The 57671-nt window shown below is 52.2% G+C and carries 41 protein-coding genes (1 of these 41 running past the window's edge); 18 read left to right on the forward strand and 23 right to left on the reverse strand.

Annotation, left to right across the window (positions count from 1 at the left end; all coding sequences use genetic code 11):
* Together OXH16_04475 and OXH16_04480 are read left to right on the forward strand one after the other, a co-directional pair.
* Positions 1–685, forward strand: a 685-nt coding sequence (locus OXH16_04475; GenBank protein MCY3680628.1) for a hypothetical protein, incomplete at its 5' end; no start/stop codon positions are given.
* The gene (locus OXH16_04480) at positions 657–1994 is read left to right on the forward strand and encodes an insulinase family protein (protein ID MCY3680629.1); all 1338 of its coding nucleotides are present in this window, start codon (positions 657–659) and stop codon (positions 1992–1994) included. The genes OXH16_04475 and OXH16_04480, both read left to right, overlap by 29 nt.
* Before the next feature lie 67 nt (positions 1995–2061).
* Here the strand turns inward: OXH16_04480 and OXH16_04485 are convergent, their stop codons facing one another.
* A complete protein-coding gene (locus OXH16_04485) occupies positions 2062–3150 on the reverse strand; it encodes an NAD/NADP octopine/nopaline dehydrogenase family protein (protein MCY3680630.1) in 1089 nt (362 codons plus the stop codon).
* Positions 3151–3154: 4 nt separating this feature from the next.
* Positions 3155–4315 carry a DUF2961 domain-containing protein gene (locus tag OXH16_04490; protein ID MCY3680631.1) on the reverse strand — a complete coding sequence of 387 codons (1161 nt, stop codon included), beginning with the start codon at positions 4313–4315 and terminating at the stop codon, positions 3155–3157.
* 550 nt (positions 4316–4865) lie between these two features.
* Here OXH16_04490 and OXH16_04495 point away from each other — a divergent pair.
* On the forward strand, positions 4866–7754 hold the full coding sequence (locus OXH16_04495) for a ribonucleoside-diphosphate reductase subunit alpha (GenBank protein MCY3680632.1): 2889 nt from the start codon (positions 4866–4868) through the stop codon (positions 7752–7754).
* Positions 7755–8000: 246 nt separating this feature from the next.
* Positions 8001–9410: a PIN domain-containing protein gene (locus tag OXH16_04500; protein ID MCY3680633.1), complete on the forward strand. Its 1410-nt coding sequence runs from the start codon at positions 8001–8003 to the stop codon at positions 9408–9410.
* 117 nt (positions 9411–9527) lie between these two features.
* Here the strand turns inward: OXH16_04500 and OXH16_04505 are convergent, their stop codons facing one another.
* From OXH16_04505 to OXH16_04520, 4 genes are all read right to left on the reverse strand, one after another.
* Entirely contained in the window at positions 9528–10685 is a 1158-nt protein-coding gene (locus tag OXH16_04505) for an IS256 family transposase (protein MCY3680634.1), read from the reverse strand.
* Between the two features lie 1086 nt (positions 10686–11771).
* The gene (locus OXH16_04510; GenBank protein MCY3680635.1) at positions 11772–12083 is read right to left on the reverse strand and encodes a hypothetical protein; all 312 of its coding nucleotides are present in this window, start codon (positions 12081–12083) and stop codon (positions 11772–11774) included.
* Positions 12084–12086: 3 nt separating this feature from the next.
* Positions 12087–12620, reverse strand: a complete 534-nt coding sequence (locus tag OXH16_04515) for a DUF4065 domain-containing protein (GenBank protein MCY3680636.1) — start codon at positions 12618–12620, stop codon at positions 12087–12089.
* A gap of 345 nt (positions 12621–12965) precedes the next feature.
* Positions 12966–13862 carry a hypothetical protein gene (locus OXH16_04520; protein ID MCY3680637.1) on the reverse strand — a complete coding sequence of 299 codons (897 nt, stop codon included), beginning with the start codon at positions 13860–13862 and terminating at the stop codon, positions 12966–12968.
* Positions 13863–14545: 683 nt separating this feature from the next.
* Between OXH16_04520 and OXH16_04525 the strand changes: the two genes are divergently transcribed.
* Positions 14546–15733: a ribonucleotide-diphosphate reductase subunit beta gene (locus OXH16_04525; GenBank protein ID MCY3680638.1), complete on the forward strand. Its 1188-nt coding sequence runs from the start codon at positions 14546–14548 to the stop codon at positions 15731–15733.
* A 97-nt stretch (positions 15734–15830) separates the two neighbouring features.
* On the opposite strand, the gene epmA is transcribed toward OXH16_04525, so the two are convergent.
* Positions 15831–17084 carry an EF-P lysine aminoacylase EpmA gene (gene epmA / locus OXH16_04530; protein MCY3680639.1) on the reverse strand — a complete coding sequence of 418 codons (1254 nt, stop codon included), beginning with the start codon at positions 17082–17084 and terminating at the stop codon, positions 15831–15833.
* A gap of 111 nt (positions 17085–17195) precedes the next feature.
* On the opposite strand from epmA, the gene OXH16_04535 reads away from it, so the two are divergent.
* The 3 genes from OXH16_04535 (at position 17196) to OXH16_04545 (ending at position 20709) form a co-directional block, all read left to right on the forward strand.
* Positions 17196–18041 (forward strand): amidohydrolase family protein, encoded by an 846-nt coding sequence (locus OXH16_04535; protein ID MCY3680640.1) that lies wholly within the window; start codon positions 17196–17198, stop codon positions 18039–18041.
* Between the two features lie 15 nt (positions 18042–18056).
* A complete protein-coding gene (locus tag OXH16_04540; GenBank protein ID MCY3680641.1) occupies positions 18057–19436 on the forward strand; it encodes a sulfatase-like hydrolase/transferase in 1380 nt (459 codons plus the stop codon).
* A 115-nt stretch (positions 19437–19551) separates the two neighbouring features.
* Positions 19552–20709: an ATP-binding protein gene (locus OXH16_04545; GenBank protein ID MCY3680642.1), complete on the forward strand. Its 1158-nt coding sequence runs from the start codon at positions 19552–19554 to the stop codon at positions 20707–20709.
* A gap of 11 nt (positions 20710–20720) precedes the next feature.
* Here the strand turns inward: OXH16_04545 and OXH16_04550 are convergent, their stop codons facing one another.
* The 11 genes from OXH16_04550 to OXH16_04600 form a co-directional block, all read right to left on the reverse strand.
* Positions 20721–21458 (reverse strand): hypothetical protein, encoded by a 738-nt coding sequence (locus OXH16_04550; GenBank protein ID MCY3680643.1) that lies wholly within the window; start codon positions 21456–21458, stop codon positions 20721–20723.
* 66 nt (positions 21459–21524) lie between these two features.
* Positions 21525–22514: an NAD(P)-binding domain-containing protein gene (locus OXH16_04555; protein ID MCY3680644.1), complete on the reverse strand. Its 990-nt coding sequence runs from the start codon at positions 22512–22514 to the stop codon at positions 21525–21527.
* 68 nt (positions 22515–22582) lie between these two features.
* Complete coding sequence (locus tag OXH16_04560; GenBank protein MCY3680645.1) at positions 22583–23497, reverse strand: sugar phosphate isomerase/epimerase; 915 nt, start codon at positions 23495–23497, stop codon at positions 22583–22585.
* On the reverse strand, positions 23497–24318 hold the full coding sequence (locus OXH16_04565) for a phytanoyl-CoA dioxygenase family protein (protein ID MCY3680646.1): 822 nt from the start codon (positions 24316–24318) through the stop codon (positions 23497–23499). Before OXH16_04565 ends, OXH16_04560 begins: the two co-directional genes overlap by 1 nt.
* Positions 24311–24601, reverse strand: coding sequence for a hypothetical protein (locus OXH16_04570; protein MCY3680647.1), 291 nt, complete (start codon positions 24599–24601; stop codon positions 24311–24313). Before OXH16_04570 ends, OXH16_04565 begins: the two co-directional genes overlap by 8 nt.
* 262 nt (positions 24602–24863) lie before the next feature.
* Positions 24864–25469 (reverse strand): PHP domain-containing protein, encoded by a 606-nt coding sequence (locus OXH16_04575; GenBank protein ID MCY3680648.1) that lies wholly within the window; start codon positions 25467–25469, stop codon positions 24864–24866.
* Between the two features lie 31 nt (positions 25470–25500).
* A complete protein-coding gene (locus OXH16_04580) occupies positions 25501–25728 on the reverse strand; it encodes a hypothetical protein (protein MCY3680649.1) in 228 nt (75 codons plus the stop codon).
* Positions 25729–25861: 133 nt separating this feature from the next.
* Positions 25862–26038, reverse strand: a complete 177-nt coding sequence (locus OXH16_04585) for a hypothetical protein (GenBank protein MCY3680650.1) — start codon at positions 26036–26038, stop codon at positions 25862–25864.
* Positions 26039–26041: 3 nt separating this feature from the next.
* On the reverse strand, positions 26042–26515 hold the full coding sequence (locus OXH16_04590; protein MCY3680651.1) for a type II toxin-antitoxin system VapC family toxin: 474 nt from the start codon (positions 26513–26515) through the stop codon (positions 26042–26044).
* An 18-nt stretch (positions 26516–26533) separates the two neighbouring features.
* Entirely contained in the window at positions 26534–26833 is a 300-nt protein-coding gene (locus tag OXH16_04595) for a Dabb family protein (GenBank protein ID MCY3680652.1), read from the reverse strand.
* 11 nt (positions 26834–26844) lie between these two features.
* Positions 26845–29232 (reverse strand): hypothetical protein, encoded by a 2388-nt coding sequence (locus OXH16_04600; GenBank protein MCY3680653.1) that lies wholly within the window; start codon positions 29230–29232, stop codon positions 26845–26847.
* A gap of 199 nt (positions 29233–29431) precedes the next feature.
* Between OXH16_04600 and OXH16_04605 the strand changes: the two genes are divergently transcribed.
* The 6 genes from OXH16_04605 (at position 29432) to OXH16_04630 (ending at position 38959) form a co-directional block, all read left to right on the forward strand.
* Positions 29432–31378 (forward strand): hypothetical protein, encoded by a 1947-nt coding sequence (locus OXH16_04605; GenBank protein MCY3680654.1) that lies wholly within the window; start codon positions 29432–29434, stop codon positions 31376–31378.
* Between the two features lie 271 nt (positions 31379–31649).
* Positions 31650–31877 (forward strand): hypothetical protein, encoded by a 228-nt coding sequence (locus OXH16_04610; protein ID MCY3680655.1) that lies wholly within the window; start codon positions 31650–31652, stop codon positions 31875–31877.
* On the forward strand, positions 31867–32289 hold the full coding sequence (locus OXH16_04615) for a putative toxin-antitoxin system toxin component, PIN family (protein MCY3680656.1): 423 nt from the start codon (positions 31867–31869) through the stop codon (positions 32287–32289). Before OXH16_04610 ends, OXH16_04615 begins: the two co-directional genes overlap by 11 nt.
* Positions 32290–32475: 186 nt before the next feature.
* A complete protein-coding gene (locus OXH16_04620; protein MCY3680657.1) occupies positions 32476–34308 on the forward strand; it encodes a tetratricopeptide repeat protein in 1833 nt (610 codons plus the stop codon).
* Between the two features lie 69 nt (positions 34309–34377).
* The gene (locus OXH16_04625) at positions 34378–36330 is read left to right on the forward strand and encodes a hypothetical protein (protein MCY3680658.1); all 1953 of its coding nucleotides are present in this window, start codon (positions 34378–34380) and stop codon (positions 36328–36330) included.
* A gap of 46 nt (positions 36331–36376) precedes the next feature.
* On the forward strand, positions 36377–38959 hold the full coding sequence (locus OXH16_04630) for a GWxTD domain-containing protein (GenBank protein MCY3680659.1): 2583 nt from the start codon (positions 36377–36379) through the stop codon (positions 38957–38959).
* 10 nt (positions 38960–38969) lie between these two features.
* Here the strand turns inward: OXH16_04630 and OXH16_04635 are convergent, their stop codons facing one another.
* Positions 38970–40205, reverse strand: a complete 1236-nt coding sequence (locus OXH16_04635; protein ID MCY3680660.1) for a PQQ-binding-like beta-propeller repeat protein — start codon at positions 40203–40205, stop codon at positions 38970–38972.
* A gap of 292 nt (positions 40206–40497) precedes the next feature.
* Between OXH16_04635 and OXH16_04640 the strand changes: the two genes are divergently transcribed.
* From OXH16_04640 to OXH16_04655, 4 genes are all read left to right on the forward strand, one after another.
* The gene (locus OXH16_04640) at positions 40498–41424 is read left to right on the forward strand and encodes an alpha/beta hydrolase (GenBank protein MCY3680661.1); all 927 of its coding nucleotides are present in this window, start codon (positions 40498–40500) and stop codon (positions 41422–41424) included.
* An 89-nt stretch (positions 41425–41513) separates the two neighbouring features.
* Positions 41514–51572, forward strand: coding sequence for an SDR family NAD(P)-dependent oxidoreductase (locus OXH16_04645; protein ID MCY3680662.1), 10059 nt, complete (start codon positions 41514–41516; stop codon positions 51570–51572).
* Positions 51573–51662: 90 nt separating this feature from the next.
* Positions 51663–51902, forward strand: a complete 240-nt coding sequence (locus tag OXH16_04650) for an acyl carrier protein (protein MCY3680663.1) — start codon at positions 51663–51665, stop codon at positions 51900–51902.
* 128 nt (positions 51903–52030) lie between these two features.
* Positions 52031–53782: a hypothetical protein gene (locus tag OXH16_04655; protein MCY3680664.1), complete on the forward strand. Its 1752-nt coding sequence runs from the start codon at positions 52031–52033 to the stop codon at positions 53780–53782.
* Here OXH16_04655 and OXH16_04660 read toward each other — a convergent pair.
* The 4 genes from OXH16_04660 to OXH16_04675 form a co-directional block, all read right to left on the reverse strand.
* On the reverse strand, positions 53767–55206 hold the full coding sequence (locus OXH16_04660) for a sulfatase (protein MCY3680665.1): 1440 nt from the start codon (positions 55204–55206) through the stop codon (positions 53767–53769). The genes OXH16_04655 and OXH16_04660 overlap by 16 nt on opposite strands.
* Positions 55207–55293: 87 nt before the next feature.
* A complete protein-coding gene (locus tag OXH16_04665; GenBank protein ID MCY3680666.1) occupies positions 55294–56070 on the reverse strand; it encodes a phytanoyl-CoA dioxygenase family protein in 777 nt (258 codons plus the stop codon).
* A 14-nt stretch (positions 56071–56084) separates the two neighbouring features.
* Positions 56085–57230: a mandelate racemase/muconate lactonizing enzyme family protein gene (locus tag OXH16_04670; protein ID MCY3680667.1), complete on the reverse strand. Its 1146-nt coding sequence runs from the start codon at positions 57228–57230 to the stop codon at positions 56085–56087.
* A 2-nt stretch (positions 57231–57232) separates the two neighbouring features.
* A protein-coding gene (locus tag OXH16_04675) for an SMP-30/gluconolactonase/LRE family protein (protein ID MCY3680668.1) crosses the window boundary here: on the reverse strand, positions 57233–57671 show its 3' portion. The gene runs 434 nt beyond the window's last position; the window shows 439 of its 873 coding nt (coding positions 435–873); its start codon lies beyond the right edge, outside the window; it ends in the stop codon at positions 57233–57235.

Below are 57671 nucleotides of genomic sequence, written 5' to 3' on the forward strand. Positions count from 1 at the left end.
AGGCAATCGCGACTATGCGGGTCTGCTCATTGTGGAACGTCTGCTGGAAAAGCCTTCAAATTCCCTGGGTGCTTCACTGGTCGATTCTCGGCTCGCAAAATCTTTCAGCGTCTCAGTAGGCAGCTTTAAGGGATTCGGCTTGATGACTTGCCAGGCAGAACTGCCCCATAATACATCCCGAAATACGATCCAGGACATGATCCATGTGGCATTGGTAAATCTGAAAACCATTTCTGATGCAGAATTCAATGCCGCCCGAAACCAGAAGTTGTCCAGCCTGTATTCCGCATTTTACAACCGCTCAAGCATGGCGACTTCATTTGGCGGCGCATTTGCCCACGCCGATGATCCCTTGCTATATCCAAAATTGATACAAGATCTTAAATCCATCCGCGCAGAAGATATTCCGCGCATCATCGATCAATATCTGAAAGATGACAATTCAATCACCCACTCCCTCACAGAGATAGAAAAAAAAGAACTGCCTCCGAAAAAGCCCCGAACCTTTGGATACTATTCAGGTATAGTATTGGCATTGGTCGGTATTCTAACGCTGTTGGGCGGTATTGTCGCACTATTTGTATGGAAAATAAAAAAATGGCAGAGAAAGGCCAGGATCAGGATGACTTTCTCCACTTCTCAAAAGGTGACACTCAATGAAACGATTTTTAGCCCTGATATTTAGCTTTGTTCTACTTGGCACCCTATCTGCGTTTGCCGAGATCCCTAACCACCACATCTTTTATCGCATCGACAAACGCGCCCCCCTCACCAGAATTGAAATTGTCTTTCTCGGCGCGGGAAGTGGTGCGGAACACCCTTCGCAGATTGGCCTTGCAAAAACAGTCGAAAAATTGATTTGGGAAATAGCAAAAAAACAGGGGCACCTGGATCAACTCGAAGCATTGGGCACCCATCTGAATATCACGACCAGCACTGAATACCAGACCATCTCCATTTATGGCTTATCCGAGCACAGTGGCAAAGCAATAGAAATAGTCCGCGACCTGATATATAATCTCGCGTTTACAGAGTATGATCTGAAATATGTAAAAGCACAACTAAGTGCCGATTACAAAAATGAGATCAAAAGATCAAACTATAGGCTGATGAAAAATCTGGCACTGTCACAAACCCTTGGCATCATGAAAATGCGCTCATTAAAAACGCTGAATGATCTCTCATTGGACGACGTCAGACAATACGCGGATCAACTCCTGAAAACAGACGTGGTATTCTTTAAGGTCATTTCAGACCGCGATTCCACTGAAATTGCCAACGCACTGCGTCCATTAACAGAAGAAAGGAAGATGCGCGGGCAGGCGGGCGGCTTTGTACATTCATTGAATTTACCATCAACAAATGCCAAAGTTGGTCCCACGGCTTTTATTTTTCAAAATTATTCACACTTAAAAAATGTATTCTGTCGTTGGCTGATTCCCTCCGGCCGAACGGGTGAAGAAAATTATATTCCAAACATGATATCGGACACGCTTGGCCGATATCCTGAGTCCAGATTGCTCTATAAATATTTCAGAGGAGAATTGAAATTGGTCTATGGGACTTCTACTCGGTATCTATCCGAACAAAATGCCCGATATATCGAAATCTATGCCGATCCCCAACTCCATAATAGCGAAGAATTGATCACAAAAATGTACGACTTCATCCAAAACCTGCCCGACAACCCTCGCTTTTGGGAAACACTCAAAGAACACCGTGAAACTGACGATATATCTTTTGTCCACGACAGAACACCACAGCAAAGCCTCAACCGCGAGGTAAACAGAGCCATTTACAAATCACCGCGCCGCAAAGGCGGATTTGATGCCGTTACCGACGATGAAGTCCGCGCCTTTCTCGAAAAATACTTTGTGCCGCAGAATATGATCATGATCTTCGTCGGCCCCAGGGATCACATTACCGAAATCCTGAACACCCATTTGCCCGAAGTCGATATTCGCGTTCACAATACCAAAGAACTGATCGAATAAAAAAGCCCACTCGCTCCCCAGCAGGTGGGCTTTTCTTTCTTACTTCACACTTCCTACTTCACACTTCCTAATACCCATTCTCCAAAAACCCATTCAAATCCTCCAACCCCATCCCCTCAATCCCCAACTCGCGCACGCTGCGCCCTGAAGTCCACCCATCAAAACCCATCACCACAGATGCAATATCCACCAGCCCGCGCATCAACGGCGCCTCCACCCCGTATTGCGCGCCCACATCGTGCCAGGCTGAAAGACCGTAGGGAATATCCTCCGTGAGCCATCGGCTCTCCAGCGATCCCGGTGCCTTGAGTTGCGTCAGCATCCGGCTGCCATTAATCGCGGCCCACAAATCCCCCTTCGGACCAAAACCCGCCCGATAAAACGCCTCATCAGCCGCCACCAGATCATACCCCAAAGCCTTTGCAATCGCTCTGCGCTCGGCATCCACAGCCATAATCGTCTTCGCCACAGACGGGGAAACCCCCTCCTCGTAAAAATAGAACTCCCCGTGAGAATACTCAATCCGCCCCGCATTCATCAACACACCCGCGGGATGCACAACCGGATTCATCGCAGACAAACCACACGCCATCACCGTCGGATACGTCTGAATCCCCGGAAAAAAAGGCGATAAACGCTCGCGCACACGCTCAGTCTCCGTCGCCGGCAAAACCCCCAAACCCAACCCCGTCACAGTACCCCAAATCGTCGCCGTATCCGGCGCAGTCTTCCGACACACATAAGGCGCAGTATCCACCTCGGCAAGCGCGACACCCGCCACACCCCGTTCCCACAACAGCGTCGCCCATTCCAGCGTACCCAGCGTACCCGGCATCAGCACCACCGTATGCTCGGGGCCCAGATAGGGCGCACACGCCAGCGCAAACGGTTTATGCGCATACGCTGGCACAATCACCAGAATCAGATCCGAAGCATTCAGTGCCGCCTCAATATCCGTGGTCAAAGAGTGAACCTTCGCCGCCCCTGTCTCCTCAACACCCTCCAGATGAATCACCCCACTATCGCGCACGGGATCAAGCATCTCTCTGAAATCCGGCAATTCGCAAAGCGTAACGCCAAACCCCTTCAAAGTCAGATTCGCAGCCGCGGCAAACGCCGTATTACCCCCACCCAAAATTGTAATATGTTCAGACATAGTCCTATCTCTCCTCACTCTTCATCGCCCACTGTTGCTTCTTCTCTCTCATCTCCGCATTCAAATCCACCTCGCGATGCGGCGTCTGGTTCGCGCTATCCTTCACCCACTCACCTTCGCGCTTCTCTACAGGCTGTCGCTGTGCCACATCTATAATCCCAAATGGGCGATGAGGCTCCTTCTGATACCAATAAGCCACAGACGCCATCTCATTCGCCAGATGATTCCCGTGACCGTGCTCAATCGTCACCTTAATCTCCTTTTCAAACCGCACCGGATTGGTCAAATGAAACACATAAGACGTCTGATACCCGCCCGTATTCCGCTCGTAAATCGACGACCCATTCATCAAAAACGCATTATCCTGCATCCCCCACGCCTGATTGAGATAATCCTCGCTACCTGTACCGTGCAACTCAGGCGGCCATTTGTATCCATCCACCCAGATCATATCATCGCCCTCGCCCCACCACGTCCCCTGAAAATTCGTCACCGACAAATTGCACCCAATATAATGCCCAACCCCTGTCGCCTCCAGAATCGCGTAATTGCCATCCCACGCCTGCCGCTCAACATTGACGATATTCGCCTCTGGCGTATTGACGCGAATCTCATGCCCCCAACCATCGCAGGGATTCTCTCGGTGAAATTGCGCGTGAAAATACGCCGTATCTTCTCCCCAGGGATCGTCGTACAACTCGTAATCCACATAAAAATATTGCCGATAAGACTCATCGCCCTCATTCGTCACCTCAATGCGCGCAGAACGATTAAACGGCATCAGCAAATAGCAATTCAGCGCGGCATTGGGCACAAACTGATTCTCGCGCTGGGCATTGGCAGACGCGGAAAAGGGCAGCGACTGAAAAGACGTGGAAATACCGTGTCCCAAACAAAAGAAATCACCCAGCGGCACCTCGACACTCGGATCGTCTTCACCATCCCAAAACATCTTTAAAACCACATTGCGAAAAGCACCATCCCCGCTTTGCGTCATCCAGATATGCGTAATACAACCCGGTCCCTTAAGATCGGCCAACACCCGCGTCTCCCCGCCCTCAATAACCCATGCATCGCCATTGCGTCCGCTAATATCCCACGACGATGCCCGCAGTGTCCTGGCCTTTTTGGTCTGTGTAAGTGAAGCGAGCAAATGAGCGTCCATCTCTCCTCCTTATTAAAAATTAACTTCCCTATCAACGCTCAGAATATTCGGAATTTTACCCACCGCGTCAAAGGGTTTTTTTACAAAAAAACAATACGTAAAAAAATGCATTGTTTCCCTATCGCACATGCGAAACCCATTTCTCCCAGCCTCCGCTTTTTTGCTCTAAATCTCGCATATACAGGTAATTGGACGCACGCACAACACAATGCGGGTAAAGTTACAATTTAAGCACATTTGGTATTGACTTTTTTCATAGACCACCATATATTGTGTTTGCAGTTGTTAGTGAAAATTCATCCACTCTCCCCCTTTACCTGCTTTTTACAGATAAGTTGTTATTTTTTTCGGGAAGACAAATCCATTATTCGCAGTCTCTCCCCACCTCTGCGATTGGGATTTCCAACCTCATGTTTTCCCGATTTGTTGTCTTGAAATATATCCCCAACTCATCTCTTCAACCCTCCCCGTTGCGATCTTTGTGCAGCGGTTACGGGTTTATTTTTTCTGTCAGAACGCGCGGGAGTAGTTTCGCATTTGGGAGGCATGCATGGCCGAAATAGTTGACACTTTACTGGAAGCGGTTGGTTTTGCGGTACGCAAACGCGATGGTCGGATCGTGGATTTTGACCGCGCGCGCATTGAACGCGCGATTGAGGCGGCATTTAGAGCCGAGTTGGGCTTGTCCAACGATCATTCATTGCCGCCCAAAATCGAAGCCGATGTGTCGGAACTCACCGACGCTGTTATTGCTGAAATTGAGGGGGAACTGCACGAACCGGATGACAGCGTGGATGTCGAACGCATTCAGGACAAAGTCGAAATCCACTTAATGCGCGCAGGCCACTTTGCCGTCGCGCGGCGCTACATCGTCTATCGAGAAGACCACAAAAAAGCCCGCGTACTCAGCGGCAAAGAAGAACCCCAGGACCCCAACGCGCCCAAACTGCGCGTACAAACAGCCGACGGCAAGCGCGAACCCCTCGATGCCAACCGCATTCGCGCCGAAGTATTTGCCGTTTGCGATGACGAGGTAGATCCCCAGGCCCTGCTCGACGAAATATATCGCTCCCTCTACGACGACATCAAACCCGACGATATCGAACGCGCCATGATATTGGCAGCGCGCAGCCGCGTGGAAAAAGAACCCGCCTATAGCAAAGTTGCCATGCGATTGCTCCTCAACGTGATCTATCGCCATGCCCTGGGGTTCAAACCCGCGATAGAAAACAGGGACACAGCCTGTCGGCAGGGATTTGCAAAATTTATTGAAACCGGCATTGAAAACGACCGTTTAGACCCCAAATTGCGCGTATTTGACCTGGAGCGTCTGTCCGCGGCATTAAAACCCGAGCGCGATGAAGACTTTGAATACCTGGGCGTACAAACCATTTTTGATCGCTATTTGCTCCACGTCAACGAGCGCCGCATTGAAACCCCGCAGTTCTTCTGGATGCGCGTGGCAATGGGTCTCGCCTGGGACGAAGACGACAAAGAAACGCGCGCCATTCAATTTTACGAAGTACTGTCTTCCTTCCGATTCGTCTCTGCCACACCCACCCTGTTCAATGCCGGTACTCTGCATCCGCAGCTATCCTCGTGTTATCTGTCAACCGCGCAAGATGATCTGGAACACATATTCAAAATGGTATCCGACAATGCCAAATTATCCAAATGGGCGGGTGGTCTGGGCAATGACTGGACAAATGTGCGCGCCACAAATTCCTATATCCGCGGCACAAATGGCAGAAGCCAGGGCGTCATTCCATTTTTGAAAGTCATAAACGACACCGCCGTTGCCGTCAACCAGGGCGGAAAACGCAAGGGCGCGGTATGCTCCTATCTGGAAACCTGGCACCTGGATATTGAGGACTTTCTGGAACTGCGCAAAAACACGGGTGATGACCGCCGTCGCACACACGACATGAACACGGCCAACTGGATCCCCGACCTGTTTATGAAACGCGTCATGGAAAAGGGATCCTGGACCCTGTTCAGCCCGGATGAAGTCCCCGACCTGCACGATCTGTACGGCAAAGCATTTGAAGAAAAATACCTCACCTATGAACAAAAAGCCGAAGCCGGTGAACTGCAACAATCTCGCCAGATCGATGCCGTGCAATTGTGGCGAAAAATGTTGTCCATGCTCTTTGAAACCGGACACCCGTGGATCACATTTAAAGACCCGTCCAACATCCGCTCCCCGCAGGATCACGCGGGCGTTGTCCACAGCTCGAATTTATGTACTGAAATACTGTTGAACACGAGCCGCGAAGAAACCGCGGTGTGCAATCTCGGCTCTGTAAATCTCGTGGCACACATCACACCCACGGGCCTCAACCGCGAGTTGTTGGAAGACACGATATCCACCGCGCTTCGAATGCTGGACAACGTAATCGACATCAATTTCTATCCCACAGAAGAAGCCGCCACATCCAACAAACGCCACCGCCCCGTGGGCCTGGGCGTGATGGGATTTCAGGACGCACTCTACCCGTTGAATTTGCCCTACGATTCGCAAGGCGCAGTTGACTTTGCCGACATCAGCATGGAAATGATCTCGTACTACGCGATCCTCGCCTCAACGCGCCTGGCCGAAGAACGCGGCACATACCATTCCTACATCGGTTCAAAATGGGACCGCGGCATTTTGCCCATCGATACCCTGACCGTGTTGGGACAGGAACGGGGGGCGTACCTCGAAGTCGATACCTCCGCGCGCCTGGACTGGAATGTGGTGCGCGAGGCTGTCGCCAAACACGGCATGCGAAACAGCAACGTCATGGCCATTGCCCCAACCGCCACCATATCGAACATCTCGGGCGTGACACAATCCATCGAGCCGATGTATCGCAACCTGTATGTAAAAGCAAATCTATCCGGTGACTTCACAGTATTAAATCCCTACATGGTCAATGCGTTAAAAGCACGCGACCTGTGGGATGACCAGATGGTAGATGACCTGAAATACTACGACGGCTCAGTCCAGGAAATCGACCGCGTGCCGCAAGATGTGAAAGACCTCTACAAAACCGCATTTGAAGTAGCCCCCGAATGGCTCATCGAATGCGCCAGCCGCCGGCAAAAGTGGATCGACATGGGCCAATCCCTGAACCTGTACATCGCAGCCCCCAGCGGCAAAGCACTGGACGACATGTACAAACTCGCCTGGATACGCGGGCTGAAAACCACGTACTACTTGCGCTCACTCGCCGCGACCCAGATCGAAAAATCCACCATGGACATCAACAAACGCGGCGTCCAGCCCCGGTGGATGCAGTCCAAATCCGCTTCGAGCGATGTGCAAGTACAACGCGAAGACGCACCTGTTGAAACAGACGCGTCTCTCAATGGACAGGTACACCAAGCACCTGCCACCCCAGGCCCAACAGCCGAGGCGTGCGATATTACAGATGGGACATGTGAGGCGTGTCAGTAGGGTGGTTAGAAATAGGGATTGCTACTTTGGAGGTATTATGAATTAAAAACTTATAAATAAGAGAAGGTCGTGTCTTTCACGGAGACACGACCTTCAAAGATCTAATAAGTACTGACTTGACTGCATCAGTTGGCTGAATTTATGACAATTCTAATATCCTGACAAGTGTAAAATCAAGCGGTTTGGTGTAAAAATTTAAGCGTAGTACAAATTTTAACAAGGCAGATAAATTTTCGGAGGATTCCGATGAGCAATAAATACCTTATCGTTGATACAAACGTGCTGCTTCATTACCAGCCAATCAATCAGATTAACTGGTCGAAAATCTCGGGATGTGAGAATCCCATAATCTATGTGCCTCTTATAGTCATCGAAGAACTTGACAAGCATAAGGATCAACACAGGCTTGCCAAGATGCGAGAACGAGCGAGAAAGACTCTCGCACTAATTGATAAGGTCATCGGCGACAAATTCTCTGGAGATCTGAGAGAAGGTGTGCAGTTGATCGTCGAATCGGTGCCTCCAAAGGTGGACTGGGAAGAGCTAAAGCTGGAAAAAAACAAACCAGACCATCAGGTCATCGCGTCTGCTTTTGCAAAGAATTCTGATTCCAATCAAGTGGCTGTAGTCCATAGAGACTATACTATTAAGCTGACTTTAAGAAGACTGAAATTACAATCCCTTGAACTCCCGGCAGAACTACTGTTGGAGGACGCCGTTGATGAATCAGATCGTGAGATTAAAACTCTTCGCCTTGAAAATGAGCGCCTCAAGTCGCGGTTACCCAAACTTTGTCTGGAGTCAGGAAAGAATTCGAATCGAGGCTTGATAGTAGTAGGCCCAAAGCTTCATCCTTATTCACCGACCGAACTCGAGGATATTCTACAGAGACTCCGTGGGAAGTATCCTTTGATGGAGATGGAGAACACTCAGAACGAATATCTTTCGAGACCGGGGGCAATCCCCAGTAGCACAGCGAGCCTGACTCTCTCCAGGGGCATAACAAGCATGTCCACCCCCAAGAACATAGCGGATATGTTAAATAAATCGGACCTGTTAAATAAATCGGTGATTACCAATGAACAACGGAAACACTACAACGATGAGTTATATGCATTCTTTGAGGAATACCGAAACTGGCTCATCCAAACGAGAGGTATTGAAATTCAGAGGTCCCTATTTAGGCCGCTCGACCTCTGGATTTTCAACAGTGGGTCTTGTCCGGCACAAGATGTGGATGTGAAGGTCCGGTTCCCCAATTTTGTAAGTGTTTCAATAGACGAAAATTCTCTGTACCTACCCCCTGAGCCAAAACCACCCGAACGACCAAAACCAAAAAACATATTCGAATCTTACTTAACCCCAGATTTTCGAACCGACCTGTCATCACTTCATTTTCGATCATTATCAGATTTAAACCGCCTTACAAACTTCCAGCCAGAAGCGTCAATATACGAAGACGATAGGGGCACCTGCGTGGCCATGCATTGGGATAATCTTAAGCACGGCTATCGTTATCAGATATCGCCAATACCACATGTGCAGTTTGAATCCTATGAATTCGTTAAGAGTTTTCAGTTAGAATATTGGATTAGCGCAGCGAATTTATCCTCTGCCCGCGAGGGTACGTTTAATGTTGAAGTTAGGATAGATTAGCCAAGGTGGGGATACTGGTATAAAAAAGGCTAAAGGCATCAATGAAAAAAGATGGGTCAAGTCCAAAAAGTTCTGTAAAATAGTAGCTCCGTGATATAGGGGTCAGAGCGTTTATTTTTAATCCGTCATGTCCAGATAGCGTCTGCCGGTGATCCACTCATCAGACCATTCCATACACAACGCACCGATCAGACGTTCACAAGCCTGCCGGTTGGGGAAGATCTGCACGACATCGGCACGTCTTTTGATCTCACGATTGAGTCTCTCCAACAGGTTGGTCGTACGAATGCGTCTTTGGTGCTTTTGTGGAAAGTGGAAGCAGGCCAGAGCATGGATGATATCCTGGTCTATCTTCTCCACCACATTGGGCAGTATCTCTTCATAGGTGTCCATCAAGGAAGATAGGCGCTCTTGTGCACTGGCCTGATCGGGTGCATTGAAAACGTCTTTGAGAGCCTGTGCAACTTCGCGTTGATACTTAGGCGGTGTGATACCTTTGATATTTCGGTGAAAGTGCGTTTGACAATGCTGCCAAGATGCCCCCTGAAAGTGTCGTTTGATGGCATTTTGTAAGCCTTCGTGATGCTCAGAGATAACCAGATGCACACCCTTTAACCCACGCTTTTTAAGGTCTTTAAACAAGGCCGCATACACAGCTTCTGTCTCAGTGTGCGCCACGGCAATGGCCAAAATGTCTCGGTGCCCACTCCCTGAGATCCCAGAAACGATTAAGACGGCCTCAGAAGCGACCTGTCCAAGAGATCGGATGTGGAGATAAGTCGCATCAATGATCAGATAAGGGTATGCTTGCTCAAGGGGACGCCCCCGCCAGGCAGTAATGTCTGCATCAAGGTCTTGACAAAGTTCACTGACCTGAGACTTTGAGACGCTGGTCCCACATAAGGCTTCTGTGATCTTTGTCACTTTGCGTGTGGAGACCCCTTGCACATACGCCTTTTGAAGGGCAAGAATCAGCGCTTTTTCACTGCGTTGAAACCGTGAGAATAACTCGCTGCTAAATCGCCCTTCCCGATCTTGAGGAACGCACAGTTCGATACGGCCTACGCGCGTCTTGAGAACACGCGGTTTATACCCATTACGGTAGCCCGTACGGTCGCTGGTTCTTTGATAGGGTTCTGCTTGTAAAAACGACGTGATCTCCGCTTCGAGGAACTGCTGGAGGAAGCGTGTGATGGCCTGATTGAGAAAATCAGGGTCATTCAAAAGTGCAAATTGCTCTCTTTGAGTAATTTTAATATCTTTGGGGTAAGTCATCGTAGCCTCCAAGGTTAGGGTTTATACTTCGTTCACCCCTATTTTAAGATTTTTCTCGGAGCTACGGTGACTTTTTACTTTTTACAGAAATATAGGGACGCTATCAAAAGATGCCTGCGATGAGTGCTGTCACCGCAGGCAATAAACCCTTAACACGAAGGGAGGTGAATTATATGAGAATTACCAGAAGAACCGCAGTAAGACGACTACCGAGACGAAGAATTCCGGTAACATTCGAGGTTAAAACGGTTCTAAAATGTGGTAGCCGAACCACTACGAGGACCAGAAGGGTCACAAGATACATATAATCACCGTCATAGATATACAAAAATCTGCAACTACCGGCAATACTGCTCATTTTAGCAGTATTGCCACTTACCCTATTCAAAGGAGTTAGATATGGCATGCAGGGTCGGAATCACTACAGATCCCAATAGGCGCAAACGTGAGTGGGAGACTCAGTATCCCACTCTTAGGAATTGGATGATTATGGGGCAATATAACACCAAGTCCGAAGCGCAAAAGAGGGAAAATGAGGTTGCTCTCTTATATGGATGTGTATCCGCGCCTGGGGGAGCAGGTAACGAATATGATACCTGGTATGTGTATAAATTCGACTATTAACTTCTAATATCAGGTCTTCGATGTTTTGATGCGCTTTTCGTTTGCCTACGATGTATAAAACTCGTTGAAGCAACAAAATGAAGGCTCGCCTAACTGGATCCGAGGCGAGCCTTCGTTCTTTTCTGGCAAAATGTGGCAGTCGGTGAAAAGAGTGCCTACGATGACACGCAAATAGTGTCACTCCGGCACATATAGACACTACTGGTAAAACTTTTCCATTTGATTTGACAAGGGAAAAGACCAATCTGTACTCAATGGACAGTACTTAATTTTTATTCAAAATTAAGTATTAAAACCACGCTATTATGGATAATATTATTCTTTCCTGCTACCTACGATAGCAGAGAGTAAATTTTGGGATTATATACAATATTACTGGAGGGTAATATGAAAAGAGGGGAACGCAACTTGCGTTCCCCTCTTTTAGTTGGACTATCCGGTGCGTAAAGAGTAACAGTTTAGTTATTGACTTCTATGCCTACCAGCGAAAAAACCAATAACTAAAGTCAATAGGGAAACTATCGATTCAATAAGATATGGTGCAGGATTTTCAACAAATATAAGAATAAACAACACAACCAAAAGAACTACTGCAATTAAACCCATTATATTGTTTGATATGTTGTCTTTTCCACCCCAAATTTTTCCTAATAAGCCTTGAGCCTGGGCCTCTTTCTTTAATTGAAACTCAAAAGCCTCATCTTCAACAGAAGCCTTATTTATTTTGGGGGCGTCTTCGGGAGAAATATGAAACTCAGAAGGCGGCTCTGACATTTTTTAATCCCTGTTTATCCTTTTCAAATAGTACTCTTTTATATCTTTGTTTAATATATGTGCGTTTCTGAATCCCTCTGCTTTTTTCCATGTTTTATCCCATGGTGTGTCTTCTCGGTGTGTTATATCAGAAAGTTGCAGCCCCGTATATTCTCCGTAAACCTCCCAAATTTTATCCAACAAAGCACGAGTGTATTTATCGTCTTGATCTATCTCCGGAGTTGTGATATTTGTGCGGAGTTCTCCATCAACATCGGAAAAGTCAACATCCTGTGCGGGTTCTGTTATTGGATTTCTCCCAAAGTGCTTAAAATGGTGGTAAAGCGACGGGAATACTGGACCATATTGCCACGCCTCGGCGAACTCGTCGTCAACTAATGGAAGACCATCAGGCGGGTTATCTCTTGCAGTAAAAGCGAGATGATACCCATGGGCGATATACACAAGTTTTTGTATCATCAATGGTGTTACTTCAACACCATCCTTCTTGGCAAGGTCTAAAAAGTAATTTGCCACAGCAAATGCAGAGTAACCCATATACATCCTCCTTGATTACTCTCTCATCAGAACGGGAGAGGGGGATTATTAGATTGTATTATTGTGATTATTACAGGAATTTGAAATATATTAACATAGAAAGGAAATGGGATCATGTCAAGGAATTTAACCAACGTTTCTAACGCTTCTAACGCGGTCATATATGCTAACGCTACGAACATACGAACCTACAAATCTACTGACGCCACAACACCGGCATCATTGGTTATATTTTTCTAATTTTTATTCAAAATTAAGTAATGAAACCGCACTTTTATTTTTCGTATGTAGATGGCGGCTTTAAGCAAAGAAATCAGATTGCTCACAAGGGTAGTCCGGCTTTTTCTATGAATCTAACATGCGCTCAAATTCATCAAGATTGGACACCTGGACCGCCGTACGGAGCAACTGCTTGAGGCGTTGCAAATCTTCGATAGTCGCAATGCGAGTAGATAGGGGGTCTGCTTCGTGCAGATCAAATCGAATCTCCAACACATCGAGAATATCTTCAATGGCGCGTTGTCTGCCCCCTTGCTCAATACCTTCCTCTCTGCCTTCTTGCTTAAAGTATTGGATAAGAGATGATTCGCGGATCAGATCCATGAGACCCTCCTTGATAATGATTTCAGAAACAGTTTCAGACGCGTAAACTAACTCGCTCAAAACCGCCATACCTGCCAGATAATTGGCCTTAGGTGACCGATCTATGCGGCGCATCCGAACCGTATGAATACACTGACGCAACCACGCTTCTGAGGCCATCCCTTCAGGTGGCTTCATCAAGGGCGTGAAAGGGATCAGACCCGAATGCCCCTCATCAAGAACGCGCTGGCCTTCGACCTCAATCAGTCGAATTACATTGTACTGAATCACCACGCGGTAGCCAGGTAGGACTTGCTCGTAGAATCCAGGATCGCGCTGCCCAGCATTGGGACGCAGGTAGATGACGTTAGAATAGATCGGCAAGCCATAATGCTCAATGGCGCGTCCGATATAGCCAGCCATACGGCGTGGCATAGGCGGATTGGTGCTGTCCGTAGTTTGAAACTCGTTGTGTACCAGTGCTTCTGCTTCGCCAATTCGCACACGGATGAAGCTATCTGTTCGGCGGGCTTCTACCGTGGGTTGCTCCGTGTCGATGACTTCAATGACCTCGACATCGTCTCGTGCGAGGGCGAAGCAGGCGAAGTGGTCGGGAAAGTGTTGAATCAAGTATTTGGAAATCGTGTCGATGTCTGCCATAAGAAATGCTCTGGGTCTGAGGGTTGGCGTCTTTTTGTAACACACAACAGTCAGAACCCCAGCAAACACCATGCCAATGTTATAGCATCGCTCGACAAATGGTATGAACAACCTCAAATACCCTTATTATGCCTTCAATATGCCGTATTTCACCCTTGTTTACAACTTGAATTTGTGGATCGCCTGTTTGGCGCGAACACGCTCTGCACATTTTGAGCGATGAATGGGCGGTAATGTGCAAGATATGTACCACTTGTCCATTTGTTCGCCGCGGTGGTTCTTGCGTAACATCAGTTATATGGGTATTTTGGGGTTGATATTATATAGAGGATTACTTATATACTACAAGATTTTGTAATTTTTTTTGCATAAGCAACAAAATATTGTGTTGCGTGTCGAGAATTACATCAATATCTTAAAGCGATAGGGGGTATCGCTTTAAGATCATCCCCTCTCCCTACAACATCCCCCACCTGGCGCATAGTCATTGACTTGGTAGTCATATAGTGAACGAGTCCCCCTCGTCATGCTTGTCCTTGATTTGTATGACACACCTATCTTGCAGAATGCGACCCACAAAAAACGCCGTTGATATTCCCCCTAAAGCAGTATATAGTATGTCTTTAGAATTATCATCCATGCATCTCCCCGATGAACAAAGAAACTGGTAAAGGAGTTGTGATATGGCTAAGCTCATATTTGAAGACGAAGATGTTGAAAGTCACGCAAATATGGACTACCAAAACGGTGGTCAGGCACAGCAAAACGGTATTCATGCACCCGTTGAAGCGGATAATACTGACGCGCCATCCGCGCTATGTTGCGGTGCCACTGGCGAGGCGTATGATCTAAGCAAACGCATCAACCCGGAAGACAAGCGACTGCTCAACTGCCGGCAGGTAGATGTAAACCAGTTAATGCCCCTCAAATACGAATGGGCCTGGGAGCACTATCTCAACGGATGTGCCAATCACTGGATGCCGACAGAAGTGCCCATGCAGCGCGACATAGAACTCTGGCGTTCAAATGCACTGAACGACGCCGAGCGAAAAGTCATCTTGCGAAACCTCGGATTCTTCAGCACGGGCGAAAGCCTCGTCGGCAACAACATCGTACTCGCAATCTTCAAACACATCACAAACTCCGAAGCCAGGCAATACCTCTTGCGCCAGGCATTTGAAGAAGCCATACACACGCACACATTCCACTACATCGTCGAATCCCTGGGCCTGAACGCACGCGAAGTATTCAACATGTATCACGAAGTCGCCTCCATCGAAGGCAAAGACAAATTCGTGATGGAACTAACCGAAGACGTATTGGACCCCAACTTCACAACACAAAGCATTGAAGGCATACAGAAATTCGTGAAAAACCTCGTCGGTTTTTACGTCATCATGGAAGGCATATTCTTTTACAGCGGCTTTGTCATGATCCTATCTTTCCACCGGCAAAACCGCATGACCGGCATTGGCGAACAATTCCAGTACATCCTGCGCGACGAAACCATACATCTGAATTTTGGCATCGACCTGATCAACACCATAAAATTGGAAAACCCAGAAATCTGGACAACGGAACTACAACGCGACATCTACGACCTCATCCACGAAGCCGTGGAATACGAAGTCATCTACGCACGGGATTGCGTACCCGACGGCGTACTCGGCCTCAATGAAGACTTATTCCGCGAATACGTCCAATTCATCGCCGATCGGCGATTGGAACGGATTGGACTACAAGCAGTCTATGGATCGAAAAATCCATTTCCGTGGATGGGTGAAACCATCGACATCGCCAAAGAAAAGAACTTCTTTGAAACGCGCGTCACGGATTATCAAAGCGCGGGATCCTTGCAGTGGGATGATTAAACCTGAAACTTGAACAAGAATTTATTCAGGCTTGACGGGGGAAGGGAAATCAGAGCCTGGTCCAGGGTGGAAGACACATATCTTCCACCCTGTTTTTTTATTGATCAGACATGGGAAAAGCCATAACCTCGCTTATAGAAGACGCCCCAGTAAGCAGCATAATGAGACGATCCACCCCAAGCGCAATACCGCCAGAAGGCGGCATCCCGTATTCGAGCGCCGCGAGAAAACGCTCGTCAATCGGATAAGCCGGATTCCCCTCACGCACGCGCTGGGCAACTTCCTCTTCCAACCGCTGGCGTTGCTCATCCGGATCGTTCAACTCTGTAAACGCATTGCACAACTCCACCCCCGCAATATAAACCTCAAAACGCTCAGCCAGATCTGGCGCACTGGACTTGCGTTTGGCAAGCGCAGCCATCGGCGCGGGATAATCGTACAAAATCGCGGGCTTTTGCACACCCAGATGTGGCTCAACCCGATCGAGAAAAACCTTAAAAAACGCGACATCTGGCGGATCGTCCTCATCAACCGTCGCATGCCCTGCCTGCCTGATAAAAGCACCCGTCTCCAAATACGGATCGGCAGTAATACCCGCATAGCGCAACATCGATTCCCGCACAGAAAGACGCTCCCACGGCGGCGTCAGATCAACCGCGTACTCACCCGTCCGCACAACAGGCTCTCCATATAAATCTGTCGCGAGACCGGCAATCAGATACTCGGTATCCACCATAATCTCCGTATAATCCGCGAACGCGCGATACCACTCCAGCATCGTAAACTCCGGCGTATGCATCCTGCCAACAGGCTCGTGCCGAAACACCTTGCAAACCTGGTATATCCGTTCAAATCCTCCCGCAAGAAGACGTTTCATCGCATACTCAGGCGACGTATGCAGATAAAACTGACGCATCTCATACATCGTCTGAAACGCCTCGAGATGCGGCTCCATACCCGGTTGCGGCACCATCAGAGGGGTCTCAACCTCAACAAAACCCTTCTCATCAAAAAAGCGGCGAATCCCCGCGATAATTTTGGCGCGCTTGCGCAAATTTGCCTGCACGCTCTGGGTTAAAGGCACCGCGCCATCGCGCGACGGCACCAGCACCCGCAGCACTGTACCATAAAAAACATCGCCTTCAAGACGCCCCTCAACCTCCACAATATCTCCAGTCCTTGCCTCATCCGCAGTATTAAAACCCAGACGCACCGAACCCGTCTCATCGGAAAGCGAATCTCGCTCTACAAGCCGCCCGGCCACAACCGCAAACGCACCCGACTGAAGTTCACAGATCCGATGCGTACGCTTACACCGCGCGGGATAATGGGGGGATGGATACTCGCGCATCTATATTGTCCTCGTCTCTTAATTGACAGCTAAATTCGATGTCATATATTACATGTTATTGCCTTCTTAACGCAAAAAATTTAATCTCCCACAATCCCAAAAGGACCCACCATGCGCCCCTACATCTGTTGTCACAACCACATCGGACGAACCATTAACCGCGCACCCACCGTCGGACAAAACGCCCAAATGTGCTTATCCCGATTTGCCGAAACCGACATTTACGCAGCCATCTCAATGCCAACAGCCGTGGGCAGCCCAATCACCCGGGGAATACAGGACATCCGGGAACAAAACGAAGCAATAGCCCGCGCATGCAAAAAATTTCCAGACGTATTCCCCATAGGCATGGCACTCATCGAGCCGCGATTTGGCGAACTCGGCATTGACGAAGCCGAAAAAGCCATGGACGACCTGAGCCTCGTCGGAATCGCCGGACATCCCCCGATGAAAGAAGAAATCCTCCCCATGGTAGAAGTCGCAGCCGCGCGAAACGGACTGTGCAACCTGCACTGGCACGACAACTTGATGGACCGCACCGCCCGAACATTTCCAAACGCACAATTTATCGTGCATGCCAGCACATGGGCCGCGGAAAACCTATCACAGCACGACAACATCTGGTTCGAAGTCGTACAATACCCCGATGGACGGGGATCCACATGGGACTTCAAATGGTTCGCCGACAAAGTCGGACGCGAGCGACTCATATTCGGAGCAGACCTGCCGTATTACGACTATCGCTTCCTCCAGCGCGTAATAGAAGAAGCCGACTGCGACGACGACCTGAAAGATCGAATCGCCCATCGAAATGTCCTGGCCCTGATCAAACAATACAAACCCGACTGGACATTGCCGACGCAACCGCCTCAAGCACCTCGTGTGTACAGTCCAGACAGGCTCTGGGCCTGCAACCCGGATCAGACAGATCGGTTGACCGTAGATATCTTGCCCTGACCACTAAGGAACAAAATGACTGGTAAGCGACCAAACATAATCGTATTTCTAACCGACGACCAGGGCTATGGCGACCTGGGCATCTACGGAAACCCAGACCTGGACACACCCCACATCGACCGCATCGGACAGGAAGGACTGTGCCTGAATCAGCACTACACCGCATCCCCAATCTGCGCGCCAGCCCGTGCCGCTTTTTTAACCGGACGCTACAATCACCGCGTAGGCGTACTGAGCGTAGAGTCAAACCGCGGACTGGACCGAATCGCACTCGGCGAATCCACAATCGCGGACCTATTCAAAGCAAACGGCTATGCAACGGGAATGGTGGGAAAATGGCACAACGGACTACACGACATGCGGTATCACCCGAACAACCGGGGCTTCGATGAATTCGCGGGATTCTTAAACGGAGGGATGAATTACTGGAACTGGATCATCGAATACAACGGACAGCCGAAATGGTCAGACGGCCGGTATCTCACCGACGTATTCACACAGGACGCCATTGAATTTATCAAACGGCACAAAACAGAGCCGTTCTTTCTCTACATAGCCTACAACGCGCCGCACGGACCACTCGAAGCGCCAGAAGAAGACATCCGCCCCTTTGAAGAAATGGAAAAATTCACCCGCGCCGTGTGCCTCACCTACGGAATGATCCGGCGGATGGACACCGGAATCGGGCAAATTCTGGATACACTCGAACAACACGACCTGGCGGAAGACACCATCGTACTGTACACCAGCGACAACGGACCTGTACACCTCGGCAAAGGCGAAAACGACCAGACCCGCTACAACGGACCATTTCGGGGCATGAAATACGATGTACTCGAAGGCGGAATCCGCGTACCGGGCCTGATCCGCTGGCCAGCGGGCTTGCCCAAGGGCAAGACGTATGACGGCATGCTTCATTTCACAGACTGGATGCCCACATTATTACAGGCCTGCGGAATCGACATGCAAACGCCCTCAGACGGAATGAATGTCATGCCCGCATTACAGGGAGACCCCCAAAAACTCCCGACCAAACGATACTGGCAATTCAACCGCTACAACCCCATCGGCACATGCAATGCCGCGATGCGGGATGGGGAATGGAAACTCTACTGGCCCCGCATTGAAGAAGCCATGCAAAAAATGAGATCGGACAATCCACCATTCCAGAAAAATCTCGAAGTACCGCATTTTCTCATGAACGTGGAAAATCCACCCGTGGAGCGGACACTATCACCACCAGGCGACCCGGAACTCTACAATATAAAAAATGACCCGCACGAAAACATCAACCTCGCCCAACAACAGCCAGACCGCGTACACCGCATGAAACGCGAACTGGAAACGTGGTTTGAAGCCGTAGAAGCAGATCGGCGGCGCATCGCATCGTCATAAATGATATCACAGATATAAACCTAAAATCGGTACAAATCTCAAGTTTAACTTGAAATATGTACCGATTTGCTTATTTTATCCATGAGTTACATCAACGCGAACAAGGATCAGCACCGTGATATTACGACAAATCGCCAGAGAATTGGCCGCGACGGCAAACGAATTTCCCGTAGTGACAATCATCGGGCCACGCCAGGCGGGAAAAACCACATTGGCGCGCATGCAATTTCCCAACCACGCTTACGCGAACCTGGAAGCACCCGACATACGCCTGCTTGCGACAAGCGATCCCAACGCTTTCTTCTCACAATTTCCCCCACCCGTTATCATCGACGAAATTCAGCGCGTACCCGAACTGCTCTCAACCATCCAGGTCCTCGCTGACAGCAACCCTCAACGCGGGCAATATATACTCACGGGCAGTCATCAGTTGCGCCTTCAAGAAGCCGTTGCCCAATCCCTGGCCGGACGCACCGCCCTCTTGCGCCTGCTGCCCCTGTCGATATCAGAACTCAAAGCAACCGGTATCACACACACGCGCGACGAATTTATCTACCAGGGCTTTATGCCCCGGCTTTACAACGAAAAAATCAATCCGACTCGCCTGTACCGAAATTACTGTCAAACCTATATCGAGCGCGACATCAGACAAATGATCAATCTCAGACGCCTGACAGATTTTGAGAACTTCACGCGCCTGTTGGCTGGACGCGTCGGTCAGATTTTGAATCTGAGTTCTCTATCTAACGACGTGGGTGTGTCGAGTACCACGCTAAAAGAATGGCTCTCCGTACTCGAAGCATCGCACACCATTTTCAGGTTGAATCCCTATTTTGAAAACTTTGGTAAACGCATCATCAAATCGCCAAAAATCTATTTTATCGATGTCGGACTCGCTTCCTACTTGCTCGGCATTGAATCGCCCGCACTCGCTACCCGGGATCCACTAATCGGGAATCTCTTTGAAAACATGGTCGTTATCGAAGCCTTGAAAGCCAGACTCAACGCGGGAAAAGAGCCTGAACTCTACTTTTACCGCGACAACAAAGGCAACGAAGTAGATCTGTTATTCAGGCAAAACAGGCAGTTAATCCCCATTGAAATCAAATCGGCTATGACCTTTAATCCAGAATTTGCAAAAGGCATCGCACAATTCCAAAAAATCGCGTCATCCGCGCAAAAAGGCCACATCATCTACGCGGGCAATCTCACACCCGAACTGTCCCATGCCAGCGTACTGCATTTTACCGACGTGGATCACATCTTTCTATAATCGAAGCCGCCCTATTCAACCGCAAAAAGCCGGTTGCGCGCTGGCAGGCTGACGATCTTCGAGAAATGGTAGATCTGCAAATCGGGATGGTCGGGATCGACCGTGGTGGGCACTTCGATCACGAAATCGGCGAAATGAGGGACATTAAAAGCCACGAAAGCCAGCATCAGGCAATCGATGAGCCGCTCGGGACGCATCGAAAGATCCGGAAAGGCGATCGGACCCGTATCGACCTGGTAGCGGTCGTCGTCACGGCGAGTATTCATCGTCTTAACCGGGCATTCAATCAGTGCCCGAAGGCCGGTATCGTCGTTGCGGATCTCGGTCTGCGAAACCAGCGGCGCAAAGCGATACGTCTCCTCGCGGATCTCTGCGTTCGACGGCAACTCGCGAATCGTCGTGCCTTCCACAAGGTGCAGGTCGTAACCGCCGAACATCTCCGTGTACGGGCGCGTTTCCCTGTAGCGGTCACTGAGATAAGCATGGCGCCTGAAAATAAGACCGTACCCGGCGCTGAAGATCGGCAGAAAATCGTAGTTGTCCTGTATAAACAGATCCTGCTCGTGAAAGGTATTCTCGCTCTTGCATGAGGCGGTCTGGTAGAAATCATCACAGATCCCCCGCCTGTCGTCGATAACGCGGGTGCGCGACTCAATCCAGAAACGCGCCTCATTGGCGTGCCCTTTCCCGATCAGGAACGAACGCCCGTAATCCAGCGGGATCATGTCGATTTGCGTATCGTCATTCATTGGTCTTCCTCTTCCGTTTGCAATTGACTACCTTCCGTCTCAGCAAGGAACTCACCATTTAACATCTCACTTCAAAAACCCCTGAACCCTCGGATGATCGAGCACATCGGTATTGAGCACATCCCTCGGCGTGCGACCTTCAAGCGCGTCAATAATTTGCGCCACGCAACACTCGTCAAGCCGAATAGCGGATTCCACAGTAATACCCGCGTTGTGATTGGTACAAATAATGCGGGGATGGTCTTTGTGAATCGCACGGGTCTGATTAACCGGATCATCGACCAGATAATAATAGAGCCGCTCTTCTTTAATCGCCCGGTTTATCGCCTCGTCATCCACCAGATTGCCGCGCGAGGGATTGATCACTGAGGCGTGGGGTTTCATCGCGCAGAGCAAATCGTAGGTCACAACCGTATCATCGCCCGAAAGATGGAGAGAAATCGCATCGCACTCCTCAAAAAGGGTGCGGGGATCATCGACCACCTCGGCATCGTACTGCGCGGCGACCGCCTCAATATCCGGACGGATATCATAGACCAGCAAACGCCCAGAAGCGCCCAAAAGCGGACGCGCGCGCTCCGCCATCGCCTGACCAATTCTTCCCAGTCCCCAGATCCCCAGCGTAGAACCTTCTGCCTCATAAGTCTTGATAATCTCAAAATTCCCCGCATGGCTATTTCGGTTCAAAGTATAAACGCGCTTCAGCGCGGCCATCCACTGCGCAATCGCAAATTCGGCAACCGTAACCATATGCACGGGAGCAACCGTCACAAGAACACCGCAATCCGTTGCGCGCGGCACATCCACCTTTTCAAATCCCACACCCCAGCGCGCAACAATGCGCAAATCGCGCGCCGTGGCGTAAAACTCGGGCGTAAACACCACCGAATCTGCCAGAACACCCACCACACCCTCGGCGTGTTCGGCACCAAATTCGGTCTCATCGTAAAATTCCACCTCCGCATAATCGCGCAACCTGTCAATCGCCCTCGTCCGCTCCTCAGATGCAAACTCGGGACCCTGCAATTTATCTGTAATAAGAATTCTTTGAGCCATATCTCCCTCTGAAATTCGTTAATGAACTGCTGCTGTCTCCTTCTCACCCTTCATCTGCCTTTCGCCTTTCATCTGCGTGCATCTGCGCTATCTGCGGATCCAATCAACGGCAACAACTTCTCGGCCGTTTTCTCCACCAGAAAAGTGTAAAATGCCTCACTCAACAGACTGCTCCCGTGATCCTGAATAAATTTTAGCTCCTCGGGTGTAATATCAACGGGATTGGTCTCCACCGCATTGGGATATTCATTCGCAGGCGTCCGGTCAATCGGCGCGACAAACTCCACCGTAAGCGCACCATCATAACCCACCTCTTTGAGCGTCGCCACCAACTTTGCCCAATCCCAGTTCCCCAGCCCACACGCCATGCGGTTGTTATCCGCCACATGAAAATCCACCAGCCTGTCGCCGGCATCTCGGATAGCTTGATACGGGTCTGCCTCTTCGATATTGATATGAAAAGCATCTAAACACACCCCGCAATTCGCACCCGTCGCCTCTGATAGGGCAAGCGCCTGAGCCCCCCGGGTAATAAAATACGTCTCAAACCGATTGATGGGTTCAATAGCGAGGCGAACCCCCTCTCTTTCGGAATGATCGTAAACCTCCTGCATGCCCGCCACAGCCCATTCCCATTCCTCATCGGGCGTGGCATCCGGTTCGATTTTCCCCACAGTAGCAGGCACCACAGTCAGCTCATACCCATCGAGTTCCTTAACCATCGTAACACAGTCCTTGACGTACTGCACGGATTGTGCCCGAATCCCCGCATCTTTGGCCAACATATTGCGGTCACCCATCATCAACGTCACCGCCCCCCAGCAGCGGATATTGTACTCATTGAGCAAAGCACGCACCTCTGACGTATCATACCGCTCGGGTTCACCGCTAAGCTCAATACTCTCGTACCCAAATTTTGCCAACCGCTCAAGCGTGACTTCGAGAGACTCCGACCGCATCCAATTGTGCATAGACAAATGCATCAATAACCTCCCTGAACAATAATATCCGGCGTATTTTCAACGCGCCCCCACCAGAGCGCCATATCAAAAGTGGGATCTCCCGTGAGAAAACGCCAGAACTTGATGCGATTCATAAGCTCAATGCGATGGCGTTGCCCGTGCCAGGGAATCTTCTGATTGAGTGATTGTTTAACCTCGGGACTATCGAGATCATCCGTATTCCACAAACGCTGCTGCCGAACCGTGGGATTCAGGCGCAGCTTAAACATATACCGGTCCCTATCCGTAAAATTGCTCCGCGCCGAATGCCATATATTCGTATGCCAGAAAAACATCGTCCCCGCCTCACAAACCGCCTGCACCTGCCCGATGATATTCTGATAGCGCTTAATCTCAGCTTCGTGAACCCGGCGAAATTGCGTACCCGGCACAAAAAGCGTACCCCCACTTTCCAGCGGCGTATCCTCTGGAAAAAAGGAAATCTGAATATCGAAATGCAAATCGCGAACATCGTATTCGGCATCCTGATGCAAATTGGCACCCTTGCGCGTATTTGCCGGCGTAAGATGCGCCGCGTGGTGATCGTATCGCGGGTTGGGACCCACCAGACTGTGAATAATCGCTGCCACCTTGGGCAGACGAAAAACCTTGCCAATAGCTTCATCGGGCCAGGCCTCGCTAAACGGCGAGCCCATCGGAGCGCGGCGTCTGAGCTTGCCCGTACTCATCTCTTCATGTGCAGCTTCGCAGAGTTCGCGCGGCACCAGATTGTCAAAACGCAGAAAACCCGTACTTGCAAACTGCGCCATTTCCACAGACGTAAGCAAAAGATTCTTATCCATTCATCGCCTCCATTTTTTCCAGGACAAATTCAAAATCGAGATAATCGTTTTCGTATTCGCGCCCAACTTGCGGTGCTTTGATAAAAGGCACCTGAATAACGCGCCAGCCATCGCGCATCGCATCCAGCACAGAATTATAAGGCGGCTCGGCATCCTCACCTGCAGCTTCAAACGTCTCATCGGTCGTGCCATCGTAAAGTGACCAACCAACAACTTCGCTCTCCAAACTGGAATTGCCCAGATAGAGAAAGAGTAACTTTTGTCTTAATTGTGTTTCAGCCATTCACGCCCTCCTCATTCTGAAATGAATATACGGCATACAACAAAAATTTGTCCATATTGATTTATAGGAGACCCCCCAGATCGAGCATATCGCGCGTAATAAGCGGCTCGCCCAGAGGACGGGAGAGAAAGGGACCGTGATAATCCGAGCCACCGGAGATAAGCAGATCGTTTTGCTTGCAAAAATCAATATAGTACCTGGTCTCAGAAAGATCATTTACCGAAGGCGAATAGCACTCGATACCAGCGATGCCAAAGTCGCGTCACTGCATGAGTTGATCTCTCGACATCGGTTCGCCGCCCTGATACACATTGGGATGCGCGAGAAAAGGGAAGCCACCTGCGTCTTTGACCGTCTGAATAACGATTTCAGGCGGAGGGCATTCAACGCGCATGGTCAGGTGCTGAGTAATCGCAAAGTACCCGGGAATATCATTGATGATACCCTGGTCAATGAGGAAATTCAAGGACTTCCAGCCGCCGCGTATCGGATCATAAGTATAGGATTCGTATTGTTCAAAATCGATGCACGCGTCTTGTTCAGCCAGCAGGCGAACCGTTTCCCGATTGAGGGCGGCGCGCTCCTCGCGATTGTATGAGAGAAGAGATTGAAGACCCGGGTGCTCAAAGTCAATGCCATAGCAAGTAATGTGATATTCGCGATCGTACAGCGTTGAAATTTCAACACCGGGGATACAGTGCATACCACGCGCTTCGGCCTCGGAAATCATGGGTTGGCTATTTTGGGTCGTATCGTGATCGGTAACCGCAAAAGTCGTGATATTATATTCGGCGAGCAAATCGAGGAGTTCAGACCGCGTCCATGCACCATCAGAAGCGGTCGTGTGCATGTGGAGATCAATGTACATTATTCCTACTTGTACCAAGTTAAGGAAGTTGTCAAACGAGGTTTTCAGTTGGAATCGTTCTCAAAAGATTCCCCATCACTTTTTTTGCATTAAAAATATCGATCAGATAAACCTGATTATCTTTAAATTCAACTGTAAAACCATCCCCTTTGATCACCTGGTCAGGTATGCCTCGCATATCCCGCCGAAAAAAGAGAATATTTCCGGTTTGAGGATCGATCTTCTTGTCAAAAAGTTCGGACTTAAAGTTTAAATCCATATTCATACCAAAATGTAGCAAAATTGAAGCCTAAAAACAGCGACTTTTTCATCTATCTGTTTCATAATCGAACACGAGCACATCATCCACAATCGGACGTTAAAAGTGACGCCGGGATTTTTAAAACAGCTTCTTAGACAGCAGAAGGCGTTTGGGTTGGTTTGCGCGGCGGAAATGATACCGGCTTCTGGGATAACCGGGCTTGTCGCTTTTGAATATCTTCATAAATAGCGTCAATATCGTGATTGAACTCAGCGGCGTATTTCTCACGGAGCTTTCGCGTTTCTTCCACAATTGGATCTTTCCACATGATTCAACCCTCCATCAATTCTTGAGGCGTACAGATGATAGGCGGTTCAAAGCCTTCCTGACGACAAATTTCTTCTATTCGTGGCCTCATAACTGCATTGGCGATGTGTGTGCAATTCCAGGTAAGCAAATATTCCATACCGTTAACCGCTGCAACTGCGATATGGTAGGCATCCATTTCAGCTACATCTGGAATGGGACCCTCTGAAACCAGGTTTCTGGCAAGTTCTCTGACTTCTTCGGTCACATCAAGTTTTGGTAAAGGTCCAATGGCATTCAAACGCCGCTGTGCAAGATCAGGAGTGCCACGATGCGCTTCAGAAGTAACCAGTTCGGAAACAAAAAGTTCGAAATGAGGCCGTCTTGTTTCCCACCACTCAATAGTTATACTCTGATTTGCTGCAACCCTGAGGTCGTTACTCAGACGTGCGGTCAGATAACTGATTATCGACGTTTCTATGTAAACCTTTGGCTTCACTGTTTGCCTTTTCATATCTCATACATCAAACACCAGCACATCATCCACAATTGGACGTATAAAAGTCTGGCTAAGTGCCCTGTGATCTGGATGCGGCAAATAGAAATCTCGCGCGGCCTCATCCCTAAACCGAATAATAAATCCCCAGTCATAGCCGTAATTTTTGCCCTCGGGACTATTGTTATACCCCGCAGTAATCTCCTCCATACCCGGAATACTCCCCTTTTCTTTTAGCGCAATCAGGCCATCGTGTAGGCCCCGGGTCTGTTCCTGTGTAACCCCATCTTTGAGCTTGAGAAGAACAATATGATCTATCATAAAAAATCCTTTCACCTTAATGCGCGTTCGCGACCCAAATGCCAAACACACCACAGAACAAGCGCGTAAGCCACGGCGGCAATATAAAAATTAACAGATATCCCAAATATAAGAGAAACAAACACAGCCAGAGCAGAACACAGCACACCCATAATCCCATTCAGTGCCCAGAACCACGGCGTATCGTCTTCATAATCAGTCTGAACCAGACGCATACCCGTCGGAAAAAACAGCCCCATAAGCATCCCAACGGGAAAAATGACCAGAACAGACATCAGTATTTTTGTCGTCGTATCCTCCGCCATCATGTGAGACAACAAATAGTGGAGAACCGTATTGAGAGCAACAACACTCGCCGCCGTTATAATGGGAAAAACATAAACCCACGGCTTTCGCGTAAGCGGAAGATGGTCGCTTACAAAACTGCCCACACCCGTACTTGCAATAAGCGTAAACAGCAATATACCCAGCGAATAGATCGGGTGTCCAGTAAATACGTTGAGCCGTTGAATCAGGGCAATCTCCACAAACATAAAAGCCGAACCAATAAGAAAAAAATACAGTGCCCCAAACCAGAAACCGGGTGTTTGTATCAGCATTGTGGGTCTATGCGCGAGCCACAAAGGCACGCCAATCGTCGCAACAGCGAGCACACCGAGCACAACCAAAAGCACCAGAAGCGTAGCCAGTGCTCTCAAATTACCGCTGAGAACACCCTCTTGACCTCGCAGTGCCGTATCCAGATGGCCCAGCTTCAACATATTAAAAAAATAGGGATTGTCATCCGTCGGCGGGCTGTAATCGAGTTCAGCCTGAGCTATGGCCTCTGCGAGTTGCTCTGTGGATTGGGCAGATAAAATTTGCCTCAACATGGGGTCTGTCGGCAAACCATCTGGCACATGCACAATCTGATATTGCAACGCTGCGCACACCTGTCTCAAACGACTAATATCCCCCTCACTCAGCGACTGCCGACAAACCAGCAAAGTCGAAACATTGCCGATTGTCATAAGCGCCATATGATCAGCCGGTCTTTTGACATCCAGCCGCAAAAGCGATTCAACGCCCAGACTCAACACCCGACCGGTTTCCCCAATATGTTCGGCACTGTACCAACGCGACACCGTAAAAATACCGTCCTCTGACAGACGGCTGAGAAATGTCTGCCAGGCCTCAACAGTATAAAGCGCATTTTCAGACAGAGAAAATGCACCCGCGCCCGTTGCTGCCCAGGTATCGATCAACGCCATCTGAATAACGGAAAACCGCTCGCGACTCTGCGACAAAAAACTGCGCGCATCATCAACCACAAACGTCACGTCATCCCGGTCGGCGAGACCAGCAAACTCGCGAAACTCATTCTGGAGTAAATCGACAAAAATCGGATTGACCTCAATACCCAGAACAGCGTCGTGACCAAAAAAGAGCGCACTCTGGATATCCTTCCCCCCGCCCACACCAATAATACAGGCTTTGCCCCGTCTATTGAGATAATACCCGACATTTGTAATATCATAACGCAGATGTTCAATATCTCCGAGCAAAGCAAACGATCTAATAGCCGTACCCGCTGCACCGTCAATCGTCATCCCGTGAAAAAAGATATTTTTTCCTTCTGCTACGGGGCTACCACCCCAGAGTTGCGGAGGCAAATATTGCTGGCGATAGACAACAACGCGCGAAAAGGAATTCCACCGTTCTGAAATCTGTTCACTGAGTCTTTGAAACTTCTCTTTCACAAACATCGGACGAACACCATATGGGGTCTGCGCATTGAGAATCCCCAACACAAAAAACAGCAACGCGAACGCGATATAACGACGGACAGCGCGAGAGTGTGCAACACGGGCAAAACACGCGCCCGCCAGCGCGCCAATACCGCTACACCACAACATCAGACTCGGCGCATCAACTAATTCGAGACCGCCCAACACAATCAGACAACCAGCAGAAGCACCTGTTAAATCACTGGCATAAAGCCTGCCAATCGGCGCATTGAATCGCGTCAACACAGTCGTGATAACCAGACCCGCATAATAAAACGGCCAGGCGCAGACCAGCGTCGCTACAAAAAGCACGATCAGACTCAGAATACTCCTGTAAAACCCGATAGGCAGAACGCACAAAAGGATCAGAGACGCGGGAATAGACAGCGCAAATCCGAGACAGGCTCGGGTAATCGCGTCATATTTGTTCTCACCGTCAAACCGACCTCTTTGCACATAGACCTGAATAGCCCCCGCAGTCATCCCCAGCATGGCAATAGAAATCGAAAAAAACGCCAGATGGTACCAGGTAATAACACTCAGCAGACGCACCAGAACAATCTGGATCGCCAGCGACGCCAAAGCGATCAAAAAAAGTCCGGAATAAGCTGCGATTGAACGTTCGTTTCTCATAAGCTAAGAAATTCATTCATACGGGGTGGCCGGGTGGGGTTCGTCTATTCGCTGATTCGCTGATTCGCTGATTCGTTGATTCGTTGATTCGTCCCCCGAAAGTACACCCATTCGGCAAAATCATCAAGCCTAATACACGCGTCCTTCATCCTCCACACTTCCCCTTGACAGCCTCAATCCACCACCCTATATAGAAACCATGGCTGAAGTCGCTCAAGAACACCGACAAAAAGACCCCACCGCACGCGCATTGACCTATAAGTCAATCATCCTGGGACTAACCCTTGTACTCGTAGCCGCGCTCGGTGGATTTTACGCACGGCACATCTTGCACACAACGCGGCTGGCGCAAAATCACCTGTCCCTCGCCGTGGTATTTCCCTTTGCAATAACCGTCGTCTTCTTGCGACATTATCTCAAACTCAACCGGGGCGAACTGCTCGTCATCTTCTCAATGGGCCTGATCGCCTCAACCCTGCCAACGTACTTCTTGAGCCGATTAATCGCCAGCTTTTGCGTACCGTATTACCTCGCCGACCCCACAAATCGGTGGGGCGAATTTACACACGATTACCTGCCATCCTGGGCCGTAATTGAACCCGGTCCGGCACTGACGTGGTTCTTCGAGGGCCTGCCGCGCGGCGCGCCTGTACCGTGGGAAGTGTGGATCGGACCTTTATTCTGGTGGTTGAGCCTGCTCGCCGCACTCTGCGCCGTCTTGTTGTGTACTGCGGTAATCCTCCGCAAACAATGGATCGAATACGAGCGACTCGACTACGCCCTCATGGAATTGCCCCTCGCAATGGTCGAGGAAGGCGATACACCATCCCGCCTGCCGCCATTCATGCGCTCGCCGCTATTCTGGATGGGCTTTTCTTTTTCGATCTTCGGAATACTATGGAACATCGTATCCTATTTTAACCCCACATTCCCCGTATTTCCCTGGCGGTTTGAAGCCATCTCCTTTGGGCGAGATTTTCAGGCAATTCGCATGAACCTCTACTGGCCCATCGTGGGATTTGCCTACTTTATCAACTTAGACATCTCATTTAGCATCTGCTTCTTCTACCTCCTCGCGGTCATAGAAGAGGGATTATTCAACCGATTTGGCGTCATAATTTCAGAAGCAAATTTTGCTGGCACTTCCTTTGTGCCCGTGGGCTGGCAAATGATCGGCGTGTGGTTTACTGTTGTAGGCTGGGGACTCTGGATTGCGCGGTCGCACCTGCGCGATGTATTTCGCAAAGCATTCAAAGGCGATGCAAAAATTGATGACTCAGACGAATTGCTCTCTTATCGAGGTGCTGTCTTCGGCCTGTTGGGTGGACTGCTTTACATGTCCTGCTGGTTTTACGCCTCGGGCATGGGTCTGTGGGTCATCGCGGTATTTCTCATCGTCATGATGGTCGTCTATATCGGGATTTCCCGCATCATCGCCGAAACAGGCGTCATCACCATCCGCGCAGTCATGGTACCGCAGACATTTATCATGTTCACATTTGGCACCACGCGACTATCCGCACAAACCATGGTCGCACTCGGCATGTCATTTGGCTGGTGTGGCGACATGAAAACAACACTCATGCCCGCCCTGACCCACTCCGTCCGTCTATTTGACACCATTCAGCACCACAAACGGCAACTCGTCTGGGCCATATGTCTGGCAATGGGCGTGGGCATTGTCGCATCCTGTTTGTATATCATATCCATGGGATATGAAGGCGGCGCGGGCAATTACGGATCGCAAATCTCCGGAAGCTTAGCGCGCGGACCCTGGGACTTTGTGGTCAAATACGCAAGAGACCCCATCAATCCCGACTGGCGCAAAATGGCCTTCTTCACCAGCGGCATCGCCTTTGCTGCCCTCCTGTACTTCTTGCGCTATCGCTACACCTGGTGGCCTCTGCACCCACTGGGACTGGCAACCGGACCTGCGTATCCCGTAACCCATGTAATCTTCCCAATTTTTCTCGGCTGGCTGAGCAAACTCGCGATCCTGCGTTTTGGCGGCAGCAGAACCTATCGCAGTGCCCGCCCCTTCTTCCTCGGATTGATAATGGGATACTACGTAGGCGCGGGCATCTCGTTCTTTGTCGATATGATCTGGTTTTATGGACAAGGACACGGCGTCCCGTTTTCCGATTGATGACCAGGCGTAATTTGTATTTGGATATTATGACAAAAATTTATAGACGCGATATTGCTCTGTGTGCTCAGTTTCCTTATATTGATTTAGTCTATAACAGTGGTGAAGCCCTTGACCATTACGATTCATACGATAGAAGATCTCATTTGCATTCGGGGCGATAATTCTGAGTGGTCTGGTGTGCCGCGCCCTATCTCCTCGTGCGAAATGATTGGGAAGCCGCGTGCTATGAACTCGCACTCCAGAAGGTAAACTAGAGAAAGGTTGTGACGTGAAAAATCAAGAAATTACAATTTGCGTAACGCCAGAGGCTGCTCGTGTTTATCAGTCTGCATCAGTACAAGATCGGCAAAAATTAAATGTTTTGTTAAGTCTGCAATTGAGTGGTTTGAGAAAACCGGCACGTCCAATTGAAGATATTATGCACGAAGCCAGTGAAGAAGCGCGAAAAAATGGTTTGACGCCTGAACTATTGGAAGAACTGCTTAGTGAAAAATAAATCGCGCTATGTATTCGATACGAATGTCATTGTTAGTGCTCTTCTTTTTGCCCAATCAACATCTGGTCGTTCATTAAAAATTGCGCTGAATCAAGGTACGTTACTTCTTTCAGAGGCAGTCTCCGAAGAATTGGAAGAGGTGCTCCGAAGGGATCGTTTTGATCGCTATGTGAAAAGAGAAACACGCGAAGAATTTCTTCAATCACTCATTCAAAGCGCAACATTTATTAAAATAATAGCGCACATAGAGATTTGTCGAGACCCCAAAGACGACCAGTATTTGGAACTGGCAGTCAACGGTAACGCGGACTGCATTATCAGCGGCGATGCTGATCTCATTGTTCTAAGTCCTTTTCGAGGAATTGACATATTGCCACCTCATGAATTTCTAATGACGCTCGATCCCAAGTAGAGCACCTACCTCACATCTCCTGTTTCAACGCTGGCAATATTGGAAGCTGGGCACTTCGCTTTGTGCCAGCACATCCCCTGAAAACAAGCCCTCACAAAATGTGGGGGCTTGTTTGTTTTCCCCTAACAAAAATTCCTCTCCTAATTTGGGTTGCATTCTGGTGTCGCGGATTAGATATTACAAAACATGACATCGAAAACAAACAACGCGATAGATCGGATCTCGAGCTACTTCCCCTATATCGTGGGCGGGACTGCGATAGTGATTCGTTTTTTTTATTTCTGGTCATTCTGGGCCACTCATCCGTTTTCCCAGAAACTCATCTCAGACGCGCGGATATTCGACGACTGGGCACTGCGCATCGCCTCTGGAGACTGGCTCGGTGCTCCTGAAGTCTTCATATTACCCCCCCTGTATCCATACCTCATGGCGGTTGTATATGCGGTCTTTGGACACGCGCCTAAACTGATCATAGGCTTACAGGCTATCGCCGGATGTGCCAGTGCGATACTGATCTATCGATTGGGCGCGCGGCACTTTGGCGCATACGCGGGATTATTTGCGGGATTATTATTTGCCAGCTATGGACCGCAACTATTTTACGAAGGCATGCTACTGGGCACATCGGGCGCTGTATTCCTTAGCCTGATAGGCTTGACCTTAATTGAGGGAAACCGCGACACCCACTGGCGCTGGGGGCTGACCGGATTGGTCTTTGGACTGGCAACACTCATGCGCCCCAACATCTTATCGGCAATCCCATTCTTGCTATTCGGCGCGTGGTGGGCCTACCACAAAGCAAAGCCATCAAGGCTCTCAATACGACTGGCGAGTTACTTCTTAGGGGGCCTCATCCTCCCACTCATCCTGTGCGGACTGCGAAATGGCCTGATCGCAGACGACTGGGTATTGATGACCGCGCACGGCGGCATCAACTTTTACATGGGCAATCACCCGGATGCACCGGGCTGGTTCTCCGCACCTCCGGGTGTGGATGCACAGATTACCCCGGACGGCGCACAGGGCAATTTGGAAGGCCCGCGCCGCGTGGCCGAAAATGCTCTGGGGCGGCCTTTGAAAGCATCTGAAGTCTCTTCCTTCTGGTTTAATAAGGGACTCGCATTCTGGATAGACGATCCAACAGGCGCGATAGCCGTAACCTTGCGAAAAGTGCGCCTATTTGCATCGGGATACGAAGTCCCGCTCAATTACAATTTCTATTACCAGAGAAAATTCTCCGCCCTCCTGCGCTTTCCAATCGCAGAACTGTGGATACTACTTCCCCTATCCATCGTGGGACTCATCGTCGCAGCCCGGCAATTTGATCGCCATGCCATCCTCTATCTGTGGCTCATTGGATACGCGGCAGGCGTATTGGCATTTCACGTATCGTCGCGCTATCGCATGCCCGCAATCCCCATCCTCATGATATTTGCAGGCATGGGAATATGGACATTGATATCCTGTGTACAATCGCAAAAATGGAAAAACCTCTGCATCGGCGCAGCGGCGCTAATCATCCTTTGGACCGGCTACCGCATAGAACTAAACGCACATCTCGCCCAAAACAACTGGACCATGGACCCCTTTAATCTGGGCACGGCGTATTTGTGGGCCAACGAAAATGAACCGGCGCGATTATATCTGGAAGAAGCGGAAAAATACGGACAGGGCGATGCCGTCTTGTATTACAACCTGGGATTGGCTTATGCACGCACCCAAAAAATGGAAGCCGCCAAAAACGCGTATCAACATGCACTATCCCGGGATCCCGACATGGTGCGCGCATACGTCAACCTGGGCAACGTCCTGTTTCACGAAGAAAAATTTCACGAAGCGATAAATAACTATCGGGAAGCACTGAAACGAGATCCCAACACACACAATGCGCGCGCGAACATGGGCTGGGCATACTGGTCTCTGGGAAGAATAGACGAAGCGCGCAGTGCCTGGCAGCAAGTCTTGCAAACAGCGCCCGATCACCCCTCGGCAAAAGCTGGGATAGCGCGCACGCGTTAAATTAAATAGACACCTGATATTACCATCCTTATATTGCCCTCCGCTTTCCATCGATCCGGAGTATCACGAATGGCAATTCGCGAAACGCAAACACAGACAGCACCGCTTCAACGAGCCGTAACCGCGCGGTCCATTGTAATAGGTGCCATGTGCGCGGGCTTTTTGGGATGGGGTGGGCATTTTACGCGCCATATTGCCCACACTACAAAAATGGCGCAGGACCACTTGCCTTGGGGCGCAGTCGTACCGTTTTTGTTAATAGCGATCGTATTGAATAAGATCCTGGAAAAAGTGCGTCCGCAATGGGTCTTACGCCCTTCGGAATTGCTGGTCATCTTCAGCATGGGCCTGGTCGCATCGGCATTGCCCAGCTATTTCATGGGACATTTAATCGCCAACGTATCCGCGCCATTTTATTTTGCCAACACGGAGAACCGATGGGCAGACGACATACATCCGTATTTAGCTGAATGGGCGGTCGTAACCGACGTGACCGCTGCACGGTGGTTTTTTGAAGGACTGCCAGCCGGCGCAACCATCCCCTGGGAAATCTGGATAACGCCGATGATCTGGCGCTTGAGCCTCGTATTTATGATCGGCGTATTTGGATTCTGTGCGGTTTCAATCCTGCGCAAACAATGGGTAGAACACGAGCGCCTGACCTTTCCATTGATGACATTGCCACTGGAACTCGTCAACAGAGAACCGCGTGGATTCTGGCCCGTAGGCATCATGAATCGCCCCGTATTCTGGTGGGGATTCGCGCTCGCCTCATTTCCCATATACTGGAACATGGTTGAATATTTCCAGCCGCATTTTCCAACCATTCCCCGATACCTGGGATTGATGGAATTCGGTCGGTATTTCCCGCCGATTCACATGCGGTTTTATCCAGTGATCATTGGCGTATCGTATTTTATGGACCTGGATGTATTGTTTAGCATTATTGCCTTTCACCTGTTATTGACCCTTGAAATGGGGCTGTTCAACCGCCTGGGAATCGAAATAGGCCCAACCCATGTGTGGCCAGCATCGCAATTTGAAAACTGGCAGGGCTTTGGTGCCCTGTGCGTACTGGTACCGTGGAGCTTGTGGATGGCGCGAGAACATTTGAGAAATGTATTTCGCAAAGCCGTGCTCAATGCGCGGGAGGTCGAAGACTCGGGCGAATTATTGTCCTACCGCGCAGCACTCGGTGGACTACTGGCGAGCGGACTATTTATTTTAAGCTGGTGCGTAGCCTCCGGCATGTCGGTCTTTGTCGCCCTGACTTTTTTGAGCCTTGTGGGCATTATCTGGTTGGGCATCACGCGCGTCTGCGTCGAAGGCGGCATGATCAGCAGCCGCATGATACAGGGACAATTTGTCGCATATCACCTGCTCGGTCCCGTAAATATTTCCCCATCGGGAATGGCGGCATTTGCCCTCACAGAAACATGGCACCACGATATAAAAACCATATTGATGGCCAACCTGGCCAATGCCACGCGGCTTTACGACAGCATCCGACACGAAAGAACGCGCCTGGTCATCGCCCTGGGATTGGCCATGCTGGTGGTGATAACCACAAGCGCGTATTATCAAATATCATCGAGTTATGTAACTGGCGCATTTAATTACGGCGGCATTTACGGTCCCTATGTGCAAAACACTTTTGACACCATCGCCGGTCATATTCGAGACCCCTTTGCCCTGAAGCGCGAGCGCATGCTCATCGCGCTCATTGGAATGGCAACCACGGCACTGATGCTATCCTTGCGCTATGTATGGCCCTGGTGGCCCTTGCATCCGATCGGATTTGCCGCCGTAACAGCCTATCCGGTCAACCGCATTGTATTCTCGATCTTCTTTGCATGGTTTTCCAAATTTGTCATCTTACGAGCGGGCGGCATTGATCTATACCGCAAAGCATCGCCGTTTTTCTTGGGACTTATGGTGGGGTATTTCACGGGCGTATTTGTGTCGTTTCTGGTAGATTGTATATGGTTCCCTGGGCAGGGACATTCGCTGGCGTTGTATTGAGCGATCAGCTTTTAGCTCCCGCATCTCACTTCTTACGGAAATCAACGTGACTATCTCCCTGACAATTCGCGCCATTCGCGAACCCATCCTTATCGCCTTATTGCTCCTGACAGGTGTGCCAGCCTGGGCAGATCGTCTGCAGGAAAGTTTCGATGCACGGACAGATTCGGTCGCTGCGGTCCTGATCGCAGAACGCGCCGGACCAGACAGCGCAGACGTCTATCGAGTATTAAATCGGGAGAAAAAAACGCAATTTTTAATCGACTTCTGGCAACGACACAATCCCGTAGTCCTGCAATTTTATTACGGATATCACACCGGACGTCGCTACCTGACGGTATCAGACGCTTTTTTTGAACGCGGTCGATTGATACCCCAGCGCTATAAAACGCGCGCCACACCACCAGATCCCGCCCTGCTCGATGATGCTGTTGCACTATTTGAACGGATGCTACAGGACGATGCCGACGACCGAATCGCCCTGTGCGCGCTGGGATATTGTTTGTTAGAACAGCACAAAGGCGTAGAAGCAGAACGCATTTTTGTGCGCGTACTGGAAAAAGACCGGCGGTTTCTCATCGCGCGACACGGGCGGGCATTGGCGTGCTTGATCCAGAAAAAACAGGTGCGCCGCGCACTGGACCTTTTCCAGGACACCGTATCTCTCGATTCGCAATACGAGGCAGCGTATTACAACCTGGCAATGTGCCACCTGGCAATGCGCAGCGTGGATATGGACCATCATTTTAGCAACGTGGTCAAGCGGTTTCCCCAACACCGCGATGCGTATTTTAAACTGGGGGTATTTTATGTATCGCTCTATTATTTTGAAAAAGCCGTCAAGGCATTGTCAAAGCAAGTCGCTGTAAATCCAGCGCACAGCGTGGCAAGGGGCAGGTTGGCGCGCGTGGCAATGGAATTGAAGTACTTAAAACAAGAACTGCACACAACCACAGAACTGCGCGACCTCGCCCAAAAAGATCCCGAGCGTTATCTGCCGCTTTTGGGCGCACAATATCTGGAATCGGGCGCGTACGAGCAGGCAGAAGCGTCATTCTCGCAATTTTTATCCCTCTTACCGCAAAATGAACGCCTCCTGTACGAAGATGTCACCTTGCTCCTGTCGGCAAGTGAATTCGAGACCTTTCGCATGATCAGGGGAGATGAAAAACGCGCATTTACCAATTTGTTCTGGCGCAAGATAGATCCAACACCCACCACACCGGTTAACGAGCGCAGATTGGAACACTACCGGCGCGTGAATTACGCGATACAGAACTTTTCCGAAGGTCGAATACCCTGGGATGCGCGCGGCGATGTGTATATCCGCTTTGGTCATCCCGATCATCGAAGCTGGTCCGATCACCTCGTATTCGAAACCAATCCAAAAGTGATTCGGGTAAAAAACCGACTCATGGACCTCGCGGGACGAGCACTGCACGAAATCGCTCCGACGACATCGCTACAGATAGAATCGTCGTTGGGCGCAAGCACCGTAATGAAAGTAACACCCGAAGTTCGGGGACTGCCGATATTTCCCCTGCCACACCAGGGCGCATTATTTCGAGATGGCGCATCTTTGAACTACAAGTGGGAGTCCTGGATTTACACCCATATTGGCGAAGGAATTGAAGTGACATTTCTCGACGCTCTGGGCAATTTTGATTTTCAATTTCCCCAGCCGCCTATTGACTCGCCCAATCGACTACTGTGGCTACACCTCGCACCCGAAGCCGTGGTCGCACGGGTCGTCAACCGCACGCCCTCTGTTTACCGATATCCATATCCCGGAGACCCAATGCCACTGCTTATGTCCGTAGCAGACTTCAAAGGCAATGGACGCGATACGCGCCTGGATGCCTTTATCGGCATACCCTGGACCGCATTGAAAACGCAAAAACGGGGAACGCAGATAGAGGCTTTGGTGAATCGCATGTGGGTCCTTTATGACGCACGGGGAACAGAAATTGCCCGCGACAGCCTGAATGCGCGGGCAACACAGCGCGAGGCCGTTGACGACCCCGGCGTTTTATGGGTAGATCAGGTCACAACAGAAGTTAACCCCGGCCACTATCTCATGGCCGTGCGAGTGACCGATCCGGCCTCAGGGAAACTACAAATTCACCGACAACTCGTCGATGTAGAAGCATACAACGCCCCGACCCTGATGGTAAGCGATCTCGTCGTAGCGGGAAAAATTGCAACATTGGAAGCGCGTGCAGAAGGCAAATTCATCCGAGATGATCTCGAGGTGCTCCCCCTGCCGTCACACACCTTTGCCCCAGAACAGCCAGTCTATCTGTACTACGAAGTGTATAACCTCTTCCGAGACGACACGAGCCAAACGCATTACCGCGTGGATTACGCCGTGCGCGGCAGCACAAATGCCGGTGCCCGGTTGCTAAAAGGCATCGGCACATTGCTGGGCATATCTGAAAAGCAAGAAGGCGTGCAAGTATCTTATGAACACCGGGGCAATACGGAAACAGAACCCGTATATGTTGCCCTCAACGTAGCGGCAAAGCCAGGACAAAAACTCACGATAGGTGTAACCGTAACCGACCTGAACCGACCCGGCAGACCAACATCGACAAAAGATGTTTGGGTAATAATAGGCGATAAAAGGTAGGGTACGGTCCCTACTTCACACTTCCCACATCCAGACAAACCATCTCACTGTGATTCCGCAGATAAAGCCTGCCATTAGATAGTGTGGGTGGCGTCCAGCACCGCGCAGACAAAACTTGAGCGCTGGCTTTTTCTATGTACGCTTCAGGTGTAGCTTCTACCAGCACCAGTTTGCCCTGTTCGCCCAGGACGATCAGATGGCCATCCGCAAAGATGAGTGAGCCCTTTTGAAAACCGCGTTTGCGCCATTGCTCCTGCCCGGTATCCGCAGCAATACACTTGAGAATGGCGTTGTCAAAGCCATAGAGGTACCCCTCGCGATGTATGGAAGAAGCAAAGTGGTTTTTCATACTGCGATTGAACCATACCTTTTTAACCGAAAACTGACCATTCTGGGAAATAAGCTGGATAACCGTCGCGCCTTTGCCATAACCCGAAGAAATAAAAAGTCTATCTGGAGGAAGAAATAGGGGCGTCGCGGCATTGACATCGGGACCCGTCTGCCAGGAATGCCGCCACAGGAACCGGCCATCTCTGGCAGAGACACCGACCAGACCAGAGACCGGAAAAAAGACAATTTGCCGGACATCAGATACAGTAATCGCAACAGGTGAAGCATAAGAAGGCGCGTCATCTTGAGAAGCCCAGACGACCTCACCAGTGGTTTTATCAAAAGCAATAAAAGAGTTTCCCGAAGAACCCCCAACCTCGACAATCAGCAACTCGCCTTCTATCAAAGGGGAAGTAGAAAAGCCCCAATGGGGGGGATCGCTTATGAATTCAGTTTGAAAATGGTGGGACCATACGGTTTTTCCACTTTTAATATCAAATGCATAAAGCTGTCCGTATGCACCTAAAAAGAAGACCCGTTCTTTGTCAACGATGGGCGTAGATCTGGGACCATTCCCCCCCTGCCAGTCTGGAAAATTGCTTCCAGTCTTAACCCGCCAGCGTTCTTCCCCTGTAGCGGCATCCAGACATACCGCATACTCATCTTTGCCTTCTGCAAACATAGTATAGGCTGCGCCCCGCGCAATCGCAATGCTCGAGAAACCCTCGCCCAGCGGTGTTCGCCAGACAACAGCAGGCCCGGAATCAGGCCAATCTTTGAGCAACCCTGTCTCAGAGGAAATACCATCGCGATTGGGACCAAACCACTGCGGCCAATCCGCGGCAAAGCCACTGCTCGTCAGGACAACAGAGCCTGAAAACAGAATCATCGAAAAGGTGATCATGAGGATACGCATGGAAACTCCTCCGTGTAAGAATCTATTTACAGGCATAGCAAAGCGATAAAGGGCCTACCGTTAATCCATGATTACTTCTTACCACTAACACTCTGTAAAACAACATCTTTCCAACCATTCTGTCAAGGGCTATCCGTGATTTTTGTTTTATATTTTCTCAAACGTTAGGAAAAAAATATCCTTGCACGATTTTCTATAACTGCATAACATGGCACGCTCGTCCTCGACGCGAATTTGTGTCGTGCGGTGCTGCGTGCCATTCTTTAGTACTAATGCCATTGGAAACCCTGTTATGAATAATGTATGGGAAGTACCCGAACCACTTTCGACATGCGAAGTCCAACTCGACGACGATACCGTCACCATTCTGCGCCGACATGGGAACCCCGCAGGACCCCGCCTCGTTCTGAGCCACGGCAATGGTCTCGCGATAGACCTCTATTACCCCTTCTGGTCACTGCTCGCCGAGGATTTCGACCTCATCATCTTCGACTTCAGGAACCACGGCTGGAATACCGTTGGCCCAAGCGCAAATCACAATGTTCCAACGCTGGTCCGCGACCATCTCTGTATTTTTGAAGCCATTGACCGTCACTACGGAAACAAACCAAAAATAGGTGTATTTCACTCTGCTTCCGCACTGATAACACTCCTATCACTAACGACTATGGCAGACCTCGGGCCATCTGCCGAAAGCAGCCATTTATCCGCGATGATACTATTCGATCCCCCCCTGTGCAAGCCCGGCAATAGCCAGATAGAATTTGATGAGGCTGCCGAATACGCAGCCGACGTTACTCGCCGCCGCGGGTATCTGTTCCAAACAGAAGAGGATTTTGCAGAACTCCTCAGCTTTCTGCCCGGCTTCTCGCGCCTGGTTCCCGGGGTTCGGGAACTCATGGCGAAAACAACGCTGCGAAAGGCCGCCGATGGGCAGGGTTATGAGCTTCGATGTCCCCGCGACTACGAAGCGCAGATCGTCGATTATATGAGAAGCTTTTCCGCATTGATGGATTTTGAAACACTCCCCTGTCCCACAAAAGTCATTGGATCCGATCCCACCCTGCCTTATACATTCCTGCCGACCATTGACCTCGGTGACATTCTGACTGTAGATTACGATTTTGTCCCTGAAACAACACACTTTCTTCAATTGGAAAAACCAGAGGAATGCGTTGAGTTGGTCAGGGAATTTATCGAGAGTAACCATCTGCAGTAAAACCCATGCAAACAGGGGAAAATTGTAGGGGCGGCGTCTCCGTGCCCGCCCGTCCTGGAAAAACCCGTCCGAACATGGAGGATTAAATCATGAAACCGGACAAATCTTTCGGTCCTTCCGTATCAGACCAACCAATAGCAATCGTAGGTATGGCGTGCCGATTCCCTGGCGCACCGGACATCTCTTCTTTCTGGCGTCTGCTCGAAGACGGCGGGAATGCCGTCAGCGAAGGCGTCCCGGGCTCAGGCGTAGGCCGCTGGGGCCTGCTCTTTCCCGACGACACAGTGCAGAGCGAAGGTTGCCGTTTCGGCGCCTTCGTTGATGACATTGACCAGTTCGACGACGCCTTTTTTCGGATTTCCCCGGTGGAGGCAGAACTGCTGGATCCGCAGCAGCGAATGATGCTGGAGACGAGCTGGGAGGCTCTTGAGGACGCGGGAATCGATCCGGAGGGGTTGAGAGAGAGCCTCACCGGCGTGTACACCGGGATCAGCAACGATGAATACCGAATGCTGGTCGTGGACTCTAGCAAGCCCGCCGAGGCTGCCAGTTGTCTCTACGCCCTCAGTGGCACCAACCTGAATGGTGCCAGCGGGCGGGTCTCTTTCGTGCTGGGGCTAAGGGGACCGGCAAAGGCAGTAGATGCCGCGTGCGCGTCATCCATGGTATCGGTCCACGACGCGGTGGCAGACCTGCAGCAGGGCAAAGCGGATCTTGCCATCGCAGGCGGCGTGCAGGCGATCCTGAACGGTCGCATCTACGAACTGCGCGCAGATGCGATGATGCTGTCTCCAGATGGACAGTGCAAAACCTTTGACGCGTCTGCGAACGGTTACGTGCGCGGTGAAGGTTGCGGGGTCATCGTCCTCAAGCGGCTCGATGAGGCGGAGGCGGATGGCGATCGGATCTGGGCGGTGATCCGAGGCGCAGCGGTGAACCACGGCGGAGCCAGTACGGGGCTAACGGTGCCGAACACACCCGCGCTGGAAGAGGTGATCGAGACCGCGCTGTCCGACGCGGGAATCCCCGCATCGGACGTAGATTACCTGGAGGCGCACGGGACCGGAACGACGGTGGGTGATCCGATCGAGATCAACGCTGTAGCCAATGTTTACGGGAAGGGACGTTCTTCTGACCGCCCCCTTCTCATCGGTTCAGTGAAGACCAATGTCGGCCATCTGGAGTCAGCCGCGGGCGTAGCCGGAGTGATCAAAGCCGCGCTGGTACTGAAGCGGGGTGTGATTCCAAAACACCTCCATTTCCAGAATCCCAACCCGAGTCTCGACTGGGACCGCCTGCCATTGCGGGTGACATCGTCAATGATGGACTTGCCGCACCGTCCCGATCGACCGAGACTCGCGGGAGTGAACTCCTTCGGGATATCCGGGACGAACGCCCACATTGTAATGGAGGAATACCGTGCCTCAGACGATGCATCTACGGCTGTTGGCTCTGCGAAGTCAGTGGCAGTCTCGCTACCGGAGACCATTGGGAATCTGCCGCTACAGCAGCAGGAGGTCCAGCCGCGCCGGATCCGTCTCCTTCCACTGTCGGGAAAATCTGATGGGGCACTTCGGGACATGGCGGGACGGTACCTTTCATGGCTCGACAAACACGCAGACGAAGAAGATGAGGCAATACTTGCGGACATGGCGTGGACAGCAGGCATTGGACGAAGCCACTTCGATCATCGCGCGGGTGTCGTCTTCCACGACGCGGAATCGCTGCGAGAGCGACTCCTTGGATTGGCTGAATCGGGTACGGGCGCGTCGTCCCGGACACCGACCCGGGTGGCGTTCGCCTACACCGGGCAGGGAAGCCAGTGGGTCGGCATGGGACAGGGACTCTACGAGAGCGAGCCGGTGGCGCAGGCGGTTCTGGACCGTTGCGAGGCAGTCCTTCTTCGGGAAAGAGGCACCTCACTTCTGGACGTGATGTTCGGTCGGTCTGAAGGCGAAGAGGACCTCGGCGACACGGCTTGGGAGCAGCCTGCTCTCTACGCGCTGGAGTGCGCACTGACAGCACTCTGGTCGAGCATCGGAATCTGTCCCGACGTGGTCGTCGGACACAGCATCGGGGAACTCGCAGCGGCGCAGGCAGCAGGCGTGTTCAGCCTTGAGGACGGGATGCGGTTTGCCGCCGTACGGGGCGCACTGATGTCGCAGATGGAAGAGGGCGGCATGGCCGCGGTCTTCGCACCGGCAGATCGCGTGGCGGTGGCGGTGGAGGAGGTGAACGCAGCCACCTCTGGTGTCGGGTTGAGCATCTCGGGGTACAACGGTACCCACCAGGTGGTCAGCGGCCCGATTGCGGAAATTGAAGATATCTCAAAGCGATTCGAACAGGAAGGCATACGGGTCAGACGGCTGAACACTGCCAGGGCGTTCCACAGCGCCCTTGTTGAGCCCATCCTGGACGAACTGGAAGCATCCCTCAACGGCGTGGCGATCCAGCCGCCTTCCCTCACCGTGGTCAGCAACCTGACGGGCCGGGCTGTAGAACCGGGCCAGTCGCAAGATGGAGCCTACTGGAAACGGCATGCTCGGGAGCCAGTGGCATTCGCCCAGGGGGTGAAAACACTATCGGATCTCGGGGTCGATTTGGTGCTGGAGATTGGCCCGCGATCCGTGCTGGCTCCGATGGCGGCCTCCGCCTGGCCAGCGTCGCCGCAGACACCGGTGCCAGTAGTGCTGTCGAGCCTCTCCCCGCCATCGGACAATGCAGGGAAGTCCGAAAACGCCGACGGTTTCGTGGGATCGGTCGCAGAGGCGTACCAGGCGGGACTCCCGATTCGTTTCGCGGGACTCTTCGCAGGGGAGACGCGGCGACGGATCTCGCTGCCCAGCTATCCGTTCCAGCGCAGACACCACTGGCTTGAGCCACCGAAGCGTCAGCGCCGGAGTTCCGATCATCCGCTACTGGGTACCCGGCACGAATCAGCCCGCGGAGAGATCACCTTCGAGACAGAAGTGTTCCCTTCGGACCCGTCCTATCTGAACGATCACAAAGTGTTTGGTCGGATCGTAGCGCCTGGCGCGCTCTACGGGGCCATGACGTGCGCGGCGGCGTTCCTCGAAGAAAGCGGATCAGTAGCCGTGGAGGATTTCCAGTTGCACAACGCGATGGTCTTCGAAGAGGGAGAAGGGAACGATGAAGATGGCCGGAAGATGCAGGTCGTGCTCGACGCCTCTGAGCAGGCATCGTCGCGCGAAGTACAGATATTCAGCAAAGGGAGTGAAGGGGAATGGACAGTACACGTGGAAGGTCGCGTGTCATCGGGTGTCCCTATACCAGAAGCAGGTGAGAGGACCGACCTGGAAAGTCTCAAGGCCGGCCTGTCGCCGATGGACGTGGGGGGCTACTACCGCCACAGGGCGAGTACCGGGGTCGATCTCGGCCCGTTCTTCCGCACGCTGGGGAACGTCTGGTCCCGTCCGGGCGAGGCATTGGGCGAGGTGTCTCTGCCCGAAACTCTGACCAGGCACGGGTTGGATGTCCATCCACTCATCCTGGACGGTTGCTTTCAGGTCGTGGGCGCAGCGCGCAACCTGGAGGGAACCGGGGGTGAAACCACATATCTGCCATTCGGCTGGGAGCGGCTATGGCTGACGGGACAGCTACCAGATCAGGTCGTCTGTCACGTGCGCTTGAATGAGGCTTCCCAGGAAACGGACGAACCTCCGGAAGTCCTGAGCGGTGAACTGAATATCTACGATCTGAATGGCGTTCCGATCGGTGGCTTGAGTGGATACACAGTGAAGCGGGCGACGCAGGAGGCACTGCTCTCGGCAGTCGAAGGCGTGAAGGATCTCCTGTACGAGGTGGTGTGGCGCGAGCGCGAGCTTTCACCTGGAATAACGCCTGCGGACTTCTTCCCGGGTCCGACAACTGTCGCGGACAGTTCGCAGTCGTTCGCTGGTTACCTGACGGATGCGGGTGTCGATCCCGAAGGCAGGGACGCTCTGCTCGCGGACCTGGAGCGGTGGTCGTGGTCCCGCGCCCTCGCGACCCTGAAAGAACTGGGTTGGCAGCGCAAGACGGGCGAGACCGTGGATCCCGAAGACTTGCGGCAACGCCTGCAAGTCACCGAGGAACACAAGCGCCTCTTTCGTCGAATGCTCGAAATGCTCGCCAAATCGGGAGTTTTGGAAGAGAAAGAAGACGGCTTTGTCGTAGTCGTGGGACCTGAGGATCCATTGCCGGAAGAAATGCCTGGCGATCTTGAGGAGTTTGCCGCCCGGATGACCGGGCTATACCCGCACGGCCTGACCGAGATCGGCCTGTTTCGGCGCTCTGGCAGTGCCCTGGCCGAGGTGCTTCGCGGCCGCGAAGATCCACTGACACTTTTGTTTAGTAGCGGAGAACCGACCGCGGCCGATCTGTATCTGAAGGCACCCGTGGCGCGAGCGGCGAACCGCATGCTGGGAGACGCGGTGCGAGCACTCGTAGCCGCATTGCCAGACGGCCGGCGCCTCAGAGTGATCGAGGTTGGGGCTGGTACGGGATCGGCGACCGCATCCGTACTGCCAGAACTTCCGGACGGACGATTCGACTACATGTACACGGATATCTCCGCGGGCTTCTTTGCGGAAGCCGAGGCGCGGTTCGGAGACGAGGCTATCGAGTACCGTCCGCTGGACATCGAGAAGGATCCCGTGGCACAGGGCTTTGACGCCCACAGTTATGATTTGCTAATCGCGTCCAATGTGCTACACGCCACGCGATATCTGGAAGAAACGCTCGCACACTGTCGTGACCTTCTCGCGCCATCTGGGCAGTTAATCGCACTCGAGAACCTTCGCGGTCTGGGTTGGATGGACCTGACTTTCGGACAGTTGGACGGCTGGTGGCGATTTGCCGACAGCTTCCGCCCGCACCACGCCCTCGCCGGGCCTGCGGTATGGCGAGGGGCGCTCGGCAACGTAGGTTTCGAAGAAGTAGAAGTCCTGGGAGTAGATGAGTCCGACGCCACCATAATGCTGGATAAAGGCGTAATCGTAGCTCAGGGACCAGCGCAGGTGACCGAGCAAGGAGGCGCGTGGGTTCTGGCTGCAGATCAGGGAAGAGCCGCAGAGGAACTCGCGGCAGAACTCGCGGCGCGAAACCAGACAGTTGTGCTGGCATGTAGCGATGGCCCGCGGGTAGAGGAAGACTCTGAAGTTATCAGAAAAACCATAGATATGGAGCAGCGCGAGGCGTGGGGATCACTCCTGAAGGAGCTACCGGACGACGTGCCACTCAGCGGCATTGTACATCTCGCGTCACTGGAAGGCCATGGGGCAGAGGCAACGACCGGAGAAATGGCGGAGGATGTACGACGAGCAGGGGCGAGCGCGCTGGCATTGGTACAGGCCGTCTCCGACTCTGATATGACACCTGAAAAGGGCGTGTGGTTTATCACGCGCGGAGCGCAGGTATTGGAGCGAGAGCGAGGCGGAGAGCTCGCCGGCGCAGCACTCTGGGGCTTTGGCAAAGCAGTAGCCCGAGAAGCGGCGCATCTGCAGCCGCGGATGATCGATCTGAACCCTGGAGATATGGCACCGGCACCCGACCTCGTCAATGAACTCCTGTATCCCGATTCCGAAAATCACATCGCGTACCGCGGGGATGCCCGCCGCGTAGCCCGCCTGATTCGGATGAGCTCGGAGCGTCTGTCTCTGCCTGAGGAGCCAGACTGGGTGCTGGCTCCGGATCCGGACGGCGTGTTCGAGAGGCCGTATGTCCAGCCACTACCGGCACCTGCTCTCGAACCGCGCGAAGTTCGCGTCGCAGTCGAGGCCTCTGGGCTCAACTTCTGGGATGTGTTTCGTTCACTCGGCTTTATTGAGGAGGGGAATTTGGGCAGGGAGATGTGCGGTTATATCCTCGAGGTGGGTTCCGATGTCTCGACCATTTCCGTCGGCGACCATATAGTTGGATTGGGATTCGGGGCGTTCGGAGCGCAAATGGTCACGCGGGAGGAGTTGGTGGCACCCGCGCCATCGGGCTTCTCCGTCACAGGACTTGCCACCGTGCCGAGCGCGTTCGTATCCGCCGCGCTGTCTTTCGAACTCTCGGGACTGGAGGCTGGCGAAAAGGTACTGATTCACGCGGGTTCGGGTGGTGTGGGATTGGCAGCCATTCAGCTAGTACAAGCCGCAGGCGCAGAGGTCTTTGCCACCGCGAGCGCGCCAAAGCAGGCCTATCTCCGATCACTGGGCGTGGAACACATATTCGACAGCCGCCAGACAGCGTTTGGAAAAGAGATCCTCGAAGCCACAAATGGAGAGGGTGTCGATGTGGTGCTGAACAGCCTGACGGGAGAGGGCTTCATCGACGCGAGCCTGTCCTGCCTCAAGCACGGCGGCCGGTTCGTGGAACTGGCCAGGCGGGACATCTTGAGCGAGGAAGAGATGGCGGCTGTGCGTCCAGATGTGGCCTACGACATCCTGGAACTGGATGTTCTGAAAAAAACCGACCCGGCGTGGGTGGGAAGGGTCTTGCGGGACGTGATGGCGCGCCTTTCGTCGGGCGAGTTGAAAACGATCACCCACAGCAGGTGGCCGCTCGCTGAAGCTGGCGCCGCGCTGAGCTTCATGCGCGCCGCCCGGCACATAGGAAAAATCGTCGTAACGACGCCACCAACTCTGAAGGGCAGGTTGCGGCAAGACCGCACCTATCTGGTGACAGGCGGTCTGGGGGGGATCGGATGCGCCGTAGCAGACTGGCTCGCGGATCGCGGTGCGGGCGCAATCGCGCTAAACGGTCGCCGGGCACCGGATCCCGAGGCTGAGGAGGTGATCCACAGACTGCGGGAACGCGGCGTGAAAGTGCAGGTAGAGATCGCAGACATGACGGATGCCGCCGCAATAGATGAGATGATGGCGCGGATAGATGAGACGCTACCGCCGCTCGGAGGCGTTATCCACAGCGTGGGCGTGCTGTCAGACGGCGCGCTGACCAACCAGAGTTGGGAGCGCTTCGAAACCGTGCTCTGGCCAAAGGTACTGGGCGCATGGCATCTGCATCGGGCGACTTTGGATCGCGACCTGGACATGTTTGTCCTCTTCTCGAGCCGGGTTGGCGTCATGGGCAATCCGGGCCAGGCGAACCACGCCTCAGCCAATGCGTTTCTGGATCAACTCGCCGGTCACCGCCGCGCGATGGGGCTACCCGGACAGGCCATTGCCTGGGGAGCGTGGTCGGAGATCGGCGAAGCAGCGGAACAGCGGGAGCGGATTGACCAACAGCGGTCAGCGCTCGGCGGCCGCTGGTTTACCCCGCAACAGGGTATCCGGGCATTCGATCAACTGGTGCGTCAGGACGCCACGACTTCCGTGGTGATGTCGATGGACTGGTCCGTATTCGAAGAGGCGGTCGAAGACCGTCCTGCCTTCCTGGAGGACTTACTATCCGCCGCTGCGGACGACGAAGCCGACACCTCGACCTCGTCAAAGGACCTGCTTTCCCAACTGCGAGAAGCGCCTGCAGCGGCACCCGAGGACCTGCTTGTGGCCTTCCTTCAGCAGGAGGTACAGGCAGTACTGCGGCTACCGACAGCGCCAGAACCCACAGTGGGATTTTTCGATTTGGGGATGGACTCGCTGATGGCGGTAGAGTTGAGAAATCGTCTGAACCGGGCATTTGCCGATGAGTACGTGGTACCCAACACCGTGGTATTCGACTACCCGGACATCGCCAGTCTCGCCCACCATCTAATCGAAGAACTCGGCGAAGTCAGCGATGCGCCCGCCCCTCAGCCTCAGGCGCAACCCGAACCAGAACCGCAACCGACAGTGCAGCGCGAGGATGACGGTATTGCAATCGTGGGTATGGCGTGCCACTTCCCCGGCGCTCCGGATCTTTCCACCTTCTGGCACCTGCTCGAAAACGGCAAAGACGCGGTGACCGACGGACGCCAGGATCCCGGTTCATGGAACAATCTCGCCAAAGACCTTCCCTCCAAATACACCGCTTATCGCCGGGGTGGATTTGTCGAAGGGATTGATCAATTTGACGCGAGATTCTTTCGGATTTCGCCGATTGAGGCGCGCCTGATGGATCCGCGGCAACGCATGATGCTGGAAACCACCTGGCAAGCGATTGAGGATGCGGGGATGGATCCAGACGAATTGAGGGGCAGTCGCACCGGGCTATATGCCGGTATCGCCACCAGCGAATACCGGGACCTGATGACAGCCAGCGACTACGGCATCAGTTATCTGGGCACTGCCGCGAGTATGACCGTCGGGCGAATTTCTTTTCTCCTTGGTCTGGAGGGGCCGACGATACCGGTGGAACTCAACTGCGCGTCATCACTGGTCGCAGTACACCAAGCAGTGATGGGTTTGCGGCAGGGCGAAGTAGATATGGCTCTGGTTGGAGGGACACACGCCGTTTTATCACCTGATTTAACCAGAGAAATGGGGGACCTGGGCATGTTGTCGCGAGAGGGGCAGGGCAGGCCCTTCGATGCCTCTGCGGATGGCTTCACGCGAGGCGAGGGCTGCGGGATGGTCGTCCTCAAGCGGCTGAGCGAGGCAGAAGCCGACGGCGACCGCATCTGGGGCGTGATCCGCGGGTCTGCGGTCAATCAGAACGGGGCGAGCGCAGGACCCACCGTGCCAAATGGACCGGCACAGGAGCGGGTGATCGAAGAAGCACTGTCGCGGGCAGGTATCGTCCCATCGGAAGTAGATTATCTGGAAGCCCACGGGGGTGGATCGGAGTTGGGCGACCCGATCGAAGTTCAGGCAGCGGCTGCTGTTTACGGCAAGGGGCGCGAAGCAGACCGCCCGCTTTTGATCGGTTCAGTGAAGACAAATATCGGTCACCTGGAGCCAGCTGCCGGGGTTGCGGCTCTGATCAAGGCAGTCCTGGCGATGAAGCGGGGAAAGATACCGAAGCACTTGAACTTCGAGAATCCGAGTCCGTATATAGACTGGGACCGGTTGCCGGTACAGGTGACTTCCGAACTGACGGACTGGCCGCGCCATCCCAATCGCCCGCCGCGGGCCGGGGTAAGCGCCTTCGGGATATCGGGAACGAATGCGCATGTTGTCGTAGAAGGATATGACAGCCCGGATGCAACACCTGTGGGCTCCGCACAACCCGTTTCTCTATCGGTTTTGGATCTCATAGGCGAGGAAGAAGCGTTCACTCCGCGCCAGACACGGCTCCTGCCCTTGTCGGGAAAATCCGATGAAGCTCTCCGGGATCTGACAGAGCAGTATCTATCGTGGCTTGAAGAGCTTGCCTCCGAAGATGTGGACCTGCTCGCCGACATGGCCTGGACAGCGGGTGTGGGACGCAGCCATTTCGATCACCGCGCGGGCATCGTATTCCAGAATATCGCGTCTCTGCGAGAAAAACTACAGGCACTCTCAGAAACAAGAGAAAGACCGGAACCGCGCACAGCGACAAAAATCGCCTTTGCGTACACCGGACAGGGCAGCCAATGGATCGGCATGGGGAAAGACCTCTACGAAAGCGAGCCGGTAGTCCGAGCCGTTCTGGATCGCTGCGACAAAGTAATTCGGGAAGAGCGGGACACCTCGTTGCTGGACGCGATGTTCGGTCAGGCTAGTGATCTATCTGACCTGCCTGTCATCTATGCACTGGAATCCTCGTTTACGGCACTGTGGTCGAGCGTGGGGATTCAGCCCAGCGTGGTGGTCGGGCACGGTATAGGGGAAATTGCAGCGGCACAGGCGGCGGGTGTCTTCAGCCTGGAGGATGGCTTGCGGGTTGCGCTGGAATGGGACACGGACAGTCTGGAAGCCACCCTCACAGACGTCACAATCGCATCGCCATCTCTGGTCCTTGTGAGCAGTGTGACAGGGGGCGTCGAAGTCCTCGACGCGGCGTATTGGCGTCGGCAAGCTCAGGAACCGGCGGCATTGGACAAATGCGCGAAGAAGTTGGCCGACCTGGGGGTCAATGTCCTCATCGAGATCGGCCCAAACGCGGTGCCGGGACCGATAGAAGGCGACGCCAATCCACCCGTTGTATTGTCGAGTCTGGGAGACAACGGTTTTACAGAAGCAGTAGCAAAAGCTTATGAAGCGGGACTTTCGGTATCATTTCCCGGGCTATTTGCGGGAGAAACGCGCCGCCGCATCTCGCTGCCGAGCTATCCATTCCAGCGCCAGCACTACTGGATTCAATAGCCAGGACGACCTGAAAAAGAATTTGACTTTACGCCTACCGATCACTATCTTTTCGGTTCAAACTATCTACCTTACGAAAGGAGAGTAACAATGGCTTCAACCGCAGAACGTATCAGAAACCTCATCGCGGAAAATCTGGAAGTCGATGGACAGCCAATTGAGTTGCCCGATGACCTGAACATCAGCCTCCAGGAGGCTGGAATTTCCTCTGTAGATCTCGTCGCGTTCGCGAAAGTAGTCGCACAGGAATTCAACGTTGAATTTACGCTTGAAGATTGCGGTGATGTCAAAAGCGTACAGGAACTGGTCGAACGACTGGACGCAGCCTGAAATCCTCTCCAGCCGGAGAACGTACGCTTCTTACACAACAGGCCCCGGATGGAAATTCGGGGCCTGTTGGTTTATGGGGATTCGATAAAGATTCCGCTTATTAAACCTTTCACTCTTCACACTTCACAATGAGCACCAATAACCCCAGCAGTGCTTCACACATCCGCTACCAGCCCGATGACAGGCTCTCGGCCACCCTCTCCCTTGGCCTCGGCTTCCAAATCGCCGTTCTCAGTATAGCTGGCATCATATTGATCCCAACAGTCGTGATGCGCGCTGCGGATGCGACTGAAGCGTATCTATCATGGGCAGTGTTTACCGCTGTCGCAATCGGCGGTGCGGCCACAATTCTACAAGCGGTCCGCATCGGCCGCATTGGTATGGGTTACATACTCGCCATGGGACCTTCTGCGGCCTTTATCGCGGTCTGCATCACAGCGGTTGCCGAAGGCGGTCCGGCGATGCTCGCCACTCTGGTCGTCATCACAGCGCTTGTCCCGCTTGTACTTTCCTATCGGCTTTCGCTGTTCCAACGGCTCTTGACGCCTGCCGTCGCGGGAACAGTCATCATGCTGATACCCATCACGGTGATGCCAGCCATCTTGAACCTGCTATCAGCCACACCGCCCGGAACCCCGGTCCTATCTGCTCCGCTGAGTGCGCTTGCAACAATCATCATCATCAGCGGCATCGCGCTAAAGGCGACAGGAGCGTGGCGCCTGTGGGCACCTGTCATCGGCGTTGTCGCTGGCTCAGTAATTGGCGGCTTCTTCGGTCTATACGACACAGACCGCGTCGCCTCGGCTTCGTGGATCGGCATACCGACGAATGAATGGCCGGGCTTTGATCTCGATTTTGGACCGACATTCTGGGCACTGCTTCCGGCATTCTTGCTCGTCGCCGTAATCAATTCCATCCGAACGATCAGCAGTGCCATCGCCATCCAGCGCATATCGTGGCGCCAGAGCCGGGCAGTAGATTTTCGGGCAGTGCAGGGTGCGATGACCGTAGATGGTATGAGCACTCTGATTTCCGGTCTCGCGGGGACAATGCCAAACACAGCCTATACAGTGGGCGTATCGGTGACCGAACTTACCGGGGTCGGTGCCCGTAGCGTCGGGGTTGCCACCGGGGTCGTGTTCATTGCGATGGCGTTCCTTCCGAAAGTAATCGCCTCAATCCTGGCGATACCAGGTCCGGTCATCGCAGCTTATCTCACCGTACTGCTATCAGCCCTCTTCGTAGTCGGCCTGAGGATAGTCGTACACGATGGCATCGACTATCGCAATAGTATGATCGTCGGCATCGCGTTCTTTGTCGGGGTCGGTTTCCAGAGCGGCCTGATATTTCCCGAATACATCTCGGAATTTGCAGGTGGTCTGTTGGAGAATGGGATGAGCGCGGGAGGTTTCACAGCTATCCTCATGACCATATTCGTAGAAATAGCAGAACCTCGCCGCAGTCGAATAGAAACGGAGTTCGATATTTCCGCCCTGCCAAAAATCAGAGACTTTCTCGGCGCATTTGCATCCCGCAATAATTGGGACACAGCAATGGCGAACCATCTGGACGCCGCTGCTGAGGAAACATTGCTGACACTCATCCCACAAGATGAAGAAAAACGCGACCGACGGCGCTTGCGCCTTACCGCGCACAGAGAAGAAGGCGACGCAGTCCTCGAGTTCGTCGTCGCATCCGGAGAGGAAAATCTTCAGGATCAGATCGCACTACTCAGCGAGCAGGCGGACGAAACCCCTGTGGAGCGAGAGGTTTCACTTCGGCTGTTGAGACACATAGCGTCATCTGTTCGCCACCAGCAATATCACGACACGGATATCGTGACCGTGCATGTGAAAGCTCACCATCAAGCACCGCCATAAGCTCTCGCAAAATAGGTCTGGAAACCTTCTGGCCCGGGCCAGCCATCGAAAAGGCGGCAATTCTCAGGGATCTGACCCTCTGCACCGTTTTTGAGCCAGTCGATCAATAGGGGATCAGCACCCCGGCGCTCGAGTTCAGAAAGACCCGCGGCATGCAGGCTCTGAACGCGGTCGGGATATTCCGCTGCCGTATTGTCCAGTGACCCATAAGGCGTGAGCATGCAATCTTCGGTCCTGGGTTGCCATTCCAGGTACCCGTCCTGGTCGAACACAGTGAAAAATCCGCGCTGTGGTGCCCATCCCCGGGCAGTGCCCGCAAGCGCGAGTTGCCGCATTCCCACACTGCCTTCCCGTGCGGCGGTGAGGATATCCTGGCTGTCTATATCCCCCGGAATGGGCGCACCGGCCAAATTGGCGACAGTAGCGTAAAAATCCTGGGGTTGGAAAATAGCTGAACTGCGTCCCCCGTCATCTTCGGGCGTTTTGATAATGAGCGGAATGTGAATCTCCTGTTCGTACACAGGCGCGTACTTGCCAAAGCGCCCGCGCTCGCCCACATTAGTACCGTGATCTCCGGCAATAATGATCGCGGTATTTTTGCTCAAGCCAGTGGCGTCAAAGGCTTCGAGAAACCGCCCGAAGCAATGATCCATCCATGTGACCTTGGCCGCGTAACTGGCTTTCATACGGGCTTTGGCTTCATCGGGCAAATTGGGATTATTGCGCGATCCCTGAAAAGCGCGGGGATCAAGCCGCCCATCGTAACCGGGGGTCTTGTCGTATTTGAGCATAAAGGCCGGGGGCACGTCCCAGGGTTCGTGAGGGTCGAAGCAGTCAATCCAGAGAAAGAAATTTTCCCGCCGCGCATTATCCCGCAAGAATTGGGCTGCCGTATTGAACAACTTCGCACAATTCCAGTCGTCTAAGTTTGTGCGTCCCCGATTGGTACGGGCATACGTATAGTTGTGTTTTGTCAGATCCGCATCTTCGCCCAAAACATCGAATAAGGGATCTCTGCACCAGTTGCTCGGCCACTGCGCTTCATCGTCCATCCAGGCGCGGTCAACCTCTGCACCGCGGATAAATGTCCATGTGTGGAACGGATAATCAAAAGCGTGCCCCCCGTTGACGAGATGCGGCGTATCGTGAATAAGCTGTGTCGCGTATCCCGCTTCTCCCAGCACAGAGGGAAGAGACCGCGTGTCAAAAGGCAGGGGTTTCCAGGTTTGAAAGGGACTGCCGTATTTCCCGGTCATAACATCCGTGCGATAGGGAATGGTGGGAAAGCTGGCGGCAAAAGCGCGGTCAAAACACCATGACTGCGCAGATAAACGATCGAGATTGGGTGTTTCGATCCAGTCATTTCCGTTCGCACCAATATAGTCATAGCGCATCGTATCAATGATAATGAGTACGATATTCATGAAGCCTCCTTATGCCGTCTCCAGCAGTCAGCAACCCCCAGTCCCAACCCCTCTTCTTCATCTGCGTTCATCTGCGTCATCTGCGGATCACACTTCCTCCACCACAGGTGGGCGCCTTCCCGCAGAGGGTGGCGTCAAGATACGCCGCTGTTGGTCCGATGGGTTGGTATAGTCATCTGCATTGTAAAAATTATTGGAATATGCCAGATGGCCCGGCGCGTATTTATACAGAAATGCGCGGCGTTCATGGCTTGCTCTCCACGGCATCGTACCGTGCATCAGCGCCTCTGTAAAAATCAATGCATCGCCTGCTTCCACTTCTGGTTGAACCATATAATCGGGAACGCGTTCAAAATTTCGCACTTCGGGTGGCACATTTTGACCAAAATTGGTCTTATGGCTCCCGGGAACACAGGCAAAGCCGCCATCTCCCGCCTTTGCATCTGCCAAAAAGAACGTCACCACACTCAACCCATTCAACATCTCACCTTCCAGATACAGGTACTTGCGCTGACTGCCCGTATGCCCGCCGGGCGCGCCGTGCAAGCGGCCACAAGCAGCCCCCGGCCTCATAAAAATGCAATAGTCGTGATCGAGCCGAAAATTCGGACCGAGCAATTCAATTAAATACGGCAAAATACGCGGGTGATCGATCAAAGCCTGTGTCTCTGGCGACCACGCAGACACGCGCCCCACTTGCCGGCGACCAACTCGCCCCTTTGAATCCTTGTCCGGATCGTCGTAATCCCGCACAAATGTCGCATCCGCAACCTCATTGAGCCGTTTGACTTCCTCAGGCTTCAACACATTTTTAATGACCAGATAGCCCTCCAGGTCAAACATAAACCTTTCTTCGGGTGTCATTTCGCCCTCTCCTTTTAAATATAATTCGTCGAACCATCGGGCGCTTTGGTACTCCCACGTTCCCAGTGGACGTATTCACCCGCCCTGATGACCTCTTCATTCACCTCCACACCCAAACCGGGGCGATCGGGCCTCAATTCCAGATATCCATCCACAGGCCAATAGGGTTCGTCCAACCAATTCAGGGCATTGCTTTCATCGGGCAGGTGATATTCCAGAATTTTGAAATTGGGCGTGGCAGCTGCAAATTGGACATTGACCGCTGTAGCCAATGGTCCCATCGGATTGTGCGGCGCCACCGTCACATAATGCGCCTGTGCAATCGCAGCGATCTTCCGCATCTCCAACAAGCCACCGCATATACAAATATCTGGCTGAATAATATCCGCGCCATCTTTTGACATCAAATCCAAAAATTCAAACTTCGTGTACAGAGATTCTCCCGTTGCCAGCGGAACCTGCATTTGTGAACGCAAGCGCGCCCACGCATCGCTGTTCTCGGGCCTTAACGGTTCTTCATAAAAAAGCGGATCGTAAGGCGCAAGAGCATTGGCCAGTTGCAACGCGCGAATTGGCTCAAAAATTTTGGCATGTGGATCAAAGGCAAATTCCCAGTTGTCATCCGAATACTTTCGCAATGCCTCGAAATAATCGGCGGCAGCCGCACAGACCCGACCCCATCGGTCTGCACTGGGATCCAGGCGAAACGGACTGGTCTTAAATGCCGTAATACCGTGCTCTTCATTTAGCTGGCGCGCAACTCTTGCTGCTTCCCTGCCGTCTTTTCCACCAACACTCCGATAAACCTGAATGCGATCGCGCACAGCACCGCCCAACAGCATATAAACCGGCAACCCCGCAGCTTTGCCACTAATATCCCAAAGCGCGTGGTCCAGGCCCGACATAGCGGAAAGACCTATTGCCCCTGGTGGAAATCTGAACTGCTGAAACAGCTTGAGCATGATATACTCAATCCGCCGAGGATCTTCGCCTTTAACCAGCTCAAAAATATAATCCATCGTTGGACCAATTGCCAGATCGGGCCCGGGGCTATAGCACTCTCCCCATCCGTAAATACCTTCGTCAGTTTCGACCTTCACCAGCGCACGGGACCGCTGCCCCATGCTCGCCATAAACGTCTTGATCGCTGTAATCTTCATATCTATCCTCCCACTTTGCACGCCACGCGATAAACATCCGTTCTCGCGGTAAAAAATAACGCCTTCCGATCTTCGCCGCCCCAGTTCAAATTGGCAGCGGGAAGAGGCAGTCTAATTTTCCCAAGAAGGTCGCCCCCAGGATTAAACACCCACACAGCCCCAGGTCCCGTGCAGTAAATATTCCCATTGTGGTCCAGCTTCATGCCATCAGGTGCGCCATCTTCATCGCCTTTCAGTTCGGCCAATACCCTGCCATTTGCGAGAGAGCCATCATCCTGCACGTCAAATGCGCGAATATGTCCCCGCTGCGTGTCATCGACGTACAGGGTCTTTTCATCGGCTGTTATCGCCAACCCATTGGGGCGTTCAAAATCGTCAATCAAAAGAATGGGTTCTGATTCCCCCAGAGGCAGGCGATATACCCCCAGAAACGGCAATTCC

The sequence above is a fragment of the Gemmatimonadota bacterium genome (assembly GCA_026705765.1).
GTDB lineage: Bacteria > Latescibacterota > UBA2968 > UBA2968 > UBA2968 > VXRD01.

Excerpts from the sequence above, each read along its gene's own strand:
- OXH16_04480 (MCY3680629.1), top strand. The coding sequence starts at position 657 with ATGAAACGATTTTTAGCCCTGATATTTAGCTTTGTTCTACTTGGCACC.
- OXH16_04485 (MCY3680630.1), bottom strand. The coding sequence starts at position 3,150 with ATGTCTGAACATATTACAATTTTGGGTGGGGGTAATACGGCGTTTGCC.
- OXH16_04490 (MCY3680631.1), bottom strand. The coding sequence starts at position 4,315 with ATGGACGCTCATTTGCTCGCTTCACTTACACAGACCAAAAAGGCCAGG.
- OXH16_04495 (MCY3680632.1), top strand. The coding sequence starts at position 4,866 with ATGGCCGAAATAGTTGACACTTTACTGGAAGCGGTTGGTTTTGCGGTA.
- OXH16_04500 (MCY3680633.1), top strand. The coding sequence starts at position 8,001 with ATGAGCAATAAATACCTTATCGTTGATACAAACGTGCTGCTTCATTAC.
- OXH16_04505 (MCY3680634.1), bottom strand. The coding sequence starts at position 10,685 with ATGACTTACCCCAAAGATATTAAAATTACTCAAAGAGAGCAATTTGCA.
- OXH16_04510 (MCY3680635.1), bottom strand. The coding sequence starts at position 12,083 with ATGTCAGAGCCGCCTTCTGAGTTTCATATTTCTCCCGAAGACGCCCCC.
- OXH16_04515 (MCY3680636.1), bottom strand. The coding sequence starts at position 12,620 with ATGGGTTACTCTGCATTTGCTGTGGCAAATTACTTTTTAGACCTTGCC.
- OXH16_04520 (MCY3680637.1), bottom strand. The coding sequence starts at position 13,862 with ATGGCAGACATCGACACGATTTCCAAATACTTGATTCAACACTTTCCC.
- OXH16_04525 (MCY3680638.1), top strand. The coding sequence starts at position 14,546 with ATGGCTAAGCTCATATTTGAAGACGAAGATGTTGAAAGTCACGCAAAT.
- epmA (MCY3680639.1), bottom strand. The coding sequence starts at position 17,084 with ATGCGCGAGTATCCATCCCCCCATTATCCCGCGCGGTGTAAGCGTACG.
- OXH16_04535 (MCY3680640.1), top strand. The coding sequence starts at position 17,196 with ATGCGCCCCTACATCTGTTGTCACAACCACATCGGACGAACCATTAAC.
- OXH16_04540 (MCY3680641.1), top strand. The coding sequence starts at position 18,057 with ATGACTGGTAAGCGACCAAACATAATCGTATTTCTAACCGACGACCAG.
- OXH16_04550 (MCY3680643.1), bottom strand. The coding sequence starts at position 21,458 with ATGAATGACGATACGCAAATCGACATGATCCCGCTGGATTACGGGCGT.
- OXH16_04555 (MCY3680644.1), bottom strand. The coding sequence starts at position 22,514 with ATGGCTCAAAGAATTCTTATTACAGATAAATTGCAGGGTCCCGAGTTT.
- OXH16_04560 (MCY3680645.1), bottom strand. The coding sequence starts at position 23,497 with ATGCATTTGTCTATGCACAATTGGATGCGGTCGGAGTCTCTCGAAGTC.
- OXH16_04565 (MCY3680646.1), bottom strand. The coding sequence starts at position 24,318 with ATGGATAAGAATCTTTTGCTTACGTCTGTGGAAATGGCGCAGTTTGCA.
- OXH16_04570 (MCY3680647.1), bottom strand. The coding sequence starts at position 24,601 with ATGGCTGAAACACAATTAAGACAAAAGTTACTCTTTCTCTATCTGGGC.
- OXH16_04575 (MCY3680648.1), bottom strand. The coding sequence starts at position 25,469 with ATGTACATTGATCTCCACATGCACACGACCGCTTCTGATGGTGCATGG.
- OXH16_04580 (MCY3680649.1), bottom strand. The coding sequence starts at position 25,728 with ATGGATTTAAACTTTAAGTCCGAACTTTTTGACAAGAAGATCGATCCT.
- OXH16_04585 (MCY3680650.1), bottom strand. The coding sequence starts at position 26,038 with ATGTGGAAAGATCCAATTGTGGAAGAAACGCGAAAGCTCCGTGAGAAA.
- OXH16_04595 (MCY3680652.1), bottom strand. The coding sequence starts at position 26,833 with ATGATAGATCATATTGTTCTTCTCAAGCTCAAAGATGGGGTTACACAG.
- OXH16_04600 (MCY3680653.1), bottom strand. The coding sequence starts at position 29,232 with ATGAGAAACGAACGTTCAATCGCAGCTTATTCCGGACTTTTTTTGATC.
- OXH16_04605 (MCY3680654.1), top strand. The coding sequence starts at position 29,432 with ATGGCTGAAGTCGCTCAAGAACACCGACAAAAAGACCCCACCGCACGC.
- OXH16_04620 (MCY3680657.1), top strand. The coding sequence starts at position 32,476 with ATGACATCGAAAACAAACAACGCGATAGATCGGATCTCGAGCTACTTC.
- OXH16_04625 (MCY3680658.1), top strand. The coding sequence starts at position 34,378 with ATGGCAATTCGCGAAACGCAAACACAGACAGCACCGCTTCAACGAGCC.
- OXH16_04635 (MCY3680660.1), bottom strand. The coding sequence starts at position 40,205 with ATGCGTATCCTCATGATCACCTTTTCGATGATTCTGTTTTCAGGCTCT.
- OXH16_04640 (MCY3680661.1), top strand. The coding sequence starts at position 40,498 with ATGAATAATGTATGGGAAGTACCCGAACCACTTTCGACATGCGAAGTC.
- OXH16_04645 (MCY3680662.1), top strand. The coding sequence starts at position 41,514 with ATGAAACCGGACAAATCTTTCGGTCCTTCCGTATCAGACCAACCAATA.
- OXH16_04650 (MCY3680663.1), top strand. The coding sequence starts at position 51,663 with ATGGCTTCAACCGCAGAACGTATCAGAAACCTCATCGCGGAAAATCTG.
- OXH16_04655 (MCY3680664.1), top strand. The coding sequence starts at position 52,031 with ATGAGCACCAATAACCCCAGCAGTGCTTCACACATCCGCTACCAGCCC.
- OXH16_04660 (MCY3680665.1), bottom strand. The coding sequence starts at position 55,206 with ATGAATATCGTACTCATTATCATTGATACGATGCGCTATGACTATATT.
- OXH16_04665 (MCY3680666.1), bottom strand. The coding sequence starts at position 56,070 with ATGACACCCGAAGAAAGGTTTATGTTTGACCTGGAGGGCTATCTGGTC.
- OXH16_04670 (MCY3680667.1), bottom strand. The coding sequence starts at position 57,230 with ATGAAGATTACAGCGATCAAGACGTTTATGGCGAGCATGGGGCAGCGG.